The sequence below is a fragment of the Pseudomonas sp. FP1740 genome, from assembly GCF_030687165.1.
GTDB lineage: Bacteria > Pseudomonadota > Gammaproteobacteria > Pseudomonadales > Pseudomonadaceae > Aquipseudomonas.
In genome coordinates this window covers 5,234,816-5,291,652 of record NZ_CP117461.1, presented here as the reverse complement: position 1 = coordinate 5,291,652, position 56,837 = coordinate 5,234,816, and the positions used below count along the sequence as shown (strand labels likewise).

At 59.4% G+C, this 56,837-nt stretch carries 55 protein-coding genes and 1 tRNA gene (1 of these 56 cut by a window edge); 31 read left to right on the top strand and 25 right to left on the bottom strand.

Annotated elements, in window-relative coordinates; genetic code table 11:
* Together purU and PSH69_RS23695 are read left to right on the top strand one after the other, a co-directional pair.
* Positions 1-558: the 3' portion of a formyltetrahydrofolate deformylase gene (gene purU, locus PSH69_RS23700; protein WP_305409997.1), read on the top strand. It extends 291 nt beyond the left edge of the window; the window shows 558 of its 849 coding nt (coding positions 292-849); the start codon falls outside the window, past its left edge; it ends in the stop codon at positions 556-558.
* 81 nt (positions 559-639) lie between these two features.
* On the top strand, positions 640-816 hold the full coding sequence (locus tag PSH69_RS23695; RefSeq protein WP_305409996.1) for a hypothetical protein: 177 nt from the start codon (positions 640-642) through the stop codon (positions 814-816).
* Positions 817-836: 20 nt separating this feature from the next.
* On the opposite strand, the gene PSH69_RS23690 is transcribed toward PSH69_RS23695, so the two are convergent.
* The 4 genes from PSH69_RS23690 to PSH69_RS23675 all read right to left on the bottom strand — a co-directional run bounded on the left by PSH69_RS23690 (position 837) and on the right by PSH69_RS23675 (position 5,853).
* Positions 837-1,832, bottom strand: coding sequence for a lysylphosphatidylglycerol synthase transmembrane domain-containing protein (locus PSH69_RS23690; protein WP_305409995.1), 996 nt, complete (start codon positions 1,830-1,832; stop codon positions 837-839).
* A complete protein-coding gene (locus tag PSH69_RS23685) occupies positions 1,829-2,605 on the bottom strand; it encodes a polysaccharide deacetylase family protein (protein ID WP_305409994.1) in 777 nt (258 codons plus the stop codon). Before PSH69_RS23685 ends, PSH69_RS23690 begins: the two co-directional genes overlap by 4 nt.
* Positions 2,598-3,719, bottom strand: a complete 1,122-nt coding sequence (locus tag PSH69_RS23680; RefSeq protein WP_305409993.1) for a glycosyltransferase family 1 protein — start codon at positions 3,717-3,719, stop codon at positions 2,598-2,600. The genes PSH69_RS23685 and PSH69_RS23680 overlap by 8 nt, the downstream gene beginning before the upstream one ends.
* 244 nt (positions 3,720-3,963) lie before the next feature.
* On the bottom strand, positions 3,964-5,853 hold the full coding sequence (locus PSH69_RS23675) for a methyl-accepting chemotaxis protein (RefSeq protein ID WP_305409992.1): 1,890 nt from the start codon (positions 5,851-5,853) through the stop codon (positions 3,964-3,966).
* Positions 5,854-6,036: 183 nt separating this feature from the next.
* Between PSH69_RS23675 and PSH69_RS23670 the strand changes: the two genes are divergently transcribed.
* The gene (locus PSH69_RS23670) at positions 6,037-7,524 is read left to right on the top strand and encodes a helicase HerA-like domain-containing protein (protein ID WP_305412864.1); all 1,488 of its coding nucleotides are present in this window, start codon (positions 6,037-6,039) and stop codon (positions 7,522-7,524) included.
* Between the two features lie 59 nt (positions 7,525-7,583).
* Here the strand turns inward: PSH69_RS23670 and PSH69_RS23665 are convergent, their stop codons facing one another.
* Positions 7,584-8,039, bottom strand: a complete 456-nt coding sequence (locus PSH69_RS23665; RefSeq protein ID WP_018926518.1) for a DUF721 domain-containing protein — start codon at positions 8,037-8,039, stop codon at positions 7,584-7,586.
* A 307-nt stretch (positions 8,040-8,346) separates the two neighbouring features.
* Between PSH69_RS23665 and secA the strand changes: the two genes are divergently transcribed.
* The 4 genes from secA (at position 8,347) to PSH69_RS23645 (ending at position 14,124) form a co-directional block, all read left to right on the top strand.
* Complete coding sequence (gene secA, locus PSH69_RS23660; protein ID WP_018926517.1) at positions 8,347-11,082, top strand: preprotein translocase subunit SecA; 2,736 nt, start codon at positions 8,347-8,349, stop codon at positions 11,080-11,082.
* A gap of 119 nt (positions 11,083-11,201) precedes the next feature.
* Positions 11,202-12,419, top strand: a complete 1,218-nt coding sequence (argJ, locus tag PSH69_RS23655; RefSeq protein ID WP_305409991.1) for a bifunctional glutamate N-acetyltransferase/amino-acid acetyltransferase ArgJ — start codon at positions 11,202-11,204, stop codon at positions 12,417-12,419.
* 131 nt (positions 12,420-12,550) lie between these two features.
* A complete protein-coding gene (locus PSH69_RS23650; protein WP_305409990.1) occupies positions 12,551-13,183 on the top strand; it encodes a glutathione S-transferase family protein in 633 nt (210 codons plus the stop codon).
* Positions 13,180-14,124 carry a Nudix family hydrolase gene (locus tag PSH69_RS23645; protein ID WP_305409989.1) on the top strand — a complete coding sequence of 315 codons (945 nt, stop codon included), beginning with the start codon at positions 13,180-13,182 and terminating at the stop codon, positions 14,122-14,124. The genes PSH69_RS23650 and PSH69_RS23645 overlap by 4 nt, the downstream gene beginning before the upstream one ends.
* A 33-nt stretch (positions 14,125-14,157) precedes the next feature.
* Here PSH69_RS23645 and PSH69_RS23640 read toward each other — a convergent pair whose 3' ends face one another.
* The 3 genes from PSH69_RS23640 to PSH69_RS23630 are packed head-to-tail and all read right to left on the bottom strand — an operon-like array spanning position 14,158 to position 17,741.
* Positions 14,158-14,739: a cob(I)yrinic acid a,c-diamide adenosyltransferase gene (locus PSH69_RS23640; protein WP_019581489.1), complete on the bottom strand. Its 582-nt coding sequence runs from the start codon at positions 14,737-14,739 to the stop codon at positions 14,158-14,160.
* 2 nt (positions 14,740-14,741) lie between these two features.
* Positions 14,742-16,778 carry an ATP-binding protein gene (locus PSH69_RS23635; protein ID WP_305409988.1) on the bottom strand — a complete coding sequence of 679 codons (2,037 nt, stop codon included), beginning with the start codon at positions 16,776-16,778 and terminating at the stop codon, positions 14,742-14,744.
* 45 nt (positions 16,779-16,823) lie between these two features.
* The gene (locus PSH69_RS23630) at positions 16,824-17,741 is read right to left on the bottom strand and encodes a putative 2-dehydropantoate 2-reductase (protein ID WP_018926511.1); all 918 of its coding nucleotides are present in this window, start codon (positions 17,739-17,741) and stop codon (positions 16,824-16,826) included.
* Between the two features lie 140 nt (positions 17,742-17,881).
* On the opposite strand from PSH69_RS23630, the gene PSH69_RS23625 reads away from it, so the two are divergent.
* A complete protein-coding gene (locus tag PSH69_RS23625; protein ID WP_305409987.1) occupies positions 17,882-18,367 on the top strand; it encodes a YajQ family cyclic di-GMP-binding protein in 486 nt (161 codons plus the stop codon).
* Positions 18,368-18,503: 136 nt separating this feature from the next.
* A complete protein-coding gene (locus PSH69_RS23620; RefSeq protein WP_305409986.1) occupies positions 18,504-19,346 on the top strand; it encodes a mechanosensitive ion channel family protein in 843 nt (280 codons plus the stop codon).
* 130 nt (positions 19,347-19,476) lie between these two features.
* On the opposite strand, the gene PSH69_RS23615 is transcribed toward PSH69_RS23620, so the two are convergent.
* Positions 19,477-20,808 (bottom strand): OprD family porin, encoded by a 1,332-nt coding sequence (locus PSH69_RS23615; protein WP_305409985.1) that lies wholly within the window; start codon positions 20,806-20,808, stop codon positions 19,477-19,479.
* 561 nt (positions 20,809-21,369) lie between these two features.
* On the opposite strand from PSH69_RS23615, the gene PSH69_RS23610 reads away from it, so the two are divergent.
* From PSH69_RS23610 to PSH69_RS23600, 3 genes are all read left to right on the top strand, one after another.
* A complete protein-coding gene (locus PSH69_RS23610) occupies positions 21,370-21,603 on the top strand; it encodes a hypothetical protein (RefSeq protein ID WP_305409984.1) in 234 nt (77 codons plus the stop codon).
* A gap of 103 nt (positions 21,604-21,706) precedes the next feature.
* The gene (locus PSH69_RS23605) at positions 21,707-22,132 is read left to right on the top strand and encodes an HIT domain-containing protein (protein ID WP_305409983.1); all 426 of its coding nucleotides are present in this window, start codon (positions 21,707-21,709) and stop codon (positions 22,130-22,132) included.
* Positions 22,133-22,135: 3 nt separating this feature from the next.
* A complete protein-coding gene (locus tag PSH69_RS23600; protein ID WP_018926506.1) occupies positions 22,136-22,345 on the top strand; it encodes a SlyX family protein in 210 nt (69 codons plus the stop codon).
* Between the two features lie 59 nt (positions 22,346-22,404).
* Here PSH69_RS23600 and PSH69_RS23595 read toward each other — a convergent pair whose 3' ends face one another.
* Complete coding sequence (locus PSH69_RS23595; RefSeq protein ID WP_019651434.1) at positions 22,405-23,007, bottom strand: cold-shock protein; 603 nt, start codon at positions 23,005-23,007, stop codon at positions 22,405-22,407.
* Positions 23,008-23,470: 463 nt separating this feature from the next.
* Here PSH69_RS23595 and PSH69_RS23590 point away from each other — a divergent pair, with 463 nt between their 5' ends.
* From PSH69_RS23590 to nadA, 18 genes are all read left to right on the top strand, one after another.
* A complete protein-coding gene (locus PSH69_RS23590; protein ID WP_305409982.1) occupies positions 23,471-23,809 on the top strand; it encodes a ribbon-helix-helix domain-containing protein in 339 nt (112 codons plus the stop codon).
* 136 nt (positions 23,810-23,945) lie between these two features.
* Positions 23,946-24,167 carry an FmdB family zinc ribbon protein gene (locus tag PSH69_RS23585; protein ID WP_010457489.1) on the top strand — a complete coding sequence of 74 codons (222 nt, stop codon included), beginning with the start codon at positions 23,946-23,948 and terminating at the stop codon, positions 24,165-24,167.
* Positions 24,168-24,289: 122 nt separating this feature from the next.
* Positions 24,290-26,065, top strand: coding sequence for an aspartate--tRNA ligase (gene aspS / locus PSH69_RS23580; protein WP_018926502.1), 1,776 nt, complete (start codon positions 24,290-24,292; stop codon positions 26,063-26,065).
* 120 nt (positions 26,066-26,185) lie between these two features.
* A complete protein-coding gene (locus PSH69_RS23575; protein ID WP_305409981.1) occupies positions 26,186-26,932 on the top strand; it encodes a YebC/PmpR family DNA-binding transcriptional regulator in 747 nt (248 codons plus the stop codon).
* A gap of 143 nt (positions 26,933-27,075) precedes the next feature.
* The gene (gene ruvC, locus PSH69_RS23570; RefSeq protein WP_018926500.1) at positions 27,076-27,600 is read left to right on the top strand and encodes a crossover junction endodeoxyribonuclease RuvC; all 525 of its coding nucleotides are present in this window, start codon (positions 27,076-27,078) and stop codon (positions 27,598-27,600) included.
* A gap of 115 nt (positions 27,601-27,715) precedes the next feature.
* Entirely contained in the window at positions 27,716-28,330 is a 615-nt protein-coding gene (gene ruvA / locus PSH69_RS23565; RefSeq protein ID WP_305409980.1) for a Holliday junction branch migration protein RuvA, read from the top strand.
* Positions 28,331-29,392, top strand: coding sequence for a Holliday junction branch migration DNA helicase RuvB (ruvB, locus tag PSH69_RS23560; protein WP_018926499.1), 1,062 nt, complete (start codon positions 28,331-28,333; stop codon positions 29,390-29,392).
* 127 nt (positions 29,393-29,519) lie between these two features.
* Positions 29,520-29,987, top strand: a complete 468-nt coding sequence (ybgC, locus tag PSH69_RS23555) for a tol-pal system-associated acyl-CoA thioesterase (RefSeq protein ID WP_007933231.1) — start codon at positions 29,520-29,522, stop codon at positions 29,985-29,987.
* Positions 29,977-30,672, top strand: coding sequence for a protein TolQ (gene tolQ, locus PSH69_RS23550; protein ID WP_018926498.1), 696 nt, complete (start codon positions 29,977-29,979; stop codon positions 30,670-30,672). The genes ybgC and tolQ overlap by 11 nt, the downstream gene beginning before the upstream one ends.
* A 23-nt stretch (positions 30,673-30,695) precedes the next feature.
* A complete protein-coding gene (gene tolR / locus PSH69_RS23545) occupies positions 30,696-31,148 on the top strand; it encodes a protein TolR (RefSeq protein ID WP_169342487.1) in 453 nt (150 codons plus the stop codon).
* Positions 31,148-32,227 carry a cell envelope integrity protein TolA gene (gene tolA / locus PSH69_RS23540; protein ID WP_018926496.1) on the top strand — a complete coding sequence of 360 codons (1,080 nt, stop codon included), beginning with the start codon at positions 31,148-31,150 and terminating at the stop codon, positions 32,225-32,227. Before tolR ends, tolA begins: the two co-directional genes overlap by 1 nt.
* A gap of 29 nt (positions 32,228-32,256) precedes the next feature.
* Positions 32,257-33,525, top strand: coding sequence for a Tol-Pal system beta propeller repeat protein TolB (tolB, locus tag PSH69_RS23535; protein WP_018926495.1), 1,269 nt, complete (start codon positions 32,257-32,259; stop codon positions 33,523-33,525).
* Positions 33,526-33,577: 52 nt separating this feature from the next.
* Positions 33,578-34,075: a peptidoglycan-associated lipoprotein Pal gene (gene pal / locus PSH69_RS23530; protein WP_003178634.1), complete on the top strand. Its 498-nt coding sequence runs from the start codon at positions 33,578-33,580 to the stop codon at positions 34,073-34,075.
* Between the two features lie 6 nt (positions 34,076-34,081).
* A complete protein-coding gene (gene ybgF / locus PSH69_RS23525; protein WP_026331869.1) occupies positions 34,082-34,921 on the top strand; it encodes a tol-pal system protein YbgF in 840 nt (279 codons plus the stop codon).
* Between the two features lie 166 nt (positions 34,922-35,087).
* Entirely contained in the window at positions 35,088-35,735 is a 648-nt protein-coding gene (gene queE / locus PSH69_RS23520; protein ID WP_018926493.1) for a 7-carboxy-7-deazaguanine synthase QueE, read from the top strand.
* A gap of 1 nt (position 35,736) precedes the next feature.
* Positions 35,737-36,429 carry a 7-cyano-7-deazaguanine synthase QueC gene (queC, locus tag PSH69_RS23515; RefSeq protein ID WP_019581478.1) on the top strand — a complete coding sequence of 231 codons (693 nt, stop codon included), beginning with the start codon at positions 35,737-35,739 and terminating at the stop codon, positions 36,427-36,429.
* A gap of 63 nt (positions 36,430-36,492) precedes the next feature.
* A tRNA-Lys gene (locus PSH69_RS23510) sits at positions 36,493-36,568 on the top strand.
* Between the two features lie 262 nt (positions 36,569-36,830).
* Positions 36,831-37,889 carry a quinolinate synthase NadA gene (nadA, locus tag PSH69_RS23505; protein ID WP_305409979.1) on the top strand — a complete coding sequence of 353 codons (1,059 nt, stop codon included), beginning with the start codon at positions 36,831-36,833 and terminating at the stop codon, positions 37,887-37,889.
* A 61-nt stretch (positions 37,890-37,950) separates the two neighbouring features.
* On the opposite strand, the gene PSH69_RS23500 is transcribed toward nadA, so the two are convergent.
* From PSH69_RS23500 to PSH69_RS23440, 13 genes are all read right to left on the bottom strand, one after another.
* Positions 37,951-38,439 carry an RDD family protein gene (locus tag PSH69_RS23500; protein ID WP_305409978.1) on the bottom strand — a complete coding sequence of 163 codons (489 nt, stop codon included), beginning with the start codon at positions 38,437-38,439 and terminating at the stop codon, positions 37,951-37,953.
* 96 nt (positions 38,440-38,535) lie between these two features.
* A complete protein-coding gene (locus PSH69_RS23495; protein WP_007934683.1) occupies positions 38,536-38,748 on the bottom strand; it encodes a cold-shock protein in 213 nt (70 codons plus the stop codon).
* Positions 38,749-39,141: 393 nt separating this feature from the next.
* On the bottom strand, positions 39,142-40,266 hold the full coding sequence (gene gcvT / locus PSH69_RS23490; RefSeq protein ID WP_305409977.1) for a glycine cleavage system aminomethyltransferase GcvT: 1,125 nt from the start codon (positions 40,264-40,266) through the stop codon (positions 39,142-39,144).
* 33 nt (positions 40,267-40,299) lie between these two features.
* Positions 40,300-41,676 carry an L-serine ammonia-lyase gene (locus PSH69_RS23485; RefSeq protein WP_253416463.1) on the bottom strand — a complete coding sequence of 459 codons (1,377 nt, stop codon included), beginning with the start codon at positions 41,674-41,676 and terminating at the stop codon, positions 40,300-40,302.
* Positions 41,677-41,838: 162 nt separating this feature from the next.
* On the bottom strand, positions 41,839-44,691 hold the full coding sequence (gene gcvP, locus PSH69_RS23480; protein WP_305409976.1) for an aminomethyl-transferring glycine dehydrogenase: 2,853 nt from the start codon (positions 44,689-44,691) through the stop codon (positions 41,839-41,841).
* Between the two features lie 11 nt (positions 44,692-44,702).
* A complete protein-coding gene (gcvH, locus tag PSH69_RS23475; RefSeq protein ID WP_018926486.1) occupies positions 44,703-45,077 on the bottom strand; it encodes a glycine cleavage system protein GcvH in 375 nt (124 codons plus the stop codon).
* A 341-nt stretch (positions 45,078-45,418) separates the two neighbouring features.
* Entirely contained in the window at positions 45,419-46,927 is a 1,509-nt protein-coding gene (locus PSH69_RS23470; RefSeq protein ID WP_105346565.1) for a sigma-54-dependent transcriptional regulator, read from the bottom strand.
* A gap of 207 nt (positions 46,928-47,134) precedes the next feature.
* The gene (locus tag PSH69_RS23465; RefSeq protein WP_105346561.1) at positions 47,135-47,497 is read right to left on the bottom strand and encodes a DUF5064 family protein; all 363 of its coding nucleotides are present in this window, start codon (positions 47,495-47,497) and stop codon (positions 47,135-47,137) included.
* A gap of 64 nt (positions 47,498-47,561) precedes the next feature.
* A complete protein-coding gene (gene arcC, locus PSH69_RS23460; protein WP_305409975.1) occupies positions 47,562-48,491 on the bottom strand; it encodes a carbamate kinase in 930 nt (309 codons plus the stop codon).
* 96 nt (positions 48,492-48,587) lie between these two features.
* Positions 48,588-49,598, bottom strand: a complete 1,011-nt coding sequence (locus PSH69_RS23455; RefSeq protein ID WP_064616373.1) for an ornithine carbamoyltransferase — start codon at positions 49,596-49,598, stop codon at positions 48,588-48,590.
* A gap of 69 nt (positions 49,599-49,667) precedes the next feature.
* Positions 49,668-50,924, bottom strand: coding sequence for an arginine deiminase (arcA, locus tag PSH69_RS23450; protein WP_305409974.1), 1,257 nt, complete (start codon positions 50,922-50,924; stop codon positions 49,668-49,670).
* Between the two features lie 51 nt (positions 50,925-50,975).
* Complete coding sequence (arcD, locus tag PSH69_RS23445) at positions 50,976-52,403, bottom strand: arginine-ornithine antiporter (RefSeq protein ID WP_230175473.1); 1,428 nt, start codon at positions 52,401-52,403, stop codon at positions 50,976-50,978.
* A 450-nt stretch (positions 52,404-52,853) separates the two neighbouring features.
* Positions 52,854-54,185 (bottom strand): CoA transferase, encoded by a 1,332-nt coding sequence (locus tag PSH69_RS23440; RefSeq protein ID WP_305409973.1) that lies wholly within the window; start codon positions 54,183-54,185, stop codon positions 52,854-52,856.
* Between the two features lie 469 nt (positions 54,186-54,654).
* Here PSH69_RS23440 and PSH69_RS23435 point away from each other — a divergent pair, with 469 nt between their 5' ends.
* On the top strand, positions 54,655-55,017 hold the full coding sequence (locus tag PSH69_RS23435) for a DUF6124 family protein (protein ID WP_096480962.1): 363 nt from the start codon (positions 54,655-54,657) through the stop codon (positions 55,015-55,017).
* Between the two features lie 147 nt (positions 55,018-55,164).
* Here the strand turns inward: PSH69_RS23435 and PSH69_RS23430 are convergent, their stop codons facing one another.
* Positions 55,165-55,629: a methylglyoxal synthase gene (locus tag PSH69_RS23430; protein WP_018926477.1), complete on the bottom strand. Its 465-nt coding sequence runs from the start codon at positions 55,627-55,629 to the stop codon at positions 55,165-55,167.
* A gap of 18 nt (positions 55,630-55,647) precedes the next feature.
* Positions 55,648-56,649, bottom strand: coding sequence for a type I glyceraldehyde-3-phosphate dehydrogenase (gene gap, locus PSH69_RS23425; RefSeq protein ID WP_018926476.1), 1,002 nt, complete (start codon positions 56,647-56,649; stop codon positions 55,648-55,650).
* Positions 56,650-56,837: the final 188 nt, after the last annotated feature.

The following is a 56,837-nucleotide window of genomic DNA, read 5'->3' as shown; positions in this document are numbered from 1 at the left end:
CATTGCCTGGCTGACTTGTTGCACCGCTGGCACAGCGACGAACTGGACTGCGAAATCGCCTGCGTGATTTCCAACCATGACGATTTGCGCAGCATGGTCGAGTGGCACGGTATTCCTTACTACCATGTACCGGTCAACCCGCAGGACAAGGAACCAGCCTTCGCCGAAGTCTCGCGCCTGGTCAAACAGCACGACGCCGAAGTGGTGGTACTTGCCCGTTACATGCAGATTCTGCCGCCCGACTTGTGCAGCGAATATGCCCACAAAGTCATCAATATTCACCATAGCTTCCTGCCGTCGTTCGTCGGCGCCAAGCCGTATCATCAGGCTTCGATGCGCGGTGTGAAGTTGATTGGTGCCACTTGCCACTATGTCACCGAAGAGCTGGACGCCGGTCCGATCATCGAACAAGACGTGGTGCGTGTCAGCCACAGCGACAGTATTGAAGACATGGTGCGCTTCGGTCGTGACGTCGAGAAAATGGTGCTGGCCCGTGGTCTGCGTTATCACCTGGAAGACCGGGTGTTGGTGCACGGCAACAAAACCGTCGTGTTTTGACAACCATACGGTTGAAATCCGAAGGGTCTGGGCGTTCAATCGCTTCAGGCCCTTCGCCGTTTCTGCACCGAGGACATGACCATGGCCGATCCGCTGGACAAAGCCGTTTCCAAGGCGCCCGCCACATTGGGCGAGGGGTGTTTGAGCCGTTACGATCCGGATGACCTGAGCCCCGAAGACGGCACGGAGTTTCCCGGCGCCGCCGAGTTGTGGGAGCAGTTGCGGGATGATTCCGACGATACCGCCGAAGGCGTCTGAAAAGATCCTGTGGTGATCTTTCAAGCTTGCTTGAACTTCATCAACTTCTTCAGCAATGGCCGCCCGAGCATCAGCAGAAACACCGGGCCACCGACCACCAGATAGAAGTAATAAGTCACTGTCCGCCAGATCAGAATCGCCGCCGCCGCGGTGGATTTCCCCACCATCGGCGCTAGCAGCGCCGCCGATGTCAGTTCCGCCGCCCCGGCACCGCCCGGCAACAGACTGAATTGCCCCGCACTCAATGACAGCATCTGGATCAGAAAGCACCAGGCCCATTGCAAGTCCACGCCCAGCCCGCGTAACGCCAGATACAGCACGCTATACCGCAAGACCCAATGCAAGCAGGTCAGGGCAAACACCGTGATCAATGTTTGAAAGGGTAACTTCAGTGTGTCGGTGAACGCCGCCAGGAAGTGCAGGAGCTTTCGCGCCCAACGAAGCCGGGTCGCTTCCTTGACATTGAAACGGGCGAGCAACCGACCACTCAGGCGAATCAGCGAACGGTGGCAGCGAGCCATCAATACACAGCTGAACAGCCCGCCGAACAACGAGATGGCGCTGACGGTCAGCATCCATTCCAGGCGCTGGCTGAGGTGCTGGAACAGTGCATAAATCAGAATCGCGCTCAGCGCGCAGAGAAAAAACAGCAGGTCGCTCAACTGATCCATGGCGAACACGGCGCTGCCCCTGGCCGGCCGCACGCCGTGGCGCGCCAACAGGGCCATGATGGTCAGCGGGCCGCCACTGCCGCCGGGGGTGGCGCAGTAGGCGAACTCGGCGGACATCACCACCCCGAGGCTTTTCAGGCGGCTCACCTTGTCACTCTGATCGCCCAGCAACAGGCGCAAGCGCAGGGTGTTGATCACCCAGCACAGCAGGATCATGCCGAACATGATCAGCAGCCATTCCAGCGGAAAGCTTTGCAGCCGCGACCATGTCTCGCCGCCGCCCAGCAACGACGGGATGAGCACCGCAGCGAGCAGCGCGATGACCAGCAGAATCCCCCGGCTCATGCTGCGCGACCGACGGGGTCGCGTTGCAGTTTCAACCAACCGGCCTTGGTCATCGGCACACGGCCCTCGTCGAGCAAGCGCTTGAGCGTTTGCAGCCAATACTGACGCGAGAACTCATGGCGCATGTCCACCGGGTGCAGGCCGAGACGAATCACCGGCGCCTGGCGCCAGCGCTGTTCGCGCTGATCGCTGATGATTTTCGACAGGCCACGGCGCCAGGCGCTGCGTGCGCTCCAGACCAGGCCTGGGGCATCGATCGCAGTGAAATCCGGCAGACGATACAGGTGCTGCGAATCGCTGGTGTAGCGCAGCGGTAACTGGCGCAATGCCTGGCGGGTGCCTTCGCTCATCAGCCAGGCAGGGGCGACGAAGCCTTCGAGCGGCCAGTTGTAGCGATGGAATACCTCGATTCCGGCGCGCAGGCGGGCGAGAGCGGCGTCTAGAGGCAGGTCATAGAACTCGCCTTCATGGGTATAGATCCGGCGCATGAACCAGTCTCGGGGAGTGGTGGGAATCGGTCCTTCATCGCAATGGTAGTAACCGTGCAGTACCAGTTCGTCGCCGCGAGCGACGCGACGGCTCAGCAAACGTCGAAACTCCGGATGTGCGTCAAGGTCGTCATGTTTGTGGAAGTTCGGCACCACCAGCCAGGTCATCGGCACTGTACCCAGTGCGTCGACGGCTTCGACGAAGGCCTGGTAATCGGGCCAGGTCTGCGGTGCAACGTCGTGTAGCACCAATAACAGACTGGGTGTGTTCATGGGCTCAGCCATTGGCGATCAGCGGCCATTGCGTGCCGAGTACGGCGTGATAGTGCCCCAGCAGGCTGTGGACCACAGTGTCCCAGGCGTAATGTTGCTCGACATGCCGTCGGGCCTGTTTGCCCAACGCGGCGCTGCCTTGGCTGAACAGCTCGCGAACGGTGTTGGCCATCGCCACTGGATTGTTCGGTGCGCAGAGCAAGCCACATTGATCGGTGACAATCTCCTGGAAAGCCCCGGCCGCCACGGCCACCACGGGAATGCCACTGGCCATGGCTTCGAGAACCACCAGGCCAAAGGTTTCCTGATCGCCGGCATGCACCAGCGCGTCGGCGCTGGCCATCAGGCGCGCGACTTGCGCTGCCGGGCAGAATTCATCGAGGACGGTGACATTGCGCGGCACCAGGGTCGGCATCGACGAGCCCACCAGCAGCAAGTGGTAGCGACGACCCAGGCGTTTCATGCAGTTGAGCAGCACCGGCAGGTTTTTTTCCTTGGAGCCACGGCCGGCGAAGATCAGCAGGTGAGTGTTTTCATCGATGCCCAATTCGGCCCGCAGGTCTGGATCCCGTACAGCGGGGTTGAACGTTTGCAGGTCGACGCCCAAAGGTTGTACGAAAACGTTCCGCACCCCCAGCCCGATCAGTTTGTCGGCCATGACCTGGCTCGGCGCCAGAACCCGGTCGAAGTTGCTGTAGAGCTTACTGACATAAGCCTCGACATTGGGTGTAACCCAGTTGCCCATGCGATTGCTGACCAGCATCGGCAGATCGGAGTGATAAAAACCGATCACCGGCACATCGAGTTGCCGCTTGGCGTCCAAAGCGGCCCAGGCAGTCAGGTAAGGGTCGCCGACTTCAATCAGATCGGGCTGTAAATCTCGCAGAACATTGCGCCACGGCCCGAGACGGAGGGGGAATCGATAACCCTTGCCGAAGGGCAGGGCGGGGGCCGGAACCGTATAGACACCATCCTGTTCACTCAAATGCGCCCCTGGGATCAGCAGGCTATGGCAAATGCCGGGTTTGATGCCCAAGCGACGGTGTTTGGCGTCCAGATAAGTGCGCACGCCACCGCTGGCAGGGGCGTAGAACATGGTTATGTCAGCGATATGCACGATGAACATCCCTCCGGGTTCGATGTGCTCCCTTTGGTTGACCTATATGAAGGATAGATGTTCGGTTGGGTTTTGCGGCGAAGCCGAGGGCTTTGGACCGTTGTGTGGCGAGGGCGCTTGCTCCCGCTCGGCTGCCAAGCAGTCGTAAAATCAGCTGGTGTGTTCAATCTGACACACCTTCAATCCCGATTTTGGGGGCGCTTCGCGACCCAGCGGGAGCAAGCTCCCTCGCCACGATGTCTGTGATCAGACGCTAGATACGGAAACTGCCTACCAATTGCTTCAATCGAGAAGCCTGTTGCTCAAGGTCCGAGCACGCCCGCAGGGTCGATTGCAGGTTTTCCACGCCTTCCTGGTTCAGCGTGTTGATTTCGGTGATGTCCACGTTGATCGACTCCACCACTGCCGTTTGTTCCTCGGTCGCCGTAGCCACCGACTGGTTCATGCCGTCGATTTCGCCGATGCGCAACGTCACGCTGTTCAGGCGCTCGCCAGCCAGGTTGGCGATTTCCACGCTGTCCTGGCTGTGGCGCTGGCTGTCGCTCATGGTGCTGACGGATTCGCGGGCGCCGACTTGCAGCTCCTCGATCATGGTCTGCACCTGTTGCGCCGATTCCTGTGTGCGGTGCGCCAGGTTGCGCACCTCGTCGGCCACCACGGCAAAACCGCGCCCGGCTTCACCGGCCCGCGCCGCTTCGATGGCGGCGTTGAGCGCCAGCAGGTTGGTTTGCTGGGAAATGCTGGTGATCACTTCGAGAATCTGCCCGATGTTCACGGTTTTGCTGTTCAGCGATTCGATGTTGGTGCTCGAAGCGCTGAGCATGCTCGACAGCTGATTCATCGCGGCAATGCTGCGATCCACCACTTGCTGGCCGTCTTCGGCCAGGCTGCGGGCATCGCTGGCCTGATTCGATGCCTGGGCGGCGTTACGGGCGATTTCCTGAGCAGCAGCGCCGAGCTGGTTGATGGCCGCGGCGACGCTGCTGGTGCGCGAAGCTTGCTGGTCGGAATTGAACATCGACGAGTTCGAGGCCGCCACCACCCGCAAGGCCACTTCGTTGACCTGGCCGGTGGCCGAGGACACTTCGCGGATCGATGTATGAATTCGCTCCACGAAACGATTGAACGCCGTGCCAAGGATGCCGAATTCGTCCTGATTCTGGATGGTCAGGCGTTTGGTCAGGTCGCCTTCACCGTCGGCGATGTCTTCCATGGCGCGGGTCATCACGTGCAGCGGCTGGATCAGCAGGCGGATCAGCATGCCCAGCAAACCAATGATGATGGCCACGGCAATCAGGGTCGCGATGATCGCCGAGGTGCGGAATTCGCTGAGCATGGAGAAGGCTTTGTCCTTGTCCACCGACAGGCCGATGTACCAGTTGACCGAGGACAGTCCCTTGATCGGGGTGAAGGTCACGATGCGGGTTTTGCCGTCAACTTCGATCTCGCTCGGCTTACTACCGATGACGGGCGTGTCTTGTGGGTAGACGTCCTTGAGGTTTTTCATCGCCAGCGTTTTGTCCGGGTGAACCAGGATCTTGCCGTCGGCGCTGACCAGGAACGCATAGCCCATGCCGTCGAAGTCCAGCGCGTTGAGGGTGTCGGTGATCGCTTGCAGGCTCAGGTCGCCACCGACCACGCCGATGTTCTGACCGTCCTTGAGAACGCTGTCGACGATGGAAATCACCAACTGGCCAGACGCCAGGTCGATGTAAGGTTCGGTCAAGGCAGAAGCGCTGGTGCTCTGCGCGCTCTTATACCAGGGGCGGGCGCGAGGGTCATAGCCGTCGGGCATCTTACTGTCCGGGCGGATAATGAAGGTGCCATCCTTGTTGCCCAGGTAGGCACCCATGAAGGTCGATGTGACAGCCTTCTGTTCCAGCAGTTTGGCGACGTTGTCGGTCTCGGCGTTCAGGGCAACGGTCTGTGACAGGTTTTCGATCAACAGGCTACGACCCGCCAGCCAGGTCTGAATATTCTTGGCGGTGACGTTACCCATTTCTTGCAGGTAGTTGTCCAGGTCGCGGCGTATCGCATTGCGCTGCAAATAGTCGTTGTACAGTGTGAACGAAGCGAATGCGGCGATAACGATCAGGGCGGCGGCAAGCAGTATTTTATGGCTGAAGCGCAGGTTTTTGTTCATGGCTTGGGGGTCCGCTAGGTCTTAATGTCCAGGGCGTGCTTTTATAAAGGCGCGCAGAATGGGCAGTGATGAAAGTAAGCTGATAGTTCCGTCTCTCCTTAGGGAATTACCGACGCTGTTTCCAGTCTGGTCTCTCGGTTGTTATCGGCCATGAAGGATCAAAGATTAACCATGGGTGACAAAATGCCTGACTCATCGCAACTCGTTATCGGCGCTGACCTCGCTGGCCAGCCAATCGCCCAGGCCATGCGCCTGGCGAACCGTCACGGTTTGGTAGCGGGTGCTACCGGGACCGGTAAAACCGTTACGTTGCAGCGCCTGGCCGAAGCGTTCAGCGATGCAGGCGTGGCGGTGTTCGCGGCGGACATCAAAGGCGACTTGTGCGGCCTGGGCGCCGCCGGTAACCCCCAAGGCAAGGTCGCGGAGCGGATCGCCGGCATGCCCTGGCTGAACCATAAGCCTCAGGCGTATCCGGTAACCCTGTGGGATATTCACGGTCAGTCCGGTCATCCATTGCGCACCACCTTGAGCGAAATGGGGCCGTTGCTGCTCGGCAGCCTGCTGGAGCTGACCGACAGTCAGCAGTCGGCTCTTTATGCCGCGTTCAAGGTGGCCGACCGCGAAGGGCTGTTGCTGCTGGATTTGAAAGATTTGAAGGCGCTGCTCAATCACCTGCGTGATAACCCCGTATTACTGGGCGATGACGCGGCGCTGATGACCACCGGCTCCAGCCAGGCACTGTTGCGCCGTTTGGCGACGCTGGAACAGCAGGGCGCCGAAGCGTTGTTCGGTGAACCGGCACTGCAACTGGAAGATATTTTGCAGCCGGCGATGGACGGTCGCGGGCGCATCCATTTGCTCGACGCCAGCCGTCTGGTGCACGAAGCGCCGAAGGTCTACGCGACGTTCCTGCTGTGGTTGCTGGCTGAATTGTTCGAGCAACTGCCGGAGCGCGGCGATGCCGATAAACCGCTGCTGGCGCTGTTTTTCGACGAGGCGCACTTGTTGTTCGCCGGTACGCCCAAGGCGTTGCAGGATCGTCTGGAGCAAGTGGTGCGGCTGATCCGTTCGAAAGGCGTGGGCGTGTATTTCGTCACCCAATCGCCGGGGGACTTGCCGGATGATGTGCTGGCTCAGTTGGGCTTGCGTGTCCAGCATGGCTTGCGCGCGTTCACCGCCAAAGAGCAGAAATCCCTGCGTGCAGTGGCCGAGGGCTTCCGGCCGAACCCGGCATTTGATGCCTTGTCGGTGTTGACAGAGCTGGGCATCGGCGAGGCGTTGGTCGGCACCTTGCAGGACAAGGGCACGCCGGAGATGGTCCAGCGTGTACTGGTCGCACCGCCGCAATCGCGGATTGGGCCGCTGACCGAGACTGAGCGCACGGTGCTGATTGCCGGTTCGCCGTTTAAAGGGCGATATGACAAGCCGATCGATCGCGAATCGGCCTATGAAGTGCTGATGGGGCGCAAGGGATTGGCGCCGGAGCCTGAAACCGTGCCGGGCAAACCTGCCCCCGAAGAGCCGAGTTTCACCGAACAGGCCGGGGAATTCCTCGGTACGGCGGCAGGACAGGCGCTTAAATCGGCGATGCGACAGGCGGCCAATCAATTGGGCCGACAACTGGTACGCGGGTTGATGGGGTCATTGCTTGGGGGCAGCAAACGTCGCTAGCGAGTGTACGCAGTCAAAATGTGGGAGCGGCGGTGCGGCGCTCCCACATTAAGTCCGAGTCAGGATTTAGGTTTTGCGTGCGCCGCAAGGCGCTCCAGCGCCGCCCTTAGATTCGGGTCGGTAATCCCGTCAGCCGTCGCCTGAATGGTCGCCGCGGCATCCGTCGACAAATCCATGGTATGCCCAGCCGCTCCTTGCTGAACGGTCGGTGGCTGCACCTTGAACAGGATCCGCGTCAGGCTGGCGAACTCGTCGAACAGCTGTAACTGGCGTTGCAGACGCTTTTGTTGATAACGCAGGCGGGTGGCCCAGTGACCGTCGGTGACAATCAGCAATAAACTGCCTTCGCGCCACGACGCCACATGGCAATGCTCGCGGGCGGCCGGTTGCAGCTGGCTTTCCACCAGACGTTGCAAATGACCCAGGCGTTGAGCGTGGCCAAAGATGGCTTTCAGCGGTTTGGCTTCGCGAAGCAGAACGGCGGGTGCTCTGGCCGTGAGAGGGCGAAATGCCATGATCGAACACCTGAAGTAACAGAACGGCCATGGTAACAGAAAGCACCCGCTGGTCCCGACCCATTGCTTTACGAGCGCTTTACCCATTAAATCAACGAGTAACTTGTACCCTCAATGGGTTGAAGTTCAGCAAAAAGCCCATATTTTAAGTGAGCCCCGTCACAGCGCAGTGCATGCATCGTGGAATAACGCCACTTTCCTCACCATCGTTTCCGGGTAGAATGCTCGTTCGCATGCGGCCATGAGGGCTGCACGGGCGACTCACGGGGCCGCCCTCCATCCCTTTAGTGTGGAAGATCCTGCCGATATGTTTGCGCCTTTGTTAAAGAAACTTTTTGGAAGCAAGAACGAGCGTGAAGTCAAACGCATGCTCAAGACGGTGCAGCTCGTCAATGCCTTCGAAGAGCAAATGGTGGCCCTTTCGGACGATCAATTGCGTGCCAAGACCAACGAGTTCAAGGCCCGCCTCGCCAAAGGGGAAACCCTCGACAAGCTGCTGCCAGAAGCCTTTGCGGTCGCCCGCGAAGCCGGTAAGCGCGTCATGGGTATGCGCCATTTCGATGTCCAGCTGATCGGCGGCATGACCTTGCATGAAGGCATGATCGCGGAAATGCGTACCGGTGAAGGCAAGACCCTGGTGGCAACACTGGGCGTTTACCTCAACGCGCTGTCCGGCAAGGGCGTGCACGTTGTGACGGTGAACGACTACCTGGCCCGTCGTGACGCCAACTGGATGCGTCCGCTCTACGAATTCCTCGGCATGACGGTCGGCGTGGTCACGCCATTCCAGCCGCCGGAAGAGAAGCGCGCCGCTTACGCCGCCGACATCACCTACGGCACCAACAACGAATTCGGTTTCGACTACCTGCGCGACAACATGGCGTTCAGCATGGAAGAAAAATTCCAGCGCGAACTCAATTTTGCCGTGATCGACGAAGTCGACTCCATCCTCATCGACGAAGCCCGTACCCCGCTGATCATCTCCGGTCAGGCCGAGGACAGCTCCAAGCTGTACATCGAGATCAACAAACTGATCCCGCAGCTTGAATTGCACATCGAGGAAGTCGAAGGGGAAGTCACCAAGGCCGGCCATTACACCATCGACGAGAAGACCCGTCAGGTCGAACTCAACGAAGCCGGTCACCAGTTCATCGAAGAAATGCTCACCCGCGTCGGCCTGCTGGCTGAAGGCGAGAGCCTGTATTCGGCGCATAACCTGGGCTTGCTGACTCACGTCTATGCCGGCCTGCGTGCGCACAAACTGTTCCACCGCAATGTCGAGTACATCGTGCAGGACGGTCAGGTTGTGCTGGTCGACGAACACACCGGCCGTACCATGCCGGGTCGCCGTTTGTCCGAAGGTCTGCACCAGGCCATCGAAGCCAAGGAAAACCTGAACATCCAGGCCGAGAGCCAGACCCTGGCGTCGACCACGTTCCAGAACTACTTCCGTCTATACAACAAGCTGTCCGGCATGACCGGTACCGCGGACACCGAAGCGTTCGAATTCCATCAGATCTATGGCCTGCAGGTCATGGTCATCCCGCCGAACAAGCCGTTGGCGCGTAAAGACTACAACGACCTGGTGTTCCTGACCGCCGAAGAGAAATACGCGGCGATCATCGGCGACATCAAGGAGTGCATGGCTCAGGGCCGTCCGGTACTGGTGGGTACCGCCACCATCGAAACGTCCGAGCACATGTCCGGCCTGCTTCAGAAGGAAGGCATCGAACACAAGGTTCTGAACGCCAAGTTCCACGAAAAAGAAGCCGAAATCATCGCTCAGGCCGGTCGTCCGGGCGCACTGACCATCGCCACCAACATGGCCGGTCGTGGTACCGACATCCTGTTGGGCGGCAACTGGGAAGTGGAAGTGGCTTCGCTGGAAGACCCGACCCCTGAGCAGATTGCCCAGATCAAGGCCGACTGGCAGAAACGTCACCAGCAAGTGCTGGAGTCGGGCGGCTTGCAGGTGATCGCTTCCGAGCGTCACGAATCGCGTCGTATCGACAACCAGTTGCGCGGTCGTGCCGGTCGTCAGGGCGACGCCGGTTCCAGCCGTTTCTACCTGTCGCTGGAAGACAGCCTGATGCGCATCTTCGCCTCTGACCGGGTGAAGAACTTCATGAAGGCGCTGGGCATGCAGTCCGGTGAAGCGATCGAGCACCGCATGGTGACCAACGCCATCGAGAAGGCTCAGCGCAAGGTTGAAGGTCGCAACTTCGACATCCGTAAGCAGCTGCTTGAGTTCGACGACGTCAACAACGAACAACGTAAAGTGATCTATCACATGCGTAACAGTTTGTTGGCCGCCGACAACATTGGCGAAACCATTGCCGATTTCCGTCAGGACGTGCTCAACGCAACCGTCAGCGCACACATTCCGCCACAATCGCTGCCTGAGCAGTGGGACGTGTCCGGTCTGGAAGCGGCGTTGCAGAGCGACTTCGGTGTGGCGCTGCCGATCCAGCAATGGCTCGACGAAGACGACCACCTGTACGAAGAAACCCTGCGCGAGAAGCTGCTCAACGAACTGATCGCCGCGTACAACGAGAAAGAAGACCAGGCCGGTGCCGAAGCACTGCGCTCCTTCGAGAAGCAAATCGTACTGCGCGTGCTCGACGACCTGTGGAAAGACCACCTGTCGACCATGGATCACCTGCGTCACGGCATTCACTTGCGTGGTTATGCGCAGAAGAACCCGAAGCAAGAGTACAAGCGCGAGTCCTTCACCTTGTTCTCCGAGCTGCTGGATTCGATCAAGCGCGACTCGATTCGTGTGCTGTCGCACGTTCAGGTGCGCCGCGAAGATCCGGAAGCCGAAGAGCAACGTCTGCGTCAGGAAGCCGAGGCGCTGGCTGCGCGCATGCAGTTCCAGCACGACGAAGCGCCTGGCCTGGAGCAACCGGAAGTGTTGGGTGAAGAGATCGATGTAGCTCTCGCCACCGCACCGGTACGCAACGAGCAGAAGCTGGGCCGCAACGAGCTGTGCTACTGCGGCTCGGGCAAGAAGTACAAGCATTGCCACGGGCAGATCCAGTAAACCCCGTTTCAAACGCTGAAATACCCGCGCCGCGACCGGCTTCTGCCGTCGCGGCGTTTTGCCATTTAAACCACCGTCCATCGCACTGACGGTGCCAACATTTTTTAAGGAGCGCATTCATGGCTGTTGGTCTTGGTCCTTTGCCAACGTTGCACCCGGTTGCCGGTTTTGAACTCGGTATCGCCTCGGCCGGTATCAAGCGCCCGGGGCGCAAGGATGTCGTGGTCATGCGCTGTGCCGAAGGTTCCACAGTGGCGGGCGTGTTCACCCTGAACGCCTTTTGCGCCGCTCCCGTGATCCTGGCCAAGCAACGCGTGCAAGGCCCGGTACGTTACTTGCTGACCAACACCGGCAATGCCAACGCCGGCACCGGCGAACTAGGCCTGGCCGCCGCCGAGCGCACCTGCGCCAAGCTGGCCGAGCTGACCGGCGTCGATGCCAGCCTGGTGCTGCCGTATTCCACCGGCGTGATCGGCGAACCGCTGCCGGTCGAGAAAATCGAAGGCGCATTGCAAGCCGCCCTTGATGACTTGTCGGAAAACAACTGGGAAGCTGCCGCCACCGGCATCATGACCACCGACACCCTGCCCAAGGGCGCCAGCCGTCAGTTCCAGCATGACGGCGTGACCATAACCGTCACCGGCATCAGCAAAGGCGCGGGCATGATTCGCCCGAACATGGCGACCATGCTCGGTTACATCGCCACCGACGCCAAAGTCTCCCGCGAAGTGCTGCAAAACCTGCTGCTGGACGGCGCCAACAAGTCGTTCAACCGCATCACCATCGACGGCGACACCTCGACCAACGACTGCTGCATGCTGATCGCCACCGGCAAGGCCGCACTGCCGGAAATCACCCGTGCCGAAGGCGAGCTGTTCGCCAAGTTGAAACAAGCGGTATTCGAAGTGTGCATGGACGTGGCCCAGGCCATCGTGCGTGACGGCGAAGGCGCGACCAAGTTCGTCACCGTTGAAGTCAACGGCGGCAGCAATCACCAGGAATGCCTGGACGTCGGTTACACCGTGGCCCACTCGCCGCTGATCAAGACTGCGCTGTTCGCCTCCGATCCGAACTGGGGCCGCATCCTGGCCGCTGTAGGCCGTGCCGGTGTACCGAACCTGGACGTGAGCAAGATCGACGTATTCCTTGGCGAGGTGTGCATCGCCAGCCGTGGCGCGCGTTCTGCCACCTACACCGAGGCCCAGGGCGCGGCGGTGATGCAGCAGGAAGAAATCACCATCCGCATCGAGCTGGGTCGCGGCGATTGCAGCGAAACCATCTGGACCACCGACCTGTCCCACGAATACGTGAAGATTAACGCCGAGTACCGCACGTAAGACAGATCGCTTTCGCGGGCAAGCCTTGCGCCTACAGGTGGTGTGACCTGTAGGAGCGAGGCTTGCCCGCGAAGACCGACCACCAGACGCTAAAGATTCTGGCTTGTACTCTTACCAAAAGGCGCCCGAACATGAGCCTCCACCTGATCATCGGCGACAAACTGTATTCTTCCTGGTCCCTGCGCGCCGCGCTGGCCCTCGACCTGACCGGCGCGTCCTACACCGAAGAACTGATCAAGCTGAACCAGCCGGATACCCGCGCACGCGTGCTCAAGCATTCGCCGACCGGGAAAGTCCCGCTGCTGAAAAGCGAACACGGCACCATCGCCGATTCGCTGGCGATTGCCGAGTACCTGGCCGAGCAATTCCCCGATGCCGGCCTCTGGCCCAAAGACACCGCCGCCCGAGCCCAGGCGCGTTCGGCTTGCGCGCAGATGCACAGCGGTTTCTTCGCCATGCGCGGCAACATGCCGTTCGACCTGAGCCACAATGCGCCGTTGTTGCCGACTCCGCCTGACGTTCATGCCGAGATCGAGCGCATGCTGGCGTTGTGGGCTGAATGTCGTGCGGCCGCGACTGAAGCCGGCCCGTTCCTGTTCGGTGGCGCGACCCTGGCCGATGCGTTTTTCGCACCGATCGCCGTCCGCCTGCGCACCTATCAAGTGAAGCTGCCCGAGGTCGATGCAGCCTATGTCGAAACCATTTACCAATGGCCAGCTTTCAAGGCCTGGCAGAAGGCAGGTCTGGAGGAGGTCGGGCAGTGAAACGAGTACACGTGGCCGCGGCGGTTATCCGCGATAGCAACGGCAAGATCCTCATCGCCCGGCGTGCCGACACCCAGCATCAGGGCGGCTTGTGGGAGTTCCCCGGTGGCAAGGTCGAGGATAACGAATCCGTCGAAACCGCCCTGGCCCGCGAGCTTCACGAAGAGTTGGGCATCGTGGTCAATACCGCGCGACCGTTGATCAAGGTTCGCCACGACTACCCGGACAAGCAGGTGTTGCTGGATGTCTGGGAAGTCTCGGCGTTTACCGGCGAACCCCATGGTGCCGAAGGTCAGCCTTTGGCCTGGGTGACTGCACGGGAACTGCTGGACTACGAGTTTCCGGCCGCCAACCAGCCGATCGTCGCGGCTGCACGCTTGCCCGGCGAGTACCTGATCACCCCGGACGGACTGGAAACCCCGGCCTTGCTGCGCGGTATCCAGAAAGCCATCGCGGGCGGCATCAAGCTGATTCAATTGCGTGCGCCCAATGGCTATGACCCGCAATACCGCGATCTGGCGGTGGACGCGGCGGGGCTGTGTGCCGGCAAGGCGCAGTTGATGATCAAGGGGCCGTTTGAATGGCTGGGGGACTTCCCCTCCGCCGGTTGGCACATCACTGCCGCGCAGTTGCGCAAGTACGCGGCGGCCGGCCGACCGCTACCGGCGTCGCGCTGGTTGGCGGCGTCCTGCCACAACGCTGAAGAACTGGCGCTGGCCGATCAGATGGGCGTGGACTTTGTGACCCTGTCGCCGGTGCAACCGACCCAGACGCACCCGGATGCTCAGCCGCTGGGTTGGGAGCTGGCGTCGACTTTGATCGAAGGCTTCAGCAAACCGGTGTTCTTGTTGGGTGGGGTTGGCCCGGTAGAGCGGCAGAAAGCCTGGGAAGCGGGCGCGCAGGGTGTGGCGGGGATTCGGGCATTCTGGCCTGAGGCCTAGCACCTGATCGTTCCCACGCTCGCGTGGGAACGATCAGTTTGAAGGTTTTGCCGCAGGCTGCCACAAAATCTCGGCAATCCCCTGGCGCTTGGCAATCAACCGTGCCGCCACAAACAACAAATCCGACAACCGATTGATATACGCCAGGCCCACCCCGGCCAACGGTTCGATCGCATTCAACTGCTGACACCGGCGCTCGGCACTGCGCGCCAGGCTGCGGCACACGTGGGCCTGGGCAATCAGCGCCGAACCGCCGGGCAGAATGAAATTCTCCAGAGGCCCCAGCTCTTCATTCCACACATCAATGGCCGCTTCCAGCCGTTCGATTTCTGCCGTGTTCAGTGCCTGATACACCGGCATCGCCAGTTCGCCACCGAGGTCGAACAACCGATGCTGGCAGGGCGCCAATACCTCGATCACTTCACCAAGCCCGGGAAACTCGCCACTTTGCGCCGCCAACCCGGCCAACAGCACGCCCACCTGGCTATTCAGCGTATCGACTTCGCCAATGGCCTCGATTCGCGGATGGTCCTTGGGTACCCGGCGGCCGTCGCCAAGCCCGGTTTCGCCTTTGTCGCCAGTGCGGGTGTAAATCTTCGACAAACGAAAGCCCATGGTTACCTCGACAGCTGATTGAGTTCTTGAGAGTTCACCGCAGTGCCCGACAAAGGCAGGCGCAAGGTGAAGCAAGTGCCTTGGCCCGGCGTCGATTGCACTTCCATCTGGCCCTTGTGGTTGTTGGTGATGATGAAGTACGAAACCGAGAGCCCAAGGCCGGTGCCCTGACCGATTTCCTTGGTGGTGAAGAACGGCTCGAACGTGCGTTTGCGCACGCTTTCGCTCATGCCGATGCCGTTGTCCTCGACCTGGATTTCCGCCCACGGCGGATTCAGTTTTGTGCGCAGAATGATCCGCCCCGGTTCGCGGTCGTCTGTACGCTGGTGAATGGCTTGCGCGGCGTTTTTCAGCAGGTTGAGCAGCACCTGCTCCAGTTCGTTGGCGGTGCCGGGTACCGGGCCCAGCGCCGGATCGAACTGGCGAATGATCGCCTGGCCCTTGAAGTCGAAGCCAATGGCCAGGTCGAAGTCGTTGCCGGCGATTTCCACCGCTTGATCGATCAGTGCCGGCAGGTCGCATGGCGCCATTTGCCGAGTGCTGCGGCGGCTGAAGCTGAGCATGTGGGTCACGATCTTCGCCGCCCGGGCGCCAGCCTGCTGAATGCCGTCGAGCAGCTGCGGTACTTCACGCGCTTTCAGGTACTTATTGACCGTTTCCAGTTCTATGCCCATTTGCTCGGCCTGTTCGAGGTTCTTCGGCAGGTCGGGGGACAGACGTCGACGAATGTTCTGCACGTTGTGCAGGATCGCGCCCAGGGGGTTGTTGATCTCATGGGCCATACCGGCGGCGAGGCCGCCGACCGAGAGCATTTTTTCCGACTGCACCATCATTTCTTCCAGGGACAGACGCTGGGTGATGTCGTCGATCCGGATGACCACGCCACGTCCGGCACCGCCCATCAACGGGTAGAACGTCAGGGCGTAATGCCGGGGTTCGTCGTCCTTGAGCCAGGTAACGCGTTCGATCTTGGCCACCGTATGCTGCTCGACGGTTTGCTTGAGCTGCGGCAGGAATGGCTTGAGGGGTTTGAAGGCGAGAAAGATAGGCTGGTTCAAGGCTTCGTCCAGGCGCGTGCCGGACAGTGCGCTGGCCTCCTGATTCCACTGGGTCACGTAAAGCTGCTCGTCGAGTGCGATCAGTGCCGATGGCATGGAGTCGATGATGCTGTTGAGGTAGTTCTGGAAACCGGTAAGTTTTTTCTCGATCTTGCTCCGCACCTGAACTTCCAGTTCCAGCTTGCGGTTGGTGTGACGGGTTTCTTCGGCCAGCCCCTGGGCCTGATCGTAAGCCGCCTGGGAATCGTCACGGGCACGCTTGAGCTGCTGCTCCCGGGCCTCGATGCGCGAGAGCATGGTGTTGAACGCTTCGGCGAGGCTGCCGATTTCGTCGTGGTTGCCGCGAGAGGCGCGCAGGGCGTAGTTCTCTTCCCGGGTGACTTGCCGGGACAGCTCTTCGAGTTGATGGATGGGGCGGGTAATCAGGCGTTTGATCTGCCGGGCGATCACCAGCCACAACAGCACGCTGAAGATCAGAATCCCCAGGCTGGCGGTCAGAGTCCCGGTGTAGAACGCCATCGGCAATTCGCTGCTGGCCACCAGCAGCAAATGCCCGGGAGCGGTGCCGGGGCGGGGCAGGGTGATCACTTGATTGCTGCGAAACTCCGTGGCTTGCCAGGCTTCGAGGTGCTGGTAGTGCTCTGGCAGGCTCAGCATGTCGCCGTGTTGCAGCTGCGCCAGACGCGTACCCGTGCCGTCGTAAAGGGCTGCCGCACGCAGTGGTGAATAACTGTTGAGTTCGTTGAGCAGGCGTTCGGCGTTTTGCGGCGACTTCAGCGCGTCGGACACCAGGCTCGGGTTGGACACCAGTCGGCCGATGGTCTGCAGGGCCTGGGGGGCCATGCTTTCCTGGGAGATGTAATACGCGGCACTGATAAAGGTCAGGTTGGCGACCAGCAAAACGGTGGTCAACAGCACCAGCAGGGCGGCCAGCAGTTTCTGGCCGACCGGAAGGTTTTCAAGGCGCTGGCGCAATGGCATCAGGTTCATCGCTGAAAAGGAACAAGTGGCCAGCGTAGCCGCTGCTCAGTCGCTGGGCAATCCAAGGCTGTGCAGATGATCGATCAAGCGCTGCTGCAATTGATTGAGGTGGGGCAGGTTCAACTGATGCCGCGACGCAACTTTGCAGGCATGGCCCAACAGGTAGCTGATTTCGGTGCGGCGCTGATTGGCGACATCCTGGTACATCGAGGAGAAATTGGTCGCGGTAGCCTTGATCACCCGTTCGACTTCCTCCCGGAGGTTTTCGGCTGCCGCCGGCTGGCCGCAGCGCTCCAGCAGTTCGGTAAGTTCGGCGCACAGGGTGGCCACTTCGCACTGATGTTGCTGCAAACCGCCGTTGCGGCATTCGTGCAATACGGTCAACGGGTTGATCGCACAATTGAGCGCCAGCTTGCGCCACAGCCTTGTGAGAATGTCGGTGCTCCACTCATGGGGAATGCCGGCGTCGCTCAAGTCCTCCAGCCAGAACGGTGCCACCGGATGGCCGGCATCTCCCAGCCAGGTGTAACCATGACCGGCAAACACCACGCGCCAATCGCCATCGCGAAACGCGCCTTCGGTACTGGAAGCGAAGATGCAGCGGGCATGCGGGACTTGCGCGGCGACGGCGTCCTGGCTGCCAAGGCCGTTTTGCAACAGGATCAGTTCGGCGTCCGGTGTCAGGCGGTGAGCGAGCCGGGCCACGGCTGTTACGGCGTCATAGGCTTTACAGGCCACCAGCAGACGGCTGATCGGCCCATCGCTGTCGGCTGTTTCGCCGGGCACCGGGTACAGCTGCGCTTCGCCGTGCTCGACCAGCGTCAGCCCGCCCGCCGCCTGATAGGCCTGCAGGCGCGCCGCGTCCCGTACGATCAGCCTGACCGGCACTGAAGCCCGTGCCAGACGGGTGGCCCACAACGTGCCGAGGCTGCCGGCGCCCAGAACATGCCAAGGGGTAGACATCAGCTTTTTACTCGGTTTGTCGCTGGCATGTGAGGCTCGCAGTATCGGTTGGAAAAGACCCGTTATAATGAGCCCGATTTTAACCGCAAGCCAAGCGCGCTCCATCGTTATCGAGCGCGCCTTTTTATTGGAGAAATTACATGCCGTCGTTCGACGTGGTATCCGAACTGGACAAACACGAAGTCACCAACGCGGTCGAGAACGCCGTCAAGGAACTCGATCGTCGTTATGACCTGAAAGGCAAGGGCAGCTTCGAGTTCAAGGAAAAAGACCTGACCGTCAACCTGACCGCTGAAGCCGATTTCCAGCTCGAAGCGATGATCGAGATCCTCAAGCTGGCCCTGGTCAAGCGCAAGATCGACGTGCAATGCCTTGAAGTCAAGGATGCCTACGCGTCGGGCAAGCTGATGAAGCAGGAAGCGGTCCTCAAGGAAGGCATCGACAAAGACCTGGCGAAGAAAATCGTCGCCCACGTCAAAGATGCCAAGCTCAAGGTCCAGGCTGCCATTCAGGGTGAGCAGGTGCGTATCACCGGTAAAAAGCGTGACGATCTGCAGGAAGCCATCGCCGCCCTGCGCGCCAAAACTTTCGACATGCCGCTGCAGTTCAATAACTTCCGCGACTGATATTTCAAGCGGGAACCTCTCGGCGATTTCGACGTCCGAGGCCCAAGCAACGGCAGAAACGACCGAGCCTTATGGGGGCGGTCTTTCTGCCGCTCATTTTTCGCGTGCCGGGTAGCCGGAAATCAGGAGAAAGAAGATGGATTTGAATGCTGAAGTGGACAACCTGGTCAAGGCGTCTCAAGCCTGGATTCCGATGATCATGGAATACGGCAGCCGCGTGTTGCTGGCGGTGATTACCCTGGCCATTGGCTGGTGGCTGATCAACAAAGTCACGCAAAAACTGGGCGGCCTGTTGGCGTTGCGCAACGCCGACCTGGCGCTGCAAGGCTTCATCAGCAGCCTGGCGAACATCATCCTCAAGGTTCTGCTGATCGTCAGCGTGGCGTCGATGATCGGTGTGGAAACCACCTCCTTCGTCGCGGCTATCGGTGCGGCCGGCCTGGCCATCGGTCTGGCCCTGCAGGGCAGCCTGGCGAATTTCGCCGGCGGCGTGTTGATTCTGTTGTTCCGTCCATTCCGTATCGGTGACTGGATCGAAGCCCAAGGTGTTGCCGGTACTGTCGACAGCATCCAGATCTTCCACACCGTACTGCGCACTGGCGATAACAAAACCATCATCGTGCCTAACGGTAATCTGTCGAACGGCATCATCACCAACACCAACCGTCAGCCGACCCGCAAAGTAGTATTTGATGTGGGTGTGGACTACGAGGCGGACTTGCAGAAGGCCCGTGAAGTGTTGCTGGACCTGGCCAAGGATCCGCGAGTGTTGACTGAGCCGGCACCGGAAGCGGTGATTTCCACACTGGGCGACAGTTCGATCACTGTTTCTCTACGGGTGTGGGTGAAGACTGCCGACTACTGGAATGTGATGTTCATGTTTAACGAACAATCGCGCGATCGCTTGAAGACTGCCGGCATCGATATTCCATTTCCGCAGCGGGTTATTCGCGTGGTGCAGGAATCGGCAACGGTTTAATGATCTGTCTTTCAACTAATGTCTGACCGTTTGGTCAGGCATCTTGCAAGACCATAAGTACTGTAGCCAATAAAAAAGGCCCATCTGAAGATGGGCCTTTTTTTGATTACCGCGAACTGGCTTTCGGCAATTACAGAACCGAAATCGGGTAGTCGACGATCAGGCGGAACTCGTCGATATTACCTTCAAACGAGTCGTCATGGTTGGCGCGATGCCATGCTTGACGAATACGGAAGGACAGATCCTTGGCCGGGCCGGATTGAACGACGTACTTGGCTTCGACGTTGGTTTCGTGGTGTTTGCCATCTTCACCGTAGAAGCCGGTGTAGGCACTGCCCGCCGGAGTGTTGGTACCGTCGATGTCCCAACCTTTCACGTAACGGGTCATGAAGCTCAGACCAGGTACGCCGTATTCGGCCATTTTCAGGTCATAACGGACTTGTACCGATTTCTCGCCAGGGGCGTTGAAGTCAGAGTACTGGATGGAGTTGGCGAGGAAGATCGAGTCGCCACCGCGGTTGTTTTTACCCACGCCGACATAGTCAAACGGAGTATCGCCATTCACTTTCTGGAAGCCCACGGTGACGGTGTGCGCTTTCAGGAACGAGTAAGCAGCGGCCAGCGAGTAGGCGGTGTTATTGATTTCGCCTGCTTTAGCGCTACCGGTGTCCCTGGTGTTGTAGATGTTACCGTCGAAGTTGATCGAGTTGTCGCCACCCAATGCGAGGGTGTAGTTCGCGTTGGCGTAGTACTGGTTCCAGATGTCTTCGAGCTTGGCACCGTAGAGCGACACGCTCAGGTCTGGGGTAATGCCGTACTTGCCACCGAGGTAGTCGATGGAGTTGGCTTTCACGCCAGCGTAGTTAGCCCACAGGTCACCGTCACGGGCGTTGCTGTCCTGGCTGGTCGCCGAGTAGAAGTGACCGCCTTCGAGGTCAAGGTCTTTGACTTCGCTGCTCTGCAGTTGGATACCGCTGGCAGTTTGGTGAAGGATGCGGGAGCCGCCAACAGCGAACACCGGAGCGGTGCTTGGCTGCATGTCGCCGATTTTCAGTTCGGTCTTGGAGATGCGGAACTTGGCGGCAGCGCCGGCTTTGCCCTGGCTGTTGTTGACCTCGCCATCGGAGTCCACAGTCATGTTGCCGGTACCAGCATATTTGTCGGAACCGTCCAGCTTAATGGCCAGTTGGCCCCAAGCTTCAACGCCAACACCGATCAGACCTTGGGTGTAGCCCGAGCTGAACATGCCCTGGATGCCCTGGGTCCAGTCTTTGTCGTCGGTTGCGCCGTCTTTCTTGTTACGGTTGTAGTAGTAGTTGCGAACCAGCAAGTCGAGCTTGCTGTCTTCAACAAAACCTTTGGCTTCAGCCTGGTCACTTACGAAAGGTGCGGCCGTAGCCAATTGAGTACTGGCTGCTGCTGCAACTGCCAGTGCGATCATGCTCCACTTCATCACGCGCATCGTGATTTGCTCCTTTGGTTTTTAGAAGAGTACTGCCGTCCCACCTGTTTTATTATCTGGGCGGCTCTTTCTTTTTGTGTCGGCGCAAACTTATATCACGCCGACCCTATTGGCGATACTTGCGTATCTAACCTTTCAGCTTCTTTACGACCCTGTCGCAAATGGCGGGGTAGATGTCGCAAATTCACAGTCCCGACGCAATCGGACTGACAACTTCAGCGCTGTTTTCCAGGGCTTGAGCATCGGTAAAAAAGAGTCCCTTGTCCTGCACTTGAATCTCCATCGGGCAATCCTGCCACTGTTTTTATTGGCCTTAAGGCTTCCACTTCCAGCGGAGCGCTTATAGACGATACGGGTGTTAATGCAACAAGCGTGCACAAACCAGAATTCTGTTGCTGTTTTTTTCAGAAGGCCTGCCTGTTGCTGTAAAAACCTCATAAATCCGGGGGGGTCAAGCTCGTTTTTCTTAGGCTTGACGCCATGCTTTGCATCGTGGTTACCACGTCGGAGCTGCGGGGGTGACAACCAAAAACGTTACCGGTTCACCCCGCCAGTGAGTAATTGGCGGATGCTGACGCACTGAGCGTAGACGCGTTGTGCGGTTTTGGTGCAAAAAATTTTATTTCCTGTACTGAATTCACACATTGTCGCTTTGCCGTGGGTTCGAACGGTGCGTTGTTTATGGGGTACTTCGGCGTTTTTTCCGTGATGGCCGGTTCTGTCATGGTGCGTCCCGAATCAAAATGGCGCATCTCGGAGCGCCCGCAGGACGGCGCTGGCGGCAGTTCGTCGTGAAGCGTGTGGCGTTCGCAGGTATGCTGCCGTCCTGTCGCTTGGTGCGCCGTCTTTCGGTGGGGGCGCTAAGCTGAAAAAAGATGACCAGAGGGGAGTGTGCACTGTGTTCGCTTTAGATCCACGACTTCAACAAGACACGTTGCCAATCGGCGATTTCCCGCTCTGCCGGTTGCTGCTGTCCAATGATTCGAATTACCCCTGGTTCATCCTCGTGCCACGCCGCGAGGATATCAGTGAAATATTTCAGCTGGATGACGCAGATCAACAGCAGCTGTGGCGGGAAACGACTGAGCTGGCGGAAATCCTCAAGGACTCTTTCGACGCGGACAAGTTGAACGTCGCGGCCCTGGGTAACGTCGTCAATCAGTTGCACATGCATGTGATTGTGCGCAAGCGTGAGGACGCCGCCTGGCCAGCTCCGATCTGGGGCAAACAGGAGGCCAAGCCATACAGTTCAGAGCAGATCGCGACGATTCGCGAGCGACTGCGTCTGGTATTGACCGACGATTTCAAGTTTCTGGAGGGCTGAATCATGAGCCTGGGCGAACGCGTTACCGATCTGGAAAGCCGACTGGCATTTCAGGATGACACCATCCAGGCATTGAATGATGTGCTGGTGGCGCAGCAGCGGATGGTCGAGCGTCTGCAATTGCAAATGTCGGCGTTGCTCAAGCGGCAGGAGGAAATGGCCGGCCAGTTTGCGACGCTTGAAGAAGAAGAGGCTCCACCGCCCCATTACTAAGAAACAGGCAATAAAAAACCGCGAACAGCCAAGCTGTTCGCGGTTTTTTTTGCCTTGAATCAGCGGCGCGGCAGTGCGGCGATCACATCTTCGGCTTGCAGGCCTTTGTCACGATTCATGACAGAGAACTCCACGCGCTGGCCTTCCACCAGAACGCGGTGGCCTTCACCGCGAATCGCCCGGAAATGCACGAAAATATCATCGCCGGAGTCGCGGGAAATAAAGCCGAAGCCTTTGGAGGTGTTGAACCATTTGACGGTGCCAGTATCGCGGTTGCTCATGTCATAGCTTGGCGCGGCGGCGGCCGGTGAAGATTTGTAGAAGCTGATGGCCAGGTGCAGGAATACGGCGATCAGGGCAGCGACCAGGCTGAACAGAACGGCAGGTTGACCGGCGATGACAGGCATCGGGGCGATCAGCGTCAGGGTTTGCAGCACGACAGCCAGAACCAGCAAGGCGCTGACCAGGTTTTGCAATTGATGACGCGGGCCTTTGTTCCAGTAAGGGATAACAGGCGCGAGGGTGAGGTTGAGCAGGCCGAAAAAGGCCAGGTACAGCGCATCGGGTTGTTGCAGGTAAGGTACCGCTTCGGATCGCAGGCTAGGGATGAAGGACAGCAGCAGGGCTGCTGCGCCCATTAGCAGGTGGACGATTTTCAACATTTTGATTAACTCACGTTAAGACGGATCACAAGGAAGAGCTGATAGAGCACGGTTCGCTTCAGAACAATAAGAGGCGTTGGGCACGTACCTGATATCAGCCTATGCGCAGCCCCCGGAAAATAGGTGGTAGCGACACACTGCCTATTTAACAGCAAAGCCTGCGGCTACTCAAATCAGGCGGTCCGGCGGCGCTTCCATTGGAATGGCGCGCGGATGACGCTGTCGAGTGTTATTCGTGTGTTGTGTTTCTCGGACCTTTCGCCTTTTCGTTGAGTGATGTTGCGTCAGTTTTCGTAGGAAATCGTCCGGCCTAGGACGAGCTCCATGATCGCCCCTCCGTTGTTGGCTTATCCTACGTTGATGGTCATAAAGTCATCTGGATATACCGTTGCGCCTGCGCTTTTATAAGGAATCGGAATATGGCCCTTACAAGCAGCAAGGATGACAAAGGAGTGTCAACGGTATGGTTCATGAAGACAGACAAGGCGAGGGGGGGATCGGTCCACTCAAGGATGTAAGGATTGATTCACTTGTCAGCGAATTCGATATGGGGCTGGCCCAGCCCTTATCCCGGTCGGTGCGTTTGAATGGCTTTGCGACCTGTTTGCGGCTTGAGCAGGTCTATTGGGATATTTTGGGCGACATGGCCAAGGTCAATTGCTGCTCGGTCAGTGCGCTGTTGTCCCATGTGGATCGCGAGGTGCACTTGCGCCATGGCGGGGTGAAAAACTTCACCGGGCTGGTGCGGGTTGTCTGCGTCGTGCACAGCCTGAAGGAGGGCGGTTGCCCCATCATGGCTTAGCGAGAGCAGCTGAATGAGTCGAGTGTCGGTCTGTGCAGTCTTACGGCTGCACAGGCTGCATTTAATGGATATAATCCCGCTCTTTGCCGCAAAGCCCTGCATGCGCGGTAGCAATCTGATCGCCGAGACAACCCCCATGCCGATGTACGATTACCAATGTGCTTCCTGTGGTCATCAGTTGGAAGCCATTCAAAAGATCAGCGCAGCACCGCTGGTCGACTGCCCTGCCTGCCAGGCGCCAGAGCTTAAAAAGATGCTGTCCATGCCCGGTTTCCGCCTCAGTGGCACCGGCTGGTACGAGACCGACTTCAAGACCGGTTCCAAGAAAAATCTGGCCGGTGGCGACAAAGCTGACTAGGGTCTAGCGCCCGGGTTGAACGACACGCGCGAGCTCTTGCATCATCTGGCACCTTATTCAAGTGCGGTGGTGCGGCAAGACCTCCACCCGAATTTCGAATTACGAGAAGTGAAACCACTACCATGATGCGCAGCCATTATTGCGGCCAACTGAACGAAAGCCTGGAAGGCCAGGAAATTACCCTTTGCGGATGGGTTCACCGTCGCCGTGACCATGGCGGGGTGATTTTCCTCGATATCCGTGATCGTGACGGTCTGGCCCAGGTGGTGTTCGATCCGGACCGTGCCGAGAGCTTCGCCGCCGCCGATCGCGTGCGCAGCGAGTACGTCGTGAAGATCACCGGCAAGGTTCGCCTGCGTCCGGCCGGTGCAACCAACGCCAACATGGCGTCGGGCATGATCGAGGTCCTGGGCTACGAGCTGGAAGTGCTGAACGAATCGGAAACCCCGCCGTTCCCGCTGAACGAGTTCTCCGACGTTGGTGAAGAAACCCGCCTGCGTTATCGCTTCCTTGATCTGCGTCGCCCTGAAATGGCCGAGAAGCTGCGTCTGCGTTCGCGCATGACTACCAGCATCCGCCGCTATCTGGACGAGAACGGTTTCCTCGACGTCGAGACGCCGATCCTGACCCGTGCTACCCCCGAAGGCGCGCGTGACTATCTGGTGCCGAGCCGTACTCACGCCGGTTCGTTCTTCGCCTTGCCGCAATCGCCTCAGCTGTTCAAGCAGCTGTTGATGGTGGCCGGCTTCGACCGTTACTACCAGATCGCCAAGTGCTTCCGCGACGAAGACTTGCGGGCTGATCGCCAGCCGGAATTCACTCAGATTGACATCGAGACCAGCTTCCTCGATGAAAAAGACATCATGGGCCTGACCGAAGGCATGATCCGCAACCTGTTCAAGGAAGTGCTGGGTCTGGAATTCGGCGAATTCCCGCACATGACCTTCGAAGAGGCCATGCGCCGCTACGGTTCCGACAAGCCAGACCTGCGTAACCCGCTGGAACTGGTGGATGTTGCCGATCAGCTCAAGGAAGTCGATTTCAAGGTGTTCAGTGGCCCGGCCAATGACCCGAAATGCCGTATCGCCGCCTTGCGCGTTCCAGGCGGGGCGAGCATGCCGCGCAAGCAGATCGACGATTACACCAAGTTCGTCGGCATCTACGGTGCCAAGGGCCTGGCGTACATCAAGGTCAACGAGCGTGCTGCCGGTGTTGAAGGTCTGCAGTCGCCGATCGTGAAAAACATCCCGGAAGCCAACCTGAACGTGATCCTCGATCGCGTGGGTGCGGTCGATGGTGACATCGTGTTCTTTGGTGCCGACAAAGCCAAGATCGTCAGCGAAGCCCTGGGCGCGCTGCGGATCAAGCTGGGCCATGACCTCGAGCTGCTGACCTGCAAGTGGGCGCCAATGTGGGTCGTCGACTTCCCGATGTTCGAAGAGAATGACGACGGCAGCTTCAGCGCCTTGCACCACCCGTTCACCGCGCCGAAGTGCACTCCTGAAGAGCTGGAAGCCAACCCGGCTGGCGCTTTGTCCCGTGCCTACGACATGGTCCTGAACGGCACCGAGCTGGGTGGCGGTTCGATCCGTATCCACCGCAAGGAAATGCAACAGTCGGTGTTCCGTCTGTTGGGTATCAACGAGGCGGAACAGGAAGAGAAATTCGGCTTCCTGCTCGACGCCCTGAAATACGGCGCGCCGCCGCACGGTGGTCTGGCCTTCGGTCTGGACCGTCTGGTGATGCTGATGACCGGCGCCCAGTCGATCCGTGAAGTGATCGCCTTCCCGAAAACCCAGAGTGCTGCGGACGTGATGACGCAGGCTCCGGGCGTGGTAGATGCCAAGGCGTTGCGTGAGCTGCACATTCGTCTGCGCGAAACGCCAAAGGCAGAGTAAGGCTGACCGCAAAGGCGCATCCTGTGGGATGCGCCTTTTCTTTAGGTCGAGATTTTTTTGTTGCTGGCCGACACTCCCTGTGTGGCGGGCGATGTTTCAAAGAGAAATTCGGAGCGAGTTATGGCGGGTCATTCCAAGTGGGCGAACATCAAGCACCGCAAAGAACGTCAGGATGCCAAGAAGGGCAAGATTTTCACCAAGTGGATTCGTGAACTGACGGTCGCTGCCCGTCAGGGCGGCGCTGATCCGGGCTCCAACCCGCGTCTGCGTCTGGCGCTGGATAAAGCGCTGGGCGCGAACATGAGCCGTGACATCATCGACCGCGCGGTGGCCCGTGGTGCCGGCGCTGCCGATACCGATGACATGGTCGAGCTGACCTACGAAGGCTATGGCCCGGGCGGCGTGGCGGTGATGGTCGAATGCATGACCGATAACCGCAACCGCACCGCAGCCGCTGTTCGCCACGCGTTCAGCAAGTGCGGCGGCAACCTCGGTACCGACGGTTCGGTGGCTTATCTGTTCGAACGCAAAGGGCAGATTTCCTTCACGCCAGGGGTTGATGAAGACGCGCTGATGGAAGCAGCCATGGAAGCCGACGCCGATGACGTGGTGGCCAACGAAGACGGCTCCATCGACGTGTTCACCTCGTTCGCCGGCTTCTATTCCGTGCGTAATGCCTTGGAGGCCGCAGGCTTCAAGGGCAGTGATGCGGAAATCGTCATGTTGCCGACCACCAGTGCCGAACTGGATCTGGAAGGCGCCGAGAAGGTTCTCAAGCTGATCGACATGCTCGAAGACCTGGATGACGTGCAGAACGTGTATTCCAACGCGGACATTCCAGAGGCGGTGGCCGCACAGCTCGGTTGATGCCTTTATAAAGATCGCAGCCTTCATCAGCCCTGCAGGCGCTGGCGAAGCCTGCGATCTTTTGATTTTCAGAATGAAAAGATCGCAGCCTTCAGCAGCTCCTACGGTTACTCTCAGATATTCGCACTAGCTTCGCAGGCGTTATGACTTTAATTCTTGGTATCGACCCCGGCTCGCGTATCACCGGTTACGGCATTGTTCGCGATACTGGCCGTGGTTGTGTTTACGTGGCATCGGGCTGTATCCGCACCGGTGCTGGCGAGTTGCATGAGCGTCTGCAGATCGTCTATCGCGGCGTGCGTGAAATCATTCAGACTTATGGCCCGGTCACCATGGGCATCGAAAAGGTGTTCATGGCGCGCAATGCCGACTCCGCGCTGAAACTGGGGCAGGCCCGTGGCGCGGCGATTGTCGCCGGCGCCGAAGAGAGCCTGGAAATTGCCGAGTACACCGCAACCCAGGTCAAGCAGGCCGTGGTCGGCACCGGCGCCGCCAATAAAGAGCAAGTGCAAATGATGGTCATGCACATGCTGAAGCTGACCAGCAAGCCGCAAATCGATGCCTCGGATGCCCTGGCCATCGCGATTTGCCACGCTCACACCCGTTCCAGCCTGTTGCCCCATGGCCTGGGCGCGGCACGCAGTCGTGGCGGGCGCCTGCGTCTCTGATAGCATCAGCAATCATTTTTTGTGGGATGAGGGTTTTGCGCCTGTGTTGTCGGTGCAAAACCCTTGTTCTGTCAGTCGCCAGCACTGATCTGGCCAACGCTCAAGGATCTGAAACGTGATTGGACGCTTGCGCGGCACTTTGGCTGAGAAACAGCCGCCGCACCTGATTCTGGATGTAAACGGTCTGGGGTATGAGCTGGAAGTGCCCATGACCACGCTTTATCGCTTGCCGTCGGTCGGTGAACCGCTGACCTTGCACACCCATTTGGTCGTACGCGAAGACGCGCAGTTACTCTATGGCTTCTTCGGCAAGCGTGAGCGAGACTTTTTTCGCGAACTGATCCGTCTCAATGGGGTAGGGCCGAAACTGGCGTTGGCCCTGATGTCGAGCCTGGAAGTCGACGAGTTGATCCGTTGCGTGCAGTCCCAGGACACCTCGGCGCTGACCAAGGTGCCGGGGGTGGGCAAGAAGACTGCCGAGCGTTTGCTGGTGGAGCTCAAGGATCGCTTCAAGGCCTGGGAAACCGTGCCGGCAATGTTCGCGTTGGTGCCAAACCAGCCGGGTGGGCCAGATGTGCCTCCGGTCGCTACCGCCGAAAATGACGCGGTCAGCGCGTTGATTTCCCTGGGCTACAAGCCGCAGGAAGCCAGCAAGGCGATTTCCGCGATCAAGGAGAAAGGTTTGAGCAGTGAAGACATGATTCGTCGTGCCCTGAAGGGAATGATCTAAGTGATTGAAGCTGATCGTCTGATCGCCGCTACGGGTGGCCCCCGTGAGCGCGAAGAAGTCCAGGACCGGGCGATTCGTCCCGTAAGCCTGGCCGAATACATTGGCCAGCCGACCGTTCGCGAGCAAATGGAGTTGTTCATCCAGGCCGCGCGCGGGCGCAATGAATCGCTGGATCACACCCTGATTTTCGGCCCGCCGGGCCTGGGTAAAACCACCCTGGCCAACATCATTGCCCAGGAAATGGGCGTGTCGATCAAAAGCACCTCGGGGCCGGTCCTCGAGCGTCCTGGTGATCTGGCTGCATTGCTGACCAACCTTGAGCCCCATGACGTGCTGTTCATCGACGAGATCCATCGGTTGTCGCCGATCGTCGAAGAAGTGCTGTACCCGGCCATGGAGGATTTCCAGCTCGACATCATGATCGGCGAAGGGCCGGCCGCGCGCTCGATCAAGCTCGATCTGCCACCGTTTACCCTGGTTGGCGCAACGACCCGTGCCGGTATGCTGACCAACCCGTTGCGCGACCGTTTCGGGATCGTTCAGCGCCTGGAGTTCTACAGCACCGCCGACCTGGCAACGATTGTCAGCCGTTCGGCGAACATTCTCGGTTTGCCGCTGGACCCGGAAGGCGCCTTTGAAATCGCCCGGCGTGCCCGCGGTACACCGCGAATCGCCAACCGCTTGCTACGCCGGGTCCGGGATTTTGCCGAGGTTCGTGCCAAGGGCCACATCACCAAACCAATCGCCGACCTGGCCTTGAACCTGCTGGATGTCGATGAGCGTGGCTTCGACCATCAGGACCGACGCCTGCTGTTGACCATGATCGAGAAGTTCGACGGTGGGCCCGTGGGGGTGGACAGTCTGGCTGCTGCGATCAGCGAAGAACGCCACACCATTGAAGACGTGCTGGAGCCGTACCTGATCCAGCAGGGCTATATCATGCGCACGCCGCGGGGGCGGGTAGTGACCCGGCATGCGTATTTGCACTTCGGCTTAAATATTCCGTCACGATTGGGCGAGATGCCCGTGGTAGACGAGTTCCTCGATGCCGTGGACGATTAATCACCTTTGCGCGCTGATTTATTCGGGGTTTGTGCTGTCCCAGGACGGTACTTTCGCCAGAAAGCCGCGAATCAATGAAAAACAGTTGCCTGGCCGGATTGGCAACCTGAGGAGTAAGCACTAGAGTATGCGCGCGCAAAACGGGCTTGAGCCGTTCGCACATCGTTGTCGCGTTTATTACGAGGACACCGATGCCGGCGGCATCGTGTATTACGTCAATTACCTCAAGTTTATGGAACGGGCTCGAACCGAGCGGCTCCGAGAGCTGGGCTTTGCCCAGTCGGCGCTGGCAGGGGAGGACCTGTTGTTCGTCGTGCATTCCAGCGAAGCGCGTTACCACGCGCCGGCGCGACTGGACGACGAGCTGCTGGTAAGCGCCGAAGTAATTGAATTGAACCGGGTCAGCCTGCGCTTCAAACAGCAGGTCAGGCGGGCTACGGATAACGTGCTGCTCTGCGAAGGGCAGTTTCTGGTGGCCTGTGTGCGCACTAACAGTTTGAAACCCCGGGCCATTCCCGAAGCTCTACGTGCGGCCTTTGCCGACGTGAGCGGCGCGGGTACACACTCAAAGCAGGAGATAAAGCGTGGAAGCTAACGTCGTCGACCATTCCTCCATGTGGAGCCTGGTCAGCAATGCCAGTGTCGTGGTGCAACTGGTAATGCTGATCCTGGTAGCCGCATCGGTGACCTCGTGGATCATGATCTTTCAGCGCAGCAACTTGCTGCGCGCCGGTCGACGTGCCCTGGAGAGCTTTGAAGAGCGCTTCTGGTCCGGTATCGACCTGTCCAAACTCTACCGTCAGGCCGGCAGCAACCCTGATCCGGATTCCGGTGTCGAGCAGATCTTCCGTGCCGGCTTCAAGGAATTCTCCCGTCTGCGCCAGCAGTCGGGCGTTGATCCGGAAGCGGTCATGGAAGGCGTGGCGCGTGCCATGCGCGTAGCCATCTCCCGCGAGGAAGAGAAGCTCGAGCAGAGCCTGCCGTTCCTCGCCACCGTCGGTTCCGTCAGCCCGTACATCGGTCTGTTCGGTACAGTCTGGGGCATCATGAACTCCTTCCGTGGTCTGGCGACCGCCCAGCAAGCGACCCTGGCCACTGTGGCTCCAGGTATCGCTGAAGCACTGGTTGCTACTGCGATCGGTCTGTTCGCCGCCATCCCGGCCGTTATCGCCTACAACCGTTTTGCTGCCCGCAGCGAAACCCTGCTGGGCCGCTATTACACCTTCGCCGACGAATTCCAGGCGATCCTGCACCGCAAAGTGCACACCAGCGAAGAATAAGCAGGTAATTTCCAATGGCTTTAATCGCTCGAGCTCGCAAAAAGCGCAAGCCGGTTGCCGAGATGAACGTGGTGCCTTACATCGACGTGATGCTGGTACTGCTGGTCATCTTCATGGTGACCGCGCCGATGCTCAATCAGGGCGTGAAAGTTGATCTGCCCAAGGTTTCCAGCGAAGCCTTGCCGCAGGACAACAACACTCAGGTCCTGACCATTTCGATCAAGGCTGACAAGACCTACTACTGGAACCTTGGCAGCGAAGTCGACACCGAAAAGCAGCAGGACAAGGCCATGACCTTGCCGCAAATGACCGACGCCGTGACCAAGATCATTCGCGTTGGCAACGGTAACGGCAAGCGCACGCAGGTGTTCATTCGTGGCGACAAAACCGTCGATTATGGCGCCGTCATGGGCGCCATGGGCGGGTTGCAGAAGGCCGGGGTCGGTAATGTTGGCTTGATTACCGAGGCGCCCTGATGCAGCAACTGCGAGAGCCGTCCGCCTCGGAAAGCTACTTCTGGCCTAGTGTCTGGGCGATTGTCTTGCACGTGCTGGTGTTCGGCATGCTGTTCGTCAGTTTCGCCTTCACACCGGAGCTGCCGCCGGCCAAGCCGATTGTCCAGGCAACCCTGTACCAGCTGAAATCGAAAAGTCGGGCGACCACCCAGACCAATCAGAAGATCGCGGGTGAGGCGCAGAAATCTGCTGCGCGTCAGACCGAAGTCGAGCAGATGGAACAGAAGAAGGTCGAGCAGGAAGCGGTGAAGGCTGCGGAACAAAAGAAAGAAGAAGCGGCTCAAAAGGCCGAGGAAGCCAAGAAGGCCGACGAGTCGAAGAAAGCGGAAGAGGCGAAAAAGGCTGATGAAGCCAAGAAAGCCGACGAAGCGAAGAAGACCGCCGAAGCCAAAAAGGCCGAAGAGAAACAATTGGCTGATATAGCCAAGAAGAAAGCCGAAGAAGAAGCCAAAAAAGCTGCTGAAGAAGAGGCCAAGAAAGCGGCCGCTGAAGAAGCGAAGAAAAAGATCGTCGAAGACGCGAAGAAGAAAGCCGCGGAAGACGCCAAGAAGAAAGCTGAAGCGGAAGAGGCGAAGAAGAAAATCGCCGAAGACGCGAAGAAGAAAGCGACTGCCGATGCTGCGAAGAAGAAAGCGCAGGATGCGGCTCGCAAATCGGTAGAGGACAAGAAGGCTCAGGCTCTGGCTGACTTGCTGTCCGATAAGACCGAGCGTCAGCAGGCTTTGGCGGATGAGCAAGGCGATGAAACCGCGGGCAACTTTGATGATCTGATTCGTTCGCGAGCATCTGAAGGTTGGGCGCAGCCACCGTCGGCCCGCAAAGGCATGAAGGTGATTCTGCAAATCAACATGCTCCCTGACGGAACGATCTCCGGTGTTTCGGTTGCTCATTCCAGCGGTGACGCGCCGTTCGACAGTTCTGCAGTCGCGGCTGTAAAAAATATTGGTCGATTGACCGAAATGCAGGGTCTGAAGCCAGCTGATTTCGCACCCTATCGTTCATTCAAGATGACATTCACACCTGAGGATCTAGCCTTGTGAGAAACCTTCTTCGAGGACTGCTTGTAGTCATGTTCTGCTTTGCAGGACTGGCCACGGCAGATGAAAAAAATATCCTGGTCAGCAGTGGCAGCTCCCAGGCAACTCCAATTGCCGTTGTGCCTTTCGGCTTCCAGGGCGGTAGCGTGCTGCCGGACGACATGGCTGAGATTATCGGTAACGACCTGCGCAATTCGGGTTACTACGCGCCGATTCCAAAGCAGAACATGATCAGCCAGCCAAGCCAGGCGAGCGAAATCATCTACCGTGACTTCAAGGCGGTGGGTGCCCAGTACGTCATGGTCGGCAGCATTGTTCCTGCGGGCGGTCGCCTGCAGGTGCAGTACGCACTGTTCAACGTCGCCACCGAGCAGCAAGTGCTGACCGGCAGCGTGTCGGGCGGCGTCGATCAACTGCGCGACATGGCGCACTACATCTCCGACCAGTCGTTCGAAAAACTCACCGGTATCAAAGGTGCGTTCTCGACACGTCTGCTGTACGTGACGGCCGAGCGTTTCTCCGAGAAGAACACTCGCTACACACTGCAACGTTCGGACTACGACGGTGCCCGTGCCGTGACGCTGCTGCAATCGCGCGAGCCAATCCTGTCGCCGCGTTTCGCACCGGATGGCAAGCGCATTGCCTACGTGTCGTTCGAGCAGAAGCGTCCGCGCATTTTCATGCAGAACATCGACACTGGTCGCCGTGAGCAGATCACCAACTTCGAAGGCCTGAATGGCGCGCCAGCCTGGTCGCCGGATGGCAATCGCCTGGCATTCGTGTTGTCGAAAGACGGTAACCCGGACATCTACGTGATGAACCTGGGTTCGCGTCAGATCACCCGTGTCACCAATGGTCCTGGCATCAACACCGAACCGTTCTGGGGTAAGGATGGTTCGACCATCTACTTCACCTCTGACCGTGGCGGCAAGCCTCAGATCTATAAAACCAGCGCAGGCGGTGGTGGTGCGGAACGTGTGACCTTTATTGGTAACTACAACGCCAACCCTAAACTGTCGGCCGATGAAAAGACCCTGGTGATGATTCACCGCCAGGACGGTTTCACCAACTTCAAGGTGGCGGCCCAGGATTTGCAGCGCGGTAGTGTAAAGATCCTCACTGATAGCACTCTGGACGAGTCTCCTACTGTTGCGCCCAACGGCACCATGGTAATCTACGCCACCCGCCAGCAGGGCCGGGGAGTCTTGATGCTCGTGTCTATTAATGGACGCGTGAGGCTCCCGCTTCCTACCGCACAAGGCGAAGTCAGAGAACCGTCCTGGTCCCCTTACCTGAACTGACGCGGCGCTATACGTTTTACTTAACACACTGGGGTTCATTAGGAGTTTCACGATGGAAATGCTGAAGTTTGGTAAATTTGCTGCGCTGGCTCTGGCCATGGCTGTAGCTGTAGGTTGCTCGTCCAAAGGCGGCGACAACGCCGGTGAAGGCGCTGTAGATCCAAACGCTGGTTACGGCGCTAACACTGGTGCAGTTGACGGCTCCCTGAGCGAAGAAGCTGCTCTGCGCGCAATCACCACCTTCTACTTCGAATACGACAGCTCGGACCTGAAGCCAGAAGCCATGCGCGCTCTGGACGTTCACGCCAAAGACCTGAAAGCAAACGGCGCTCGCGTTGTTCTGGAAGGCAACACCGACGAACGTGGTACTCGTGAGTACAACATGGCACTGGGCGAGCGTCGTGCGAAAGCCGTTCAGCGCTACCTGGTACTGCAAGGTGTTTCCCCAGCTCAGCTGGAACTGGTTTCCTACGGCGAAGAGCGTCCAGTTGCTACCGGCAACGACGAGCAGTCCTGGGCTCAAAACCGTCGCGTCGAACTGCGTAAGTAATTCGTCATGCGAACGTGCCGTCGTGCTGTAACTGTTTTGGCTCTCAGTCTCGCACCGCTTGCGGTGTGGGCTGCGGTTCCTGTGGTCGAGGACAACTCCGGCTATAACAATAGCGGGAGCAGTTATCCGCCTGCGGGTTACGGTACGAACGGCGCCTATGCCGGGGGAGGGGTTTCGGCCCCTGTCTCGGCACAGGGCGAGCTGTTCAACCAACTGCAATCGATGCAGGAGCAGATCTCGCGCCAACAAGGCATCATCGAGGTTCTGCAAAATGATGTAGCGCGCATGAAGCAAGAGAACCTGGAGCGGTATCAGGATCTTGATCGGCGCATAGGAACCGGCGTTGCACCAGCCGCGACTCCTGATAATTCTTCCACCGGTGGCAATTTGAATGCCCCCGGTGCAGCAGCCGGAGCAGGTGCGGGAGCGGCTGCCGCTCAAGCCCCGGCCGCGGGTGGCGAACCGGCTGACCCGGCGAAGGAAAAACTGTATTACGATGCAGCCTTCGACCTGATCAAAGCCAAGGATTTCGACAAGGCCAGCCAGGCTTTCGCCGCATTCCTGCGCAAATACCCGAACAGCCAATACGCGGGCAACGCCCAGTACTGGTTGGGTGAAGTGAACCTGGCCAAAGGCGATCTGCAAGGTGCAGGTCAGGCATTTGCCAAGGTTTCGCAGTTGTACCCCAAGCACCCCAAAGTGCCTGATTCGCTGTACAAGCTCGCTGATGTAGAGCGTCGTCTCGGTCATACCGACCGGGTCAAAGGCATTCTGCAACAGGTCGTGTCCCAGTATCCGGGCACTTCCGCCGCTCAGCTGGCGCAACGGGACTTGCAGCGCATGTAAGCCTGTTTAGCCCGTTTTGAAGAAACCCGCGCTTGTCGCGGGTTTTTTCGTTAGAATTCATGCCCTTTTTATGAAACACGCTTTTTGGGATCTGCGCGTTGGCGGGGTTCCTTGAAGTGCCTGACGGAGGCGGACAGCCTGTTTAGCTGTTACGCCCGTGGCGACTATGCAAGACACATTGAGAATCACCGAAGTTTTCTACTCGTTGCAGGGTGAAACGCGGACTGCCGGGCTGCCCACTGTTTTTGTGCGCCTGACCGGTTGCCCATTGCGTTGCCAATACTGCGACAGCGCCTACGCGTTCACTGGCGGCACCCTCCGCACGCTCGACGACATCCTCGAGCAAGTGGCCGGTTTTCGCCCGCGTTACGTCTGTGTCACGGGCGGTGAGCCCCTGGCGCAACCCAATGCCATTCCCTTGCTCAAGCAGTTGTGTGACGCCGGTTACGAAGTGTCGCTGGAAACCAGCGGCGCGCTGGACATCTCGGCGGTCGATCCACGGGTCAGTCGCGTCGTCGACCTGAAAACCCCGGGTTCGAAAGAAGCCCACCGCAACCGCTACGAGAACATAGAACTGCTCACGCCCAACGATCAGGTGAAGTTTGTCATCTGCTCGCGGGAAGACTATGACTGGGCCGTGTCCAAGCTGATTCAATACGGTTTGAACGAGCGTGCCGGCGAAGTCCTGTTCTCGCCGAGCCACCATGACCTGAATGCACGTGATCTGGCGGACTGGGTGGTGGCGGACAATCTGCCTGTGCGTCTGCAATTGCAGCTGCATAAATATCTTTGGAATGACGAGCCGGGGCGCTGAAATGACTGAACAACTGAACACTGCTGAAAAACGTGCGGTCATCCTGCTGTCCGGCGGCCTTGACTCGGCGACGGTCGTGGCCATGGCCCGTGCCGAAGGCTATAGCTGCTACACCATGAGCTTCGATTACGGTCAGCGCCACCGTGCCGAACTGCAAGCCGCCGAGCGTGTTGCCCGCGACTTGGGTGTGGTCGAGCACAAGGTGATCGGCCTGAACCTGAACGGTATCGGCGGCTCGGCCCTGACCGACAGTTCCATCGACGTACCGGAGGCGCCGAGCGAAGGCATTCCGGTGACCTATGTGCCGGCGCGCAACACGGTGTTTCTGTCCCTGGCGTTGGGTTGGGCCGAAGTGCTGGGTGCGCGTGACATCTTTATCGGTGTAAACGCGGTGGATTATTCCGGTTACCCGGATTGCCGTCCCGAGTTCATCGAGGCCTTCGAGCGCATGGCTAATCTGGCGACCAAGGCCGGTGTAGAAGGGAATGGCTTCCGTATCCAGGCGCCCCTGCAGAACCTGAGCAAGGCGCAGATCGTTCAGGCGGGCGTGAAGCTTGGCGTCGATTACGGGCTGACCGTTTCCTGCTATCAGGCGGACGATAACGGCCGTGCTTGCGGTAAATGCGACAGCTGCCGTCTGCGTGCAGAAGGCTTTGCGGCGGCCGGAATCAGCGACCCGACACCTTATTTTTGATTTATTTCAAATTAGGTGTTGAATAGTCCTTAAAAATCAGTATTATACGCGCCACCACACAGCGGGTCGTTAGCTCAGTTGGTAGAGCAGTTGGCTTTTAACCAATTGGTCGTAGGTTCGAATCCCACACGACCCACCATTTTAAAAAATCTGGAAGGCCCACGTAAGTGAGGATTTCCGGGTTTTTTTTTGCCCGCGATTTGAGGTTGTCCTGGTCCGGGATCGCACCGAGTGACGCAGGTCAGAATCATCTTTTGCATCCGCCGGATATTCTGTAGCCTTGCGCAGCTTCAACGCTGTCCGTGCCTGATGAATACTCACTCTCCCGGCGGTACCCCGAAGGGTCCGGAGCCGGGTGTATACTCGACTTTCGCGCGAAAGCGCCTGCAGGTCTTGCGAACATGACGCAGATTTCCGAACGCCTTCTGGTTCAAGCCCACCTCGACGCCAAGCAGCCCAAGCCGCTGACGGCCGAGGAAGAGGCTTATTACCGCACAGCCATCGCAGCCGAGCTCAAAGCTCAGGACGCGGTGCTGGTTGCACACTTCTATTGCGATCCGGTCATTCAGGCCCTGGCCGAAGAAACCGGTGGCTGCGTCTCCGACTCTCTGGAGATGGCCCGCTTCGGCAATGCTCACCCGGCCAAGACCGTAGTGGTCGCCGGTGTGAAATTCATGGGCGAAACCGCCAAGATCCTCAACCCTGAAAAACGTGTGCTGATGCCGACCCTGGAAGCGACCTGCTCGCTGGACCTGGGTTGCCCGGTGGACGAGTTCTCGGCGTTCTGCGATCAGCACCCGGAACGCACGGTGGTGGTGTATGCCAACACCTCGGCGGCAGTCAAAGCCCGGGCGGATTGGGTGGTGACTTCCAGTTGCGCGCTGGAAATCGTCGAAAGCCTGATGGATAACGGCGAAACCATTATCTGGGGCCCGGACAAGCACCTGGGCACTTACATCCAGCGCCAGACCGGCGCCGACATGCTGCTGTGGGACGGCGCCTGCATCGTTCACGAAGAGTTCAAGGCCAAGCAGCTCGAAGACATGAAAGCGCTGTACCCGGACGCGGCCATTCTGGTGCATCCGGAGTCGCCGACCGCCGTGATCGAATTGGCCGATGCGGTGGGTTCCACCAGTCAGCTGATCGCTGCTGCGCAAAGCCTGCCGAACAAGACCCTGATCGTTGCCACCGACCGCGGCATCTTCTACAAGATGCAGCAGTTGTGCCCGGACAAGGTCTTTATCGAAGCGCCAACGGCTGGTAATGGCGCGGCTTGCCGCAGTTGTGCGCATTGCCCGTGGATGGCGATGAACACCCTTGAGCGCACGCTGAAGAGCTTGCGTGAGGGCACCAATGAGATCTTTGTCGACCCGGCGTTGATTCCGCAGGCGATTCGGCCGTTGAAGCGCATGCTCGATTTCACGCAGGCGGCGCGGATGAAGCTGGCGGGTAACGCCTGATTCGTTGGCAGTGAGCCAAAAAAGCGCCCCGGTTTGATCGGGGCGTTTTTGCATCTGAGGATTATTTGGTCTTCTTCGGAATCCGCACCAACTGGGTGTTGGAATAGATGTCGTGCCAGCTGCGCTTCTGTTTGTCGAACAGCGACCAGAAGAACCCCAGCCCGAGGCATAACCAGGACGCGATCGACACCACAAAGCGCAGCAGCGCCTGCCACAGGCTGATGGATGAGCCGTCGGCGTTTTGTACGCGGATGCACCACACCTGCATGCCCAGGGTCTGGCCCGACCAGGTCCAGAACTTGGCGAAGAAGCCGAACAGCACGAACAGCAGAACCGTCGACAGCAGTGGGTCACCGTCCAGGGCGCCGGCCTCGGTCAGGGTGCGCATCCGGTCTTCGCCGATGAACGCCATCTGGATCATCTTGTAAATGCCGCTGGTGACGATCAGCAGCGCGGTGCACAGCAGGAAGTCGTAGAACATCGCTGCCAGGCGACGACCCAGGCCTGCGGCGGGAAAGTCGCCTTGGGGGTTGAGCAGGTGTTTCGACATGGCTGCCTCTGAACGGAAAAAAGAAGCCATTTTACGGATTTGCGCGCACAAAAAAGCCCCTGATGTCAGCATCAGGGGCTTTTTCGTAACAGAAGATTAGCCTTCTGCTTGTACTTCGTCAGCCTGCATGCCTTTCTGGCCTTGCACAGCAACGAACGTCACTTTCTGGCCTTCTTTCAGGCTCTTGAAGCCGTTGCCCTGAATAGCGCGGAAATGCACGAACAGATCCGGACCGCTTTCTGGAGTGATAAAACCAAAACCTTTCTCGTCGTTAAACCACTTGACGGTACCGCTCTGACGTTGGGACATTTCTTATTTCCTTTGACGCAAAAATGAATGACAGTCTCCTTCTCGTGAAAGAGTACTGGGGCTGGTTGCAGGAGAGTAAGAAGACGTCGAACGGGATGTAGCTAACTTGTAGGCTACTGCCCAGGTCACGATTTCCAAGCGACCCATGCAAACACAGTGATCAAACTCTACGCCAACTACGGGAGAAAAAACAAGCCCCGCGAAGGCCCGGATTTCCTCAGGTTGATGGCAATTAGAGTGGTCACTAGTGCGGGCTTATTCGATCGAGTTGTTCATTGCTTTTCGATTGTTATAAGTAACGTTCATAAACGAAACGTATGCACTATTTTATGGCGGTTGCGTTACAGATTAGTGCACTGTTAACGCAACCGCGTTACTTATAGAAACAGTCAATCAGCCACGATAGTAGCGTTGTGGAACAAATGGCATTTTGCTTACAAGCAAAGGCACCTTTTTCCCACGCACAATGGCCCAAACTGGCGTTTCCAAAACGGTATAAGCGCTGTCGAGGTAACCCATGGCCAAAGGACCGCCCAAGGTCGGACCGAAGCCGCCGCTACAAACGCTGCCGATGATTTCGCCAGCTTCGTTGACGATCTCTGCACCTTCACGCACCGGTGTACGTTCCTGCGGCAGCAGGCCAACGCGCTTGCGGCTGACACCGGTTTGCTGTTGGGCGAACACGGTTTCGGCGCCAGGGAAACCGCCGGCCCGCGCACCATCGGCACGTCGAGGCTTGGAGATGGCCCACAGCAGGCTTGCTTCGATCGGCGTGGTTTCAGTGTTCATGTCGTGGCCGTACAGGCACAGACCGGCTTCCAGGCGCAGGGAATCGCGGGCGCCGAGGCCGATGGCCGCGACTTCCGGTTCGGCCAGCAGGGCGCGAGCCAGCGCTTCAGCGTTGGCCGCCGGTACGGAGATTTCGTAACCGTCTTCACCGGTGTAGCCCGAACGGCTGACAAAGCAGTCCACGCCCAACAGTTTCACGCGGGTGAACTGCATGAAGGTCATCTTCGCAACTTCCGGTGCCAGGCGTGCGAGCACGGTGACGGCGGCCGGGCCTTGCAGAGCGAGCAGGGCACGCTCTTCGAACAGCGGTTCAATGGTGCACTGGTCGCCGATGTGCTTGCGCAGGTGCGCCAGGTCCTGGTCCTTGCAGGCGGCGTTGACCACCAGGAACAATTCGTCGTTACCGAGGTTGGCGACCATCAGGTCGTCGAGGATGCCACCGGTCTCGTTGGTGAACATCGCGTAGCGCTGCATGCCCTCCGGCAGGTCGATGATGTCCACCGGCACCAGGGTTTCCAGGGCTTTGGCGGCGTTGGCGCCGGTCAGGCGGATCTGGCCCATGTGCGACACATCGAACAGCCCGGCCTGATCACGGGTGTGCTGGTGTTCTTTCATCACGCCCAACGGGTATTGCACCGGCATGTCATAGCCGGCGAAAGGCACCATGCGGGCGCCGAGTTCGAGGTGCAGTGTGTGTAACGGGGTCTTCAATAGTTGTTCGGTGGACATATCCAGCTCCTGAAAATAGTGCAGATGCGCGCATCAGCACTCGATAATGTTGACCGCCAAACCGCCACGGGCGGTTTCCTTGTATTTGCTTTTCATGTCGGCGCCGGTCTGGCGCATGGTGCGGATGACCTTGTCGAGGGAGACGAAGTGCTGACCGTCGCCGCGCAGGGCCATGCGCACCGCATTGATGGCCTTGACCGAACCCATGGCGTTGCGTTCGATGCAAGGTACTTGCACCAGCCCGCCAATCGGATCGCAGGTCAGGCCGAGGTTGTGTTCCATGCCGATTTCGGCCGCGTTTTCCACCTGCTGCACCGTACCGCCGAGTACTTCGCACAAGGCGCCGGCGGCCATGGAACAGGCAACGCCGACCTCACCTTGGCAGCCGACTTCGGCGCCGGAGATCGAGGCATTTTCCTTGTACAGGATGCCGATCGCAGCGGCCGTCAGTAGAAAGCGCACGACGCCGTCTTCGTTGGCGCCGGGGATGAAACGCATGTAGTAATGCAGCACCGCCGGGACAATGCCGGCTGCACCATTAGTGGGCGCAGTGACCACGCGTCCGCCGTTGGCGTTTTCTTCGTTGACCGCCAGGGCGTACAGGTTGACCCAGTCCAGCACCGACAGTGGATCGCGCAGCGACGATTCCGGGTTTTTGCACAGTTGCCGATGCAGCGCCGCCGCCCGACGTTTGACCTTCAGCCCACCGGGCAGAATGCCTTCGTTGCGGCAACCGGCGGCGACGCAGTCTTGCATCACTTGCCAGATCTTCAGCAGGCCGGCGCGGGTTTCCGCTTCCGGGCGCCAGGCGCTTTCGTTGGTCAGCATCACCTGACTGATCGATAAACCGTAGGTGCTGCAGTGACCAAGCAGGTCCTTGGCGCTTTTGAACGGGAAGGTCAGCGGTGTGGCGTCTTCAACGATGCGGTCGGCGCCGGCCGCGTCTTCATCGACCACGAAGCCACCGCCGACCGAGTAGTACTCGCGGCTGCGCACTTGCAGGCCGGCCGCGTCGAATGCGCGAAAGATCATGCCGTTGGGGTGATAGGCCAACGGTTTGCGAATCATTGCCAGGTGTTCTTTCTCGTTGAACGCGATGCTGTGTTCACCGAGCAGGTTCAAGCGACCGCTGCTGCGAATCTCTTGCAGGCGGGCGGTGACGGTTTCGGTGTCCACGGTGTCCGGGTGTTCGCCTTCCAGGCCCAGCAATACGGCCTTGTCACTGCCGTGGCCTTTGCCGGTGGCGCCGAGCGAGCCGTAGAGCTCGACTTTGACGCAGGTAGTTGCCGATAGCAGCCCTTCACGGCGCAGACCTTCGGCGAAGCGCGCAGCGGCACGCATCGGGCCGACGGTGTGGGAGCTGGAGGGGCCGATACCAATTTTGAACAGGTCGAACACGCTTAACGACATGGTTGTTCTCCGGTTTCTTGTTATGAGGATCGACACAGATCGATCGTTCCCATGCTCCCGCGTGGGAATGCAGCCCGTGACGCTCTGCGTCACAAAGCGGACGCGGAGCGTCCCGAGAGGCGTTCCCACGCAGAGCGTGGGAACGATCATTGTTGTACAGGTTTAAGCGTAGCTTTCGATCGACGGGCAGGCGCAGACCAGGTTGCGATCGCCAAACACGTTGTCGACGCGACCGACCGGTGGCCAGTACTTGGCTTCGATCAGCGACGCTACCGGGTAAACGGCTTGCTCGCGGCTGTACGGGTGAGTCCACTCGCCGACGATTTCCGCAGCGGTGTGCGGGGCGTTTTTCAGCGGGTTGTCATCCTTGTCCAGCGTGCCGTTTTCCACCGCGCGGATTTCTTCGCGGATGCGGATCATGGCGTCGCAGAAGCGGTCCAGTTCTTCCTTGGATTCGCTTTCGGTCGGCTCGATCATCAACGTGCCGGCCACCGGGAACGACATGGTCGGGGCGTGGAAGCCGAAATCGATCAGGCGCTTGGCGACGTCATCGACGCTGATGCCGCTGCTGTCTTTCAGCGGACGCAGGTCGAGGATGCATTCGTGCGCCACCAGACCGTTGCTGCCGGTGTACAGCACTGGATAGTGCTCTTCGAGGCGACGGGAAATGTAGTTGGCATTCAGGATCGCCAATTGCGAAGCGCGCTTGAGGCCGGCGCCACCCATCATACGAATGTACATCCAGGTGATCGGCAGAATGCTCGCACTGCCGAACGGTGCCGCGCAGACCGCGCCTTCCTTGCGCTCCATCTGGGCGTGGCCCGGCAGGAACGGCGTCAGGTGCGACTTGACGCCAATCGGGCCGACGCCCGGGCCGCCACCGCCGTGTGGGATGCAGAAGGTTTTGTGCAGGTTCAGGTGCGATACGTCGCCGCCGAACTTGCCCGGTGCGCAGAGGCCGACCATGGCGTTCATGTTCGCGCCATCGATATACACCTGGCCGCCGTTGTCGTGAATGATGCCGCAGATTTCACGGATGCCTTCTTCGAACACGCCGTGGGTCGACGGGTAGGTGATCATCAGCGCGGCGAGGTGTTCGCGGTGCTCGATGGCCTTGGCGCGCAGGTCTTCGATGTCGACGTTGCCGCGGGCATCGCACGCGGTCACAACCACACGCATGCCGGCCATGTTCGCGGTGGCCGGGTTGGTGCCGTGGGCGGACGACGGGATCAGGCAGATGTCGCGACGGTCTTCGCCACGGCTCTGGTGGTAGGCACGAATCGCCAACAGACCGGCGTATTCACCCTGGGAACCGGCGTTCGGTTGCAGGGAGATCGAGTCGTAACCGGTGGCGGCGCAGAGCATCGCTTCCAGTTCATCGGTCAGTTGCTGATAGCCGGCGCTTTGCTCGGCCGGAGCGAACGGGTGCAGGGCACCGAATTCAGCCCAGGTCACCGGGATCATTTCGCTGGCGGCGTTGAGTTTCATGGTGCAGGAACCCAGCGGGATCATGGTGCGATCCAGGGCCAGGTCCTTGTCCGCCAGTTTGCGCAGGTAGCGCATCAGCTCGGTTTCGGAGTGATAACGGTTGAACACCGGGTGGCTGAGGATTGGCGATTGGCGAACCAGTGCGGCCGGGAGGGTGCTTTGGACCGAGGAGGCCAATGCAGCGAAGTCCGGCAGCGCCTCGCCGTCGGCCAGCAGGCTCCACAGGGTTTCGACGTCAGCCTGGCTGCTTGTTTCGTCGAGGGACAGACCCAGACGCTCAGCATCGACCACGCGCAGGTTGATCTTCTGCGCATGAGCCTTGTCGTGCAGGGCAGCCGTTTGCGCGCCGGTTTTGATCGTCAAGGTGTCGAAGAAACTGGCTTGCTCGACGCTCAGGCCCAGTGCGCTCAAGCCTTTGGCGAGGATCGCGGTCAGGTGATGAATGCGATTGGCGATCTGCGTCAGGCCTTTCGGGCCGTGGTACACGGCGTACATGCTGGCGATGTTGGCCAACAGCACCTGGGCGGTGCAGATGTTGCTGGTGGCTTTCTCGCGACGGATGTGTTGCTCGCGGGTCTGCATGGCCAGGCGCAGGGCCGGCTTGCCGAAACGGTCCACGGAAACGCCGACCAGACGGCCCGGCATGTCGCGCTTGAACGCATCCTTGGTGGAGAAGTACGCCGCGTGCGGGCCACCGAAGCCCAGCGGAACGCCGAAGCGTTGCGCGCTGCCGATGGCCACGTCGGCGCCGAACTCGCCCGGCGGGGTCAGCACGGTCAGGGCCAGCAGGTCAGCGGCAACCGCGACCAGCGCATTCGCCGCGTGGAAGCGCTCGGTCAGTTCGCGGTAGTCGAACACGTCACCGTTGCTGGCCGGGTATTGCAGCAGGGCGCCGAAGAACGGGGACACGTCGGTCAGTTCACGCTCGTCGCCCACCACAACGTTGATGCCCAGAGGCTCGGCACGGGTGCGCAACACGTCGAGGGTTTGCGGGTGGCAATGAACGGAGGCGAAGAAGGCGTGGCTGCCTTTGTTCTTGCTCAGGCGTTTGCAGAAGGTCATGGCTTCGGCAGCGGCGGTGGCTTCGTCGAGCAGGGAAGCGTTGGCGATCGGCAGGCCGGTCAGGTCGCTGATCAGGGTCTGGAAGTTCAACAGCGCTTCGAGACGGCCCTGGGAAATTTCTGGCTGGTATGGGGTGTAGGCGGTGTACCAGGCCGGATTTTCCAGCAGGTTGCGCAGGATCGGCGACGGTGTGTGAGTGCCGTAGTAACCCTGGCCGATGTAGGTCTTGAACAGCTGGTTTTTGCCGGCGATGGATTTGATCAACGCCAGGGCATCGGCTTCGCTCAGGCCGTCTTCAAGGCCGAGGACGCTGGTGCCTTTGATGCTGTCGGGAATCACGCTGGCGCTCAGGGCTTCCAGGGAGTCGAAACCGAGGCTGTTGAGCATGGCTTGCTCGTCGCCTGCACGCGGGCCAATGTGGCGGGTGATGAATTCGTTGGCGGTCGTCAGATTGACTTGAGTCATGTCGGCGCTCCTCAGGCTTGGGCAATCAGACGGTCGTACGCGTCTTGATCCAGCAATTGGCCGACAGCCGAGGCGTCGGTGGGCTTGAAGCGGAAGAACCAGCCTTCGCCCAGCGGATCTTCGTTGACCAGTTCAGGACTGCTATCGAGGGCCGGGTTGGTCTCGACCACTTCTCCGTCCAGCGGCATGTACACGCCGCTGGCGGCTTTTACCGATTCCACGGTGGCGGCTTCTGCGCCTTTATCGTAGGACTGCAGCTCAGGCAGTTGTACGAAAACCACGTCGCCCAGGGCGTTCTGCGCGAAAGCGGTGATGCCGACCGTGACGGTGCCGTCAGCTTCGGTGCGCAGCCATTCGTGATCTTCAGTAAAACGCAACTCGCTCATGGAAACTCCTAAGGGGGCCAGACTCGTCTGGTGGACGCATTGAATGCTCGGGCAAAAGCCCTGCTTTATGGGTGGTTACTAAGCAAAAACACGGCCAATGTTTTTTATTCTTTATAAATCAACTAGTTACTAGTTTTTGCGGATGACTGGAATGGATTGGCTGTAGCGAAATCGCTACAGCCCGGACTGAAGAAAAAAGCTGAAGTGGATCAAAGCCTTGCACAGCGGCGATCAAGAGAGGTTGTAGCGATATCGTTCCACTGTAGCGCTTTCAGTACAGATGGAGGTCGTTTTTGAATCACGTTTTGAAGGCAATGCAGTACCTGGGAGCGGGTGATGCTTTAAGGTTTGTTGGGTATGCCGTACTTACGCAACCGATGGGCGATCGCGGTGTGGGAGGTTTGCAGGCGGCTGGCCAATTGGCGGGTCGAGGGGTAGCTGACGTAGAGCTTTTCCAGCAGATCTTTCTCGAACGCTTCCATGGCCTGTTCGAGGCTGTCGACCTCGGTATCGCTCTGGCGCGCAACAGAAGTGCCGGCGATATCGAGATCGCCGATGTCCACCAGGCTGCTCTCGCAAATCGCCGCGGCGCGGAAGATCACGTTCTGCAATTGCCGCACGTTGCCCGGCCAGCGGTTGTCCAGCAGCGCCGGGTAGGTGCCGGGGGCCAGGCGACAGATAGGGCGCTGGATCTGCGCGCAGGCCTGCTGCATGAAGTAGCGCGCCAGCAGCAGAATGTCCTGGCCGCGCTCGCGCAGGGGCGGGACTTCGACATTCAGCACGTTGAGGCGATAGAACAGGTCTTCGCGGAAAGTGCCTTCGCTGACCATTTTTTCCAGGTCGCGATGGGTCGCGCTGAGGATCCGCACGTTGACCTTCACTTCGCGATCGCCACCGACCCGACGGAAGCTGCCGTCGTTGAGGAACCGCAGCAACTTTGCCTGCAAGTACGGCGACATCTCACCGATCTCGTCGAGAAATACCGTGCCCTGGTTGGCCAATTCCATCAGCCCCGGCTTGCCGCCCCGCTGCGCCCCGGTGAAGGCGCCGGGGGCGTAGCCGAACAGTTCGCTTTCGGCGAGGTTTTCCGGCAGTGCCGCGCAGTTCAGGGCCAGGAACGGCGAACTGTGGCGGGCGCTGATGGCGTGGCAGGCGCGGGCCACCAGTTCTTTGCCGGTGCCGGTTTCACCCTGGATCAGCAACGGTGCATCGAGGGCTGCGACGCGTTGGGCGCGGGCCTTGAGCGTACGAATGGCAGGAGATTCGCCGAGCAGGGCATCGAAACCTTCGGCGTGGTCGTGGTGCAACGCCGAGAGGCGTTCGCCGATGCGGTTCGGTTGATACAGGGTCAGCAGGGCGCCGGCGTCGGTGATCGGCGTGGCGTCCAGCAGCAGGGTTTGACCGTTGACGGTGATCTCGCGCAGCGGCAGGCGGAAGCCATTTTCCAGCAAGGTGTCGAGCAGCGTCGGGTCGGCAAACAGCTCGCTGATGCTTTCGCCCGCCGGTTCGCGACCGTACAGGGCAATCAGTGCCGGGTTGGCCAGCAGCACCTTGCCGGCACTGTCCAGAGCCAGCACCGGGTCGGTCATGGCCGCGAGCAGCGCATCGAGCTGCAAGTGACGGCGCTGGCCGGGAAGGATGTCGACCACCGTCACCGCTTGCACGCCACGCACGTTGAACAGCGCATCGCGCAGTTCTTCGAGCACGGCCGGGCTCAAGGTCGGGGCGTCGATGTAGACGTTGGGTGGCACCATTTCCACCGCATCCAGATTGAGATTGCGCCCACCGAGCAGGGCCAGGACTTCCTGGGTGATACCGACGCGGTCGATGAAACTGACGTGGATGCGCATGGGGCGGTTGGGTTCTGGAGTGCGGAGGGTGGCAAGTATGCCTTGGGGCGGGCCAAATGGTGAAATCTGGCGCAGGATTTGAGGGCTATATCGAACCCCCGTGGGAGCGGGCTTGCTCGCGAAAGCGGAGTGTCAGTCACTGTCGATGTTGGCTGTCAGACCGCTTTCGCGAGCAAGCCCGCTCCCACAGGTTCAGCGTTCACCGTTTTATCCCAGGTGTTCAGGTTTGACCGGGTCGCCGGACTTGACGTCGAGCTGTGCCCGCACGTTTTCAAACATCTCGTCGTAGTACTTGTGCATGGCGCCGATGCTGGCGGTCTTGGGTAGGCCGTACTTTTGCGCGATGCGCGTGGCGTGGCGGGCAAAGTCGAAGGCCTGGTCCTTGGGCAGATAAAACTCTTCATTCTTCAGTTCCTTGCCCTCGACCGAACCACGCAGCGTGAAGAGCATGCCTTGGCCTTCCTTGGGATCCTGAGCAATTTTGTATTCGATGTGCAGGTTGTAGCTGTAATCGTCCTTGTTCAGCGCATGGCGCTCGATGTGCAGGTGTCCGGGTTCGAACGTAGCCATTGGCGTCTCTCCTTCAAAGGCATTGAATCAGGGCAGACCACACGCCTGCCCCTGGAGTTTCTTTCTATTGATAACTGATGCCAGGCGTCGCTGTGCTGATACGGGTCCCGGCCTTGCCCTGGACGATCGCTTCGATGTCCGAGAGTGTACCGATCACCGCGACTTTGCCAGTATGGCGAGCGAACTCGCAGGCCGCCTGGACCTTTGGTCCCATGGAACCGGCCGCGAAGCCGAGTTTGTCCATTTCATCGGGGTGAGCCTGGGCAATGGCTTTCTGGGTGGGCTTGCCGAAATCGATGTATGCCGCGCTGACGTCGGTGGCGATCACCAACAGATCGCTTTCCAGCTGTTCGGCCAATAGCGCCGAGCACAGGTCTTTGTCGATCACCGCTTCCACGCCCTGCAGCTTGCCGTTGGCATCGTAGATCGTCGGGATGCCGCCACCGCCGGCGCAGATCACGATGCTGCCTTTTTCCAGCAGCCACTTGATCGGGCGGATTTCGAAGATGCGTTTGGGTTTCGGGCTGGCGACCACGCGCCGGAACTTGTCGCCGTCCGGGGCGATGGCCCAGCCCTTCTCGGCGGCGAGTTTCTCGGCGTCGGCCTTGGAGTAGACCGGGCCGATCGGTTTGCTGGGGGCCTGGAACGCCGGGTCGTTGGGGTCGACTTCGACCTGGGTCAGCAGGGTGGCGAAGGGCACTTCGAAGTCCAGCAGGTTGCCCAGTTCCTGTTCGATGATGTAGCCGATCATGCCGTCGGTTTCGGCGCCGAGTACGTCCAGCGGGTAAGGCGAAACCTGGCTGTAGGCCGCCGCTTGCAGCGACAACAGACCGATTTGCGGACCATTGCCGTGGGCGATCACCAGTTGGTTGCCGGGATGAATCTTGGCGATCTGTTCGGTGGCGATCCGGATGTTCGCGCGCTGGTTGTCCGCGGTCATGGGCTCACCCCGGCGGAGCAGGGCGTTACCGCCCAGAGCAATGACGATACGCATAGTGCAGTCCTTCTAAATAGGGGCGGGCAATCTGATCTCCCTAATGATCGTCCCCCACGGGGACCGTGGGAACGATCATGAGCAAGTGTTCAGCCGTCAGACATCCGCCAGCGCCGACACCAGAATAGCCTTGATGGTGTGCATACGGTTTTCCGCTTGCTCGAAGGCGATGTTGGCCGGCGATTCGAAGACTTCTTCAGTCACTTCGACGCCGTTGGCCAGGTGCGGATAGCGTGCGGCGATGTCCTTGCCGACCTTGGTTTCGCTGTTGTGGAACGCCGGCAGGCAGTGCATGAACTTCACGCGCGGGTTGCCCGAGGCCTTCATCATGTCGGCGTTGACCTGGTACGGCAGCAGTTGCTCGATGCGCTCGTCCCACGCTTCCACCGGCTCACCCATCGACACCCAGATGTCAGTGTGGATGAAGTCCACGCCCTTGACCGCGGCTTTCGGGTCTTCGGTGATGGTGATGCGCGCGCCGCTCTCTTCGGCGAAGGCTTTGCACTGATCGATGAAGTCCTGATGCGGCCACAGCGCTTTCGGTGCGGCGATGCGCACGTCCATGCCGAGTTTGGCGCCGATCATCAGCAATGAATTACCCATGTTGTAGCGCGCATCGCCGAGGTAGGCGTAGCTGATGTCGTGCAGCGGTTTGTCGCTGTGTTCGCGCATGGTCAGGGTATCGGCGATCATTTGCGTCGGGTGGAATTCAGCGGTCAGGCCGTTGAACACCGGTACGCCGGCGAACTTGGCCAGCTCTTCGACGATTTCCTGTTCGAAGCCACGGTACTCGATGGCGTCGAACATCCGCCCCAGCACGCGGGCGGTGTCCTTCATGCTTTCCTTGTGGCCGATCTGCGACGACACCGGATCGATGTAGGTGACGTGGGCGCCCTGGTCATGGGCCGCGACTTCGAAGGCGCACCGGGTGCGGGTCGAGGTTTTTTCGAAGATCAGCGCGATGTTCTTGCCTTGCAGGTGCGGACGCTCGGTGCCGGTGTATTTGGCGCGCTTGAGGTCGCGGGACAGGTCCAGCAGGTAGTGCAGTTCGCGAGTGGTGTGGTGCATCAGCGAGAGCAGGCTGCGGTTGCGCATGTTGAAAGCCATGATTGGATCTCCTTGGGTGTCGGTTATCCCCTCGGCCGTGCTGGATAAGCATCGGCCAAGGCTCGAAAGTTAATAATCGATAGGGTCGCGAATGATCGGGCAGGTCATGCAGTGGCCACCGCCACGCCCGCGCCCGAGCTCACTGGCGCTGATGGTGATGACCTCGACGCCGGCCTTGCGCAGCAAGGTGTTGGTGTAGGTGTTGCGGTCGTAGCCGATGACCACGCCTGGCTCCAGCGCCACCACGTTGTTGCCGTCGTCCCATTGCTCGCGTTCGGCGGCGAAGGCGTTACCGCCGGTTTCGACGACACGCAGCGCCTTGAGGTTGAGGGCCTTGGCCACGGTGTCGAGGAAGCTGGTTTCTTCACGGCGCACGTCGATGCCGCCCGGTTTGCTTTCATCGGGGCGCAGGCTGAAGGCGACGATCTGCTTCACCACTTCCGGGAAAATCGTCACCAGGTCGCGGTCGCAGAAGCTGAACACGGTGTCCAGGTGCATCGCCGCGCGGGATTTCGGCAGGCCGGCGACGATGACGCGTTCCACCGCTTTGTTCTTGAACAGGTTGACCGCCAATTGGCCGATGGCCTGGCGGGACGAGCGCTCGCCCATGCCGATCAACACCACGCCGTTGCCGATCGGCATCACGTCACCGCCCTCAAGGGTGGCGTTGCCGTGGTCCTGGTCGGGGTCGCCGTACCAGATCTGGAAGTCGGCGTGGGTGAACTGCGGGTGGAATTTGTAAATGGCGGTGGCCAGCAGGGTTTCCTGACGGCGCGCCGGCCAGTGCATCGGGTTCAGGGTCACGCCGCCATAGATCCAGCACGTGGTGTCGCGGGTGAACTGGGTGTTGGGCAGCGGCGGCAGAATGAAGCTGGAATGACCGAGGAAGTCGCGGAACATCTGAATGGTCTTGCCACCGAAACTGTCCGGCAGGTCATCGGCGGAAACCCCGCCGATGAGGAACTCGGCGATCTTGCGTGGCTCCAGGCTACGCAACCAGGCCCCCACTTCATGGACCAGGCCGAGGCCGACCGAATTGGCGGTGATCTTGCGTTCCAGAATCCAGTCCAGCGCTTCAGGGATGGCGACGATGTCGGTCAGCAGGTTGTGCATTTCCAGCACGTCGACACCACGCTCGCGCATTTTGGTGACGAAATCGAAGTGGTCGCGCTTGGCCTGGGCGACCCACAGCACATCATCGAACAGCAGTTCGTCGCAGTTGTTCGGGGTCAGCCGCTGGTGGGCCAGGCCGGGGGAGCAAACCATGACTTTGCGCAGTTTGCCGGCTTCGGAATGGACGCCGTACTTAACTTTTTCCGTGGTCATTACCGTGTTCCTCCAGATCAAAACATTCAGGTGCTGCTTTTCATTACAGTGCTAAAGGGTCAGAAAGCCGGCATACAGCCCATAGGCCGCCACCAGGGCGCCTACGACGACGGCGGCGAAAATCAGCTTCTCGACGTTAGTGAAAACCGGTTTGTCGACTTCAAGTTTGGCCTTGGCGAACAGGATCGCACCGGGGGCATACAGCAGGGCGGAGAGCAGCAGGTATTTGACGCCGCCGGCGTACAGCAGCCAGATCGCGTAGATCAACGCGATGCCACCGACGATCAAATCTTTTCTGCGTTCGGCCAGGGCGTTTTCATAGCTCTCGCCGCGTACCGCCAGCAGCACGGCATAAGCCGCCGACCACAGGTACGGCACCAGAATCATCGAGGTGGCGAGGTAGATCAGCGACAGGTAAGTGCTGGCCGAAAACAGTGTGATGATCAGGAACAGCTGCACCATCGCGTTGGTCAGCCACAGCGCGTTGGCCGGTACCTGGTTGGCGTTTTCCCGGCGCAAAAACGCCGGCATGGTGTGGTCCTTGGCGGCGGCGAACATGATCTCCGCGCACAGCAGCACCCACGACAGCAGCGCCCCGAGCAAGGAAATGATCAGGCCGACGCTGATCAGCACCGCGCCCCAATGACCGACCACATGTTCCAGCACCGCGGCCATCGACGGGTTCTGCAGTTTCGCCAGCGCGGGTTGGGTCATGATCCCCAGGGACAACACGTTCACCAGCATCAGGAACAACAGCACGGTGATGAACCCGATGACGGTGGCTTTACCCACATCGCTGCGTACTTCGGCACGGGCCGAGAAAATGCTCGCGCCTTCGATGCCGATGAACACCCACACAGTGACCAGCATCATGTTGCGCACCTGGTTCATCACATTGCCCAGGTCAGGGTTTTTGATGCCCCAAATGTCGGCGGTGAAGATCTCCAGTTTGAAGGCGAACAATGCGATCAATACGAACAACAGTAGCGGTACGACCTTGGCGACGGTGGTCACCAGGTTGATGAACGCCGCTTCCTTGATTCCCCGTAAAACCAGAAAGTGCACCGCCCAAAGCAGCAGCGAGGCGCCGATGACGGCAGCAACGGTGTTGCCTTCGCCGAAGATCGGAAAGAAATAACCGAGGGTGCTGAACAACAGAACGAAGTAACCCACATTGCCCAGCCAGGCACTGATCCAGTATCCCCAGGCAGACGAGAAACCCATGTAGTCGCCGAAACCGGCCTTGGCGTAGGCATAAACACCACCATCCAGCTCAGGCTTGCGATTGGCCAGGGTCTGGAAGACGAAAGCGAGGGTCAACATGCCCACTGCGGTAATTACCCAACCAATAAGAACAGCACCGACATCAGCACTGGCGGCCATGTTCTGGGGCAAAGAGAAGATTCCGCCACCAATCATCGAACCGACCACTAAAGCAACGAGCGCACCGAGTTTCAGTTTTCCGGGGGATTCAGACATAGCATGACTCCAGTGCAGGAGAAGAGAGACAACAGAGTAGTTCTGCTGGCTGTTCAATCAGCTGACATAGATCAGTGCATGGGCACATTCCATTGTTAATGAAAGACTTATGTATCTTTCTCGGACATCGCGGTTTTGCCGGGGAAGCTCTGTTCCAGAGGGGGGTAAGTCAGGTGGGTGTAAGCGGTATTGCTTGGGTTTTGAAATTAGTGTGTTTCTGCGGTTTCGCCAATTTTCTGATAACTGTTTTATATGACAGATTTGATTTATCTGGTGCGCGGTACTGGAATTAATGAATAAACGTTATTTCGTTTTATCTGTTTAGTTAAAAATAACTACATGACAGTGTTTGCGGTGACTGTTCGGGCCTCGTCGCGGGCAAGCCCACTCCCACATTGGATCGGCATACATCTGTAGGAGCGAGGCTTACCCGCGAAAGCTATCTGATGATCACCACCACTGCGCGCGATGGGCACCCAATTCCCCGGCTGGCAGCGCCCACTGCAGTGGCGTCCCGGTGATCTTCAACGGCACCTGTAACCGATGGGCCGGTCCCCACGGCGTTTGCTCAATCAACATCCCTTGATCGTGGTCATCCTCTGCGCGCAACGGCTCGTTGGTTCCGGCGCCATGCTCGATCAACAACTTCGCCGTTCGTGCCAGCGACAACCGTGCAGAGCCTCCGTGCCCCAATAGCTTGATCGCACTGGCCGCCATTAAATACCCGGTGGCGTGATCAAGGGCCTGGACCGGCAGCGGTGTCGGTTTATCCGCCTTCTTCCAGTGCATGCCCGCGTCGGCAATCCCGCTGCTCATCTGCACCAGGCTGTCGAAGCCGCGGCGGTTTTGCCAGGGGCCGTTCCAGCCGTAAGCGTTGAGGCAAACATCGATCAGGCCGGGGGCCAGTGCCTGGCGTTGGGCGATGCCGTAACCCAGGCATTCCAAGGCGTCGGCGCGGTAGCCGTGGAGCAGGATGTCGGCGTCCTTGAGCAGGCTTTCGAACACCGCGCGATCGGCTTTGTCGTGCAGATCCAGGCGCGCACAGCGTTTGCCCAGGGTGACTTCTGGCACCACGCCCGGTTCGTTCCAGGTCGGTGGGTCGATGCGCAGCACGTCGGCGCCGAGCCCGGCGAGGAAGCGGCTGGCGATCGGGCCGGCGAGCACTCGCGTGAGGTCCAGTACCTTGATTCCGGCCAGCGGTTGCGCCACCGAGCCTTGCCACGGTTTGGCGGTTTGGTTGCCATCGACGCTGAACTGAATCAACGGCTCGGCGTTCACGGCCCGACCTTGGGGGTGAGCTTGCCATTGCTTCCAGCTGCGCATCTCGGCGGCGCAACCACCGGCCTCGACCACCGCCTGTTCCAGATCGCTCTTGGCCCACTGAGCCACTTTGCTCGCCATCGCTGTGCGGTCGGCACAGGCGCCGAGCACTGATTCAGCAGCGGCGCGGTGATGGGGCGCGTTGGTGTGCAGGCGGATCCAGCCGTCCTTGGTCGCGTAGTCGCCGGCGACCGGATCCCACAATGGCGGGACGCTCCAGCCCATGGGGCGGATCGAGGTGGCGAACCAGAACGACGCCAGGCGGCGGTCGACTTCAAGGCTGGGCAAGCGACCGGTTTGTTGATGCAGCAGTTCGCTGGCGGCCTGGCCGGCGGCGGCAATGCTGGCGCAGGCCAGATCGGTCACGGCAAACGCCGAGGGCAGGGCGCCGCTCGAGGTGAACGGGATTGGGATGTGAGGCAAGCCGAGTGCGGCTTGAATGGACGTGAGTAAATCAGTCATCGAAGGCCCTCCGGAGCGAGAGCCCGAGCATAGTTCAAAAAGACGGCTCGGCCAGATGAAATCCTGTGGGAGCAAGACCGATCTGTCAGGGTATTCATCGATTTCCGAGCGCCAATACACACGATCCAGAATGAATGTTTAACGACACCCTGTGTTACGTCCTAAAGCCCACGAAACCTTGCGCCGTTGCCTACGCCTGCGCCAGAATCCGCCGGCTTGTGCGCCTTGGGGCCGGTCGGTAACTTGATTCGCATCACTGATTCCCAGTGATCGGGTTTAGCAGCCCGTGGTTAACCTAAGGTCGTACGCGCACTATCAGTCAGGCTCCATGCCTGCATTTGATGGCGGCTGTACGCAGGGCGCTTCGGCGCGCCGGCTTCCTTAGGTTCCCCGGTCTGCTAACCTGCGTTCAGCTGTCACCCCTTCTTTTAGCAGAGAAGAGGTTCCAGCATTATTTTGGAACCTGAAAATGATAAAGCCTACGCCTAACCCACCGGTCACCGATCCGGTCTCCCCCTACGAATCCCCCGATTCCAGAAAACTCAACGAAGCCGCCGAGCGCGCCCTCGACCATTACCTCAACCCGGCGGCCACGGTCATGGCCACACCCTACCAACCCAACAAGCTGTACCTGGCCAACCCGGCGGCCGCCACCGAGCCGATGCTGGTCAACGCCAGCGAAACCCTGGGCTCGGCCACCGTCATGCTCAACGACTTCGCGGCCTTGCTGGAAGGCACCCACCGCAAAACCCTGCTGGGTATCGCGCAGGTGGTGATGTTGGCTGAACTGGCTGTGAATCAGGTGCTGGATAAGGTGGTGCCGACTGAGTAATTCCCAGTGGCCGGGGGGAGGGCTGTTGGCTGAGTTCAGAATTTGAGTTGGCTGACTTGACGCCTTCGCGGGCAAGCCCGCTCCCACAGGGATGTGTATTGCCCTGTGGGAGCGAGCCTGTTGTCACAGAGGATTTATGCCAGCGCTTTACCCGCGCCCCTGCAGATAGGTCGCGTAATCCGGGATGCGGTGTTCGTGAGCCTGATCCATCAACGGGCTGCTGAGCAGGTAGTCGGCGCTGCATTCGTTGCAGGCCACAGGGATGTTCCACACCGCCGCGACCCGCAGTAATGCCTTGATGTCCGGGTCGTGGGGTTGCGGTTCGAACGGGTCCCAGAAAAACACCAACATGTCGACCCGTTGCTCGGCGATTTGCGCGCCGAGTTGCTGGTCGCCGCCCAGTGGACCGCTGATCATGCTTTCTACCGGCAGGCCGAGGCGTTGTTGCAACAACAACCCCGTGGTGCCGGTGGCGATCAGTTCATGCTGCGCGAGTTTGTCTTTCTGTCGCTCGGCCCAGTCCAGCAAAAACACTTTGCAGTGGTCATGGGCGACCAGGGCGATACGCTTGCGCGCTGCCATGGTCTTTTGCGTAAAGCTGATACCGATCATCGGTTGCTGCTCCACGGTTTACTCTGCGTTGCAGAGCGCCAGGCAGTTATCGAGCATGCGGTTGGAGAAGCCCCACTCATTGTCGTACCAGGCCAGCACTTTGAGCAGCTTGCCGCTGGACTTGGTGTGGTTGGCGTCGAAGATCGACGACAGTGGGTTGTGGTTGAAGTCGCTGGATACCAGCGGCAGGGCGTTGTAGCCGAGAATCTTCGAGTGCTGGCTGGCTTGTTTGAGCAATGCGTTGACTTCATCGGCCGACGCTTCGCGCTTGAGCTGCACGGTCAGGTCCACCAGCGACACGTTGATCACCGGAACACGCACCGCCATGCCAGTCAGTTTGCCCGCCAGGTCCGGCAGCACCAGGCCCACCGCTTCAGCGGCGCCGGTCTTGCTCGGGATCATGTTCTGGGTGGCGGAACGGGCGCGGTACGGGTCGGTGTGGTAGACGTCGGTCAGGTTCTGGTCGTTGGTGTAGGCATGGATGGTGGTCATCAGACCGCTTTCGATGCCCAGCTCGCGGTGCAGCACCTGGGCCACCGGGGCGAGGCAGTTGGTGGTGCACGAGGCGTTGGAGATGATCTGGTGCGACTGGCGCAGAATGTCGTGGTTAACCCCATAAACCACAGTGGCGTCGGCGCCTTTGGCCGGGGCCGAGATGATCACTTTGCGCGCGCCGGCCGTAATATGGGCGGCGGCTTTGGCACGGTCGGTGAACAGACCGGTGCATTCGAACACGACGTCGACCTTCTCCGCGGCCCAGGGCAGTTCGGCCGGGTTGCGAATGGCGCTGACCGAAATACGGTCGCCGTTGACGGTCAGGCTTTCCTGATCGTGCTGGACATCGGCATCGAATGTGCCGTGAACGGTGTCGTACTTGAGCAGGTGAGCATTCATCGAGCTGTCGCCCAAGTCATTGATTGCCACGATCTGCAGATCCTGACGATAGCCTTGGGTATACAGTGCGCGCAGGACATTACGGCCGATACGGCCAAAACCATTGATTGCGATTCGAAGAGTCATTTACAGCGCCGCCGTCGTTTTGTTGTTGGAATTACAAGATTATTCGCAAAAAAATAGAAAACAAGCCTTTTTAGTGGCAATATTTTGTTTTATCTACAACGAGTGACCTGAATCAACTGGTCCGAATGATCAAGAAAGCCGTCTGTCATCCCGATCACAACGGCGTTTGATCAGCATAGACAATCAGG

Bases quoted from the DNA above. Each gene is read 5' to 3' on its own strand.
- PSH69_RS23695 (WP_305409996.1), top strand. From the start codon at position 640: ATGGCCGATCCGCTGGACAAAGCCGTTTCCAAGGCGCCCGCCACATTG.
- PSH69_RS23690 (WP_305409995.1), bottom strand. From the start codon at position 1,832: ATGAGCCGGGGGATTCTGCTGGTCATCGCGCTGCTCGCTGCGGTGCTC.
- PSH69_RS23685 (WP_305409994.1), bottom strand. From the start codon at position 2,605: ATGGCTGAGCCCATGAACACACCCAGTCTGTTATTGGTGCTACACGAC.
- PSH69_RS23680 (WP_305409993.1), bottom strand. From the start codon at position 3,719: ATGTTCATCGTGCATATCGCTGACATAACCATGTTCTACGCCCCTGCC.
- PSH69_RS23675 (WP_305409992.1), bottom strand. From the start codon at position 5,853: ATGAACAAAAACCTGCGCTTCAGCCATAAAATACTGCTTGCCGCCGCC.
- PSH69_RS23670 (WP_305412864.1), top strand. From the start codon at position 6,037: ATGCCTGACTCATCGCAACTCGTTATCGGCGCTGACCTCGCTGGCCAG.
- PSH69_RS23665 (WP_018926518.1), bottom strand. From the start codon at position 8,039: ATGGCATTTCGCCCTCTCACGGCCAGAGCACCCGCCGTTCTGCTTCGC.
- secA (WP_018926517.1), top strand. From the start codon at position 8,347: ATGTTTGCGCCTTTGTTAAAGAAACTTTTTGGAAGCAAGAACGAGCGT.
- argJ (WP_305409991.1), top strand. From the start codon at position 11,202: ATGGCTGTTGGTCTTGGTCCTTTGCCAACGTTGCACCCGGTTGCCGGT.
- PSH69_RS23650 (WP_305409990.1), top strand. From the start codon at position 12,551: ATGAGCCTCCACCTGATCATCGGCGACAAACTGTATTCTTCCTGGTCC.
- PSH69_RS23640 (WP_019581489.1), bottom strand. From the start codon at position 14,739: ATGGGCTTTCGTTTGTCGAAGATTTACACCCGCACTGGCGACAAAGGC.
- PSH69_RS23635 (WP_305409988.1), bottom strand. From the start codon at position 16,778: ATGCCATTGCGCCAGCGCCTTGAAAACCTTCCGGTCGGCCAGAAACTG.
- PSH69_RS23630 (WP_018926511.1), bottom strand. From the start codon at position 17,741: ATGTCTACCCCTTGGCATGTTCTGGGCGCCGGCAGCCTCGGCACGTTG.
- PSH69_RS23625 (WP_305409987.1), top strand. From the start codon at position 17,882: ATGCCGTCGTTCGACGTGGTATCCGAACTGGACAAACACGAAGTCACC.
- PSH69_RS23620 (WP_305409986.1), top strand. From the start codon at position 18,504: ATGGATTTGAATGCTGAAGTGGACAACCTGGTCAAGGCGTCTCAAGCC.
- PSH69_RS23615 (WP_305409985.1), bottom strand. From the start codon at position 20,808: ATGCGCGTGATGAAGTGGAGCATGATCGCACTGGCAGTTGCAGCAGCA.
- PSH69_RS23600 (WP_018926506.1), top strand. From the start codon at position 22,136: ATGAGCCTGGGCGAACGCGTTACCGATCTGGAAAGCCGACTGGCATTT.
- PSH69_RS23595 (WP_019651434.1), bottom strand. From the start codon at position 23,007: ATGTTGAAAATCGTCCACCTGCTAATGGGCGCAGCAGCCCTGCTGCTG.
- PSH69_RS23590 (WP_305409982.1), top strand. From the start codon at position 23,471: ATGGTTCATGAAGACAGACAAGGCGAGGGGGGGATCGGTCCACTCAAG.
- PSH69_RS23585 (WP_010457489.1), top strand. From the start codon at position 23,946: ATGCCGATGTACGATTACCAATGTGCTTCCTGTGGTCATCAGTTGGAA.
- aspS (WP_018926502.1), top strand. From the start codon at position 24,290: ATGATGCGCAGCCATTATTGCGGCCAACTGAACGAAAGCCTGGAAGGC.
- PSH69_RS23575 (WP_305409981.1), top strand. From the start codon at position 26,186: ATGGCGGGTCATTCCAAGTGGGCGAACATCAAGCACCGCAAAGAACGT.
- ruvC (WP_018926500.1), top strand. From the start codon at position 27,076: ATGACTTTAATTCTTGGTATCGACCCCGGCTCGCGTATCACCGGTTAC.
- ybgC (WP_007933231.1), top strand. From the start codon at position 29,520: ATGCGCGCGCAAAACGGGCTTGAGCCGTTCGCACATCGTTGTCGCGTT.
- tolA (WP_018926496.1), top strand. From the start codon at position 31,148: ATGCAGCAACTGCGAGAGCCGTCCGCCTCGGAAAGCTACTTCTGGCCT.
- tolB (WP_018926495.1), top strand. From the start codon at position 32,257: ATGTTCTGCTTTGCAGGACTGGCCACGGCAGATGAAAAAAATATCCTG.
- pal (WP_003178634.1), top strand. From the start codon at position 33,578: ATGGAAATGCTGAAGTTTGGTAAATTTGCTGCGCTGGCTCTGGCCATG.
- ybgF (WP_026331869.1), top strand. From the start codon at position 34,082: ATGCGAACGTGCCGTCGTGCTGTAACTGTTTTGGCTCTCAGTCTCGCA.
- queE (WP_018926493.1), top strand. From the start codon at position 35,088: ATGCAAGACACATTGAGAATCACCGAAGTTTTCTACTCGTTGCAGGGT.
- queC (WP_019581478.1), top strand. From the start codon at position 35,737: ATGACTGAACAACTGAACACTGCTGAAAAACGTGCGGTCATCCTGCTG.
- nadA (WP_305409979.1), top strand. From the start codon at position 36,831: ATGACGCAGATTTCCGAACGCCTTCTGGTTCAAGCCCACCTCGACGCC.
- PSH69_RS23500 (WP_305409978.1), bottom strand. From the start codon at position 38,439: ATGTCGAAACACCTGCTCAACCCCCAAGGCGACTTTCCCGCCGCAGGC.
- PSH69_RS23495 (WP_007934683.1), bottom strand. From the start codon at position 38,748: ATGTCCCAACGTCAGAGCGGTACCGTCAAGTGGTTTAACGACGAGAAA.
- gcvT (WP_305409977.1), bottom strand. From the start codon at position 40,266: ATGTCCACCGAACAACTATTGAAGACCCCGTTACACACACTGCACCTC.
- PSH69_RS23485 (WP_253416463.1), bottom strand. From the start codon at position 41,676: ATGTCGTTAAGCGTGTTCGACCTGTTCAAAATTGGTATCGGCCCCTCC.
- gcvP (WP_305409976.1), bottom strand. From the start codon at position 44,691: ATGACTCAAGTCAATCTGACGACCGCCAACGAATTCATCACCCGCCAC.
- gcvH (WP_018926486.1), bottom strand. From the start codon at position 45,077: ATGAGCGAGTTGCGTTTTACTGAAGATCACGAATGGCTGCGCACCGAA.
- PSH69_RS23470 (WP_105346565.1), bottom strand. From the start codon at position 46,927: ATGCGCATCCACGTCAGTTTCATCGACCGCGTCGGTATCACCCAGGAA.
- PSH69_RS23465 (WP_105346561.1), bottom strand. From the start codon at position 47,497: ATGGCTACGTTCGAACCCGGACACCTGCACATCGAGCGCCATGCGCTG.
- arcC (WP_305409975.1), bottom strand. From the start codon at position 48,491: ATGCGTATCGTCATTGCTCTGGGCGGTAACGCCCTGCTCCGCCGGGGT.
- PSH69_RS23455 (WP_064616373.1), bottom strand. From the start codon at position 49,598: ATGGCTTTCAACATGCGCAACCGCAGCCTGCTCTCGCTGATGCACCAC.
- arcA (WP_305409974.1), bottom strand. From the start codon at position 50,924: ATGACCACGGAAAAAGTTAAGTACGGCGTCCATTCCGAAGCCGGCAAA.
- arcD (WP_230175473.1), bottom strand. From the start codon at position 52,403: ATGTCTGAATCCCCCGGAAAACTGAAACTCGGTGCGCTCGTTGCTTTA.
- PSH69_RS23440 (WP_305409973.1), bottom strand. From the start codon at position 54,185: ATGACTGATTTACTCACGTCCATTCAAGCCGCACTCGGCTTGCCTCAC.
- PSH69_RS23435 (WP_096480962.1), top strand. From the start codon at position 54,655: ATGATAAAGCCTACGCCTAACCCACCGGTCACCGATCCGGTCTCCCCC.
- PSH69_RS23430 (WP_018926477.1), bottom strand. From the start codon at position 55,629: ATGATCGGTATCAGCTTTACGCAAAAGACCATGGCAGCGCGCAAGCGT.
- gap (WP_018926476.1), bottom strand. From the start codon at position 56,649: ATGACTCTTCGAATCGCAATCAATGGTTTTGGCCGTATCGGCCGTAAT.